Below are 57,671 nucleotides of genomic sequence, written 5' to 3'. Positions count from 1 at the left end.
GCTGCGGCTCTCCGAGCCCGCCATCGAGATCCCGCAGTTCTACGCCATGCTCACGCAGAACGCCCACCGCACCCCGGCCGTGCGCTCGCTGCGCCGCGCCTGGGTGCAGCCCGCGCTCGGCGTCCCGTACCTCGCGATCGGCCTCGATCTCTACGACACCGGCCGGCCCTCCGTCGACGCCGTGCGCGCGATGATGCAGCAGTCGATCGGCGCGGTCCCCGACGGCCTGCCCGTCTCCACCGTCTCCATGTCCGACGAGTACGACCCCGTCGCGATGTGGCTCCGCGCCAACTCCCGGCCGTTCTACGACCGTGAGGCGCACGCCCCGGCCGGCCACCCGCCCGCCGCGCCCGGTTACGGCTACCCCCCGGCCCCGCGTGCTTTCTAGCGCGCCGTCCGGAGGCCCACGGGCCCTTCGGGTGTCTCTCGGCACGTCACCGGCCAGGTCCGGGGTCCATCCGGCCGTTTCGCCCCCCAATCAGCGGGCGAGTTGCATTTAACCCGCTCTGATGGCTGGTGCCACCCAAAGCGGCCTTGGCGGTACTGCGTGCCCTTATCCGCGTCAACCTCCCTGTGTCCGGGGGGCGTTCACGTGCGTCCGGATAACGGATCGGTGCTGGTGCATCACGGTTAGGCATCCATTCACCGTCAAGTCTGGCAACCTGTCGCGGCCCCGATGAAGACTCCCGCAACAAGGGATGTTCCGTCCCTGAACACAAACGGACTGATCACGCCGCCACAGCGGCAAGTGTGTACCGGCCACCGCCGGTTGAGAGGGGTCCCTGGCACGATGACGGCACCACTTCACGAGCCGACAACGGAAGCGGCCCCGGCGGCGGGATTCGAGGCCGGCGTCCCGGAGAAGGCGGTGCAAGGCCGCTCCCTGGGCCGTATCGCCTGGGAGCGTCTGAAGCGGGACAAGCTGGCCCTCGGCGGGGGCGTCGTGGTGCTGCTGCTCATCCTCGTCGCCGTGCTGGCGCCGCTGATCACGAGTCTGGTCGGGCAGTCGCCGTACGAGCGCCACGAGGAGCTGATCGACCCTCTCTTCTCCACGCCCATCGGATCGTTCGGCGGAATGAGCTCGGAGCACCTGCTCGGGGTCGAGCCGGTCAGCGGCCGCGACATCTTCGCCCGCATCGTCTACGGGGCCCAGGTATCCCTGCTCGTCGGCTTCGCCTCCGCCCTGGTCGCCATCGTGCTGGGCACCGTTCTCGGCGTACTTGCGGGCTTCTTCGGCGGCTGGCTGGACACGATCATCAGCCGCGTGATGGACATGCTGCTCGCCTTCCCGCAGCTCCTCTTCATCATCGCGCTGGTCTCGGTCATGCCCAACGAGATGCTGGGTCTGACCGGTACCGGGGTCCGGCTCTTCGTGATGATCCTGGTCATCGGCTTCTTCGGCTGGCCGTACGTCGGCCGGGTCGTGCGCGGCCAGACGCTGTCACTGCGCGAGCGGGAGTACGTGGACGCCGCGCGCAGCCTCGGGGCCGGGCGGATGTACATCCTGTTCAAGGAGCTCCTGCCCAACCTCGTCGCGCCCATCATCGTGTACGCCACGATGATGATCCCGACCAACATCCTTACCGAGGCGGCCCTGAGCTTCCTGGGCGTCGGCGTCAAGCCGCCCTCCGCCTCCTGGGGCGAGATGTTGTCCTCGGCCCTGAGCTACTACGAGGCCGACCCGATGTACATGGTCGTCCCTGGCGTGGCCATCTTCATCACCGTGCTCTCCTTCAACCTCTTCGGCGACGGCGTACGCGATGCGCTCGACCCGAAGGGTTCTCGCTAACTGCCGTACCGCGAAACCCGTGCACCGCACGGGCCGCTTCTACCCACGGAGGATCCGAATCGTGACTACCCGACGGAACGCACGGCGTAAGCAGGCAGTTGCCGCTGCCGCTGTGGTCGCGGCGCTGCTCTCCACCGCTGCGTGCGGCGGCGGTGAGGACAGCAAGGGCGGCAAGGAGGGCAAGGGCGGTACGGCGGCCGGCTTCGACGCGGCCAACAACAAGATCGCCAACCCTTCGGAGAAGAAGGGCGGCACGCTGAAGTTCGCCGGTGCCCAGGACGCCGACTCGTGGGACACCACGCGCGGCTACTACGGCTTCGTGTGGAACTTCATGCGCTACTACAGCCGCCAGCTGGTCACCGGCAAGGCCGAGCCCGGCAAGGCCGGGGCCGAGCTGACGCCGGACCTCGCCACCGAGCGCGCCAAGATCACGGACGACGGCAAGACGTACACGTACACCCTGCGTGACGGCGTCACGTGGGAGGACGGCAAGCCGATCACCTCCCAGGACATCAAGTACGGCATCGAGCGCCAGTGGGCGCAGGACGTGCTGTCCGGTGGCCCGGTCTACCTGCGTGACATCCTCGACCCCAAGGGCGAGTACAAGGGTCCGTACAAGGACACCTCCAAGGACAAGCTGGGCCTGAAGGCCATCGAGACGCCGGACGAGAAGACCATCATCTTCAAGCTCCCGACGGCGAACTCGGACTTCGAGGAGATCCTGGCGCTGACCTCGTCCTCGCCGGTCCGCCAGGACAAGGACACCAAGTCGAAGTACGGCCTGAAGCCGTTCTCGTCCGGCCCGTACAAGTTCGAGTCGTACGCGCCGGGCAAGTCCGTCGTGCTGGTCCGCAACGAGAACTGGAAGCAGTCCTCCGACCCGGTCCGCAAGGCGCTCCCGGACAAGATCACGCTGAACCTGTTCTCCAACGCGGACGACATGGACAACCGCCTGATCGCCGGCGACTTCGACCTGGACATCAACCAGACGGGTCTCTCCCCGCAGGGCCGTATCAAGGCGCTGAAGGAGCACAAGGAGAACCTGGACAACCCGGTCTCCGGCTACATCCGTTACGCGGTCTTCCCGCAGAACGTCGCGCCGTTCGACAACATCGACTGCCGCAAGGCCGTCATCTACGGAGCCGACCACAAGTCGCTCCAGACCGCGCGCGGCGGCCCGGTCGCCGGTGGCGACATCGGCACCAACATGCTGCCCCCGTCGGTGCCCGGCTCCGAGGGCCAGAAGTACGACCCGTACGGCCTCGCCGCCAACGACGGCGCTCCGGACGTCACCAAGGCCAAGGAAGCGCTGAAGGCGTGTGGCAAGCCCGAGGGCTTCTCCACCACCATCGCCGTCCGTAACAACAAGCCGGTCGAGGTCGCAACCGCCGAGTCGCTCCAGGCCTCGCTCGGCAAGGTCGGCATCAAGGTCGACATCGACAAGTACGACGGTTCGCAGACCTCGGGCATCATCGGCAACCCGACCGTGGTCAAGAAGAAGAACTACGGAATCATCATCATGGGCTGGGGTCCGGACTTCCCCTCGGTCCAGGGTTACGGCGCGCCCCTCTGGGACAGCAGCTACATCCTCGAGAGCGGCAACAACAACTTCGCCATGATCGACGACAAGGCGATCGACGCCAACTTCGACAAGTTCTCCGTCGAGCTCGACGCGGAGAAGAAGAAGGCCATCGCCACGGAGATCAACCACCAGGTGATGGAGGGCGCGTACTACCTGCCCTTCGTCTTCGAGAAGTTCATCAACTGGCGCTCCCCGCGACTGACGAACGTCTACACGACGGACGCCTACAGCGGTACGTACGACTTCACCAGCCTGGGCGTTGTGAAGTAACCACCACACCGGCACACCCGCCGTACGGCACGAAAGGCAGGTGAAGGCCGGAGCGGTGCGCCGTGGGCCATCGGACGACCTCCGATGGCCCGCGGCCCCCCGCCGGGCCGAGAGCAGTGCTCACATACCTCATCAGGCGGCTCATGGCCGTCGCAGTAATGCTTGTGGTCATCGTCGTGGTGGTCTTCTGCATCTTCTTCCTCATCCCCCAGTGGACCGGCGTCGACCCCGCCACGATGTACGTGGGCAAGACCTCGGACGCGGCGGCAGTGGAAGGCATCCGGCAGAAGCTCGCGCTGGACGAACCGATCCTCATCCAGGTCCTGGAGTTCTTCAAGGGCATCTTCGTCGGGCGTACCTACGCCGGCGGCGGCGACGTCACGAACTGCGCCGCGCCCTGCTTCGGCTATTCCTTCCGCAGTGAGCAGGCCATCTGGCCGGTGCTCACGGACCGTCTTCCGGTCACCATGACGCTCGCGCTCGGCGCGGCCTTCCTGTGGCTGCTCGTCGGTGTCTCGGCCGGTGTGCTCTCCGCCCTCAAGCGGGGCACGATGTGGGACCGTTCGGCCATGGTCGTCGCGCTCGCGGGCGTCTCGCTGCCGATCTACTTCACCGCCATGGCCTCCCTCGCGGTCTTCGACTACGGACTCGGCTGGATCGACTCCGGATACGTGCCCATCGGGGACAGCTTCGGCGGCTGGTTCCAGGGCATGTTGCTGCCCTGGGTCACCCTCGCCTTCCTGTACGCGGCGATGTACGCCCGTATCACCCGGGCCACCATGCTCGAAGTCATGGGCGAGGACTACATCCGTACCGCCCGGGCCAAGGGCCTCAGCGAGCCGGTCGTCATCGGCAAGCACGCCATGCGCTCGACCATGACACCGATCCTGACCATGCTCGGCATGGACCTCGGCGCACTCATCGGCGGCGCGATCCTCACCGAGACCGCCTTCAGCCTTCCCGGCCTCGGCCAGGCGGTGCTCGCGGGGATCAGAGAGCGCGACCTGCCGATCATCCTGGGCGTCGTCCTGATCACCTCGCTCGCTGTGATCATCGCCAACCTCGTCGTGGACATCCTGTACGCCGTGATCGACCCCCGAGTGAGGCTGTCATGACCGAGCTGAGCAAGAGCGGAGCCGCTCTGGGCGAGCCGGTCGCCTCCGCCTCGCCCGCATCCGACGCCTTCCTCGACGTCCGTGATCTGAAGGTGCACTTCCCGACCGACGACGGCCTGGTCAAGTCGGTCGACGGGCTCAGCTTCACGCTGGAGAAGGGCAAGACCCTCGGCATCGTGGGCGAGTCCGGCTCCGGCAAGTCCGTGACCTCGCTGGGGATCATGGGTCTGCACACCGCCGGCCAGTACGGCAAGCGCAAGGCCCAGCTCTCCGGCGAGATCTGGCTGAACGGCAAGGAACTGCTGTCCAGCGACCCGGACGAGGTGCGCAAGCTCCGCGGCCGGGACATGGCGATGATCTTCCAGGACCCGCTGTCCGCGCTGCACCCGTACTACACGATCGGCAAGCAGATCGTGGAGGCGTACCGGGTCCATCACGACGTCACCAAGAAGGCGGCGCGCACCCGGGCCATCGAGATGCTCGACCGCGTCGGCATCCCGCAGCCCGACAAGCGGGTCGACGCCTATCCGCACGAGTTCTCCGGCGGTATGCGTCAGCGCGCGATGATCGCGATGTCGCTGGTCAACAACCCCGAGCTGCTGATCGCGGACGAGCCGACCACGGCTCTCGACGTGACCGTGCAGGCGCAGATCCTCGACCTGATCCGGGATCTGCAGACGGAGTTCGGCTCCGCGGTCATCGTCATCACGCACGACCTGGGCGTGGTGGCGGAGCTCGCCGACGACATCCTCGTGATGTACGGCGGGCGCTGCGTGGAGCGCGGACCGGCCGAGAAGGTGTTCTACGAGCCGCGGCACCCCTACACCTGGGGACTGCTCGGCTCCATGCCGCGCCTCGACCGGGACCAGACCGAGCGGCTCATCCCCGTCAAGGGCTCCCCGCCCTCGCTCATCAACATCCCGTCGGGCTGCGCCTTCAACCCGCGCTGCCCGTACGCGGATCTGCCCAAGGACGACGTGACCCGCACCGTACGGCCCGAGTTGCTGGAGGTCGGCAGCCGGCACTCGGCCGCCTGCCACCTGTCGCAGGAGCAGCGGGAGCGTATCTGGACCGAAGAGATTGCGCCCAAGCTGTGAGCGAGGACAAAAGCGAGGACAAAGCCGTGACGAGCCAGGACAAGAGCGTCGACGTTCCTGCGCAGAGGGCCTCCGCCAAGGGTGCCTCTCCGCAGGTGCTGCTCCGGGTGAGCGGCCTGAAGAAGCACTTCCCGATCAGGAAGGGCCTGCTCCAGCGCACGACCGGTGCGGTGAGGGCTGTCGACGGGATCGACTTCGAGGTGCACGCGGGGGAGACCCTGGGTGTGGTCGGGGAGTCCGGCTGCGGTAAGTCGACGATGGGCCGGCTGATCACGCGGCTGCTCGAACCCACCGCGGGCACGGTCGAGTTCGGGGGCAAGGACATCACGCACCTCGGTGTGGGCGGCATGCGCCCGCTGCGCCGGGACATGCAGATGATCTTCCAGGACCCGTACTCCTCGCTGAACCCGCGTCACACGATCGGCACGATCGTCGGAGCCCCCTTCAAGCTCCAGGGCGTCAATCCCGAGGGCGGCGTCAGGAAGGAGGTGCAGCGGCTGCTGGAGGTGGTCGGCCTCAACCCCGAGCACTACAACCGCTATCCGCACGAGTTCTCCGGCGGCCAGCGCCAGCGCATCGGGATCGCCAGGGCGCTCGCGCTCAACCCGAAGCTGGTCGTGGCCGACGAGCCGGTGTCGGCACTGGACGTCTCCATCCAGGCGCAGGTCGTCAACCTCCTGGACGACCTCCAGACCGAGCTGGGCCTCACGTACGTGATCATCGCCCACGACCTCTCGGTGGTCCGGCACGTCTCGGACCGGATCGCGGTGATGTACCTCGGCAAGATCGTGGAGCTGGCCGACCGCGAGTCGCTCTACAAGGCGCCGATGCACCCGTACACGAAGGCGCTCCTGTCGGCGGTGCCGATCCCGGACCCGAGGCGCCGGTCGGCCAAGAGCGAGCGGATCCTGCTGAAGGGCGACGTCCCCTCGCCCATCTCGCCGCCGAGCGGCTGCCGCTTCCACACGCGCTGCTGGAAGGCGACGGAGGTCTGCACGACGCAGGAGCCGCCGCTGGTCGCGCTGAAGACCGGGCACCAGGTGGCCTGCCACCACCCGGAGAACGCGCCGGACCAGGTCCCGGGTGACGCCGCGCTGGCGACGGCGCGGGAAGCGATCGAGATCGTGGCCCTGAAGAAGGAGCCGGAGGAAGCCGCTCCGGAGCCGGCGGCTCCGAAGCAGCCCGAGCAGCCCGAGGAGCCGGGGGCCGGCCCGAAGGAGTAGTACCGGCACAATTGCCCGGGTGCTCCTCGAACTGTTCACGCCCTCCGTCCAGCATGCGCTCGACATCGCCGGAATCTTCGTCTTCGCGATCTCCGGCGCACTGCTCGCCGTACGCAAGAACTTCGATGTCTTCGGCATCGCGGTACTCGCCGAGGTGACAGCGCTGGGCGGGGGGCTGTTCCGTGACGTGATCATCGGCGCGGTCCCGCCCGCCGCCTTCACGGATCTGGGCTACTTCACGACCCCCCTGCTCGCCGCGGGGCTGGTCTTCTTCCTGCACCCCCACGTGGAGCGCATCCAGGTCGGCGTCAACGTCTTCGACGCCGCCGGTCTCGGGCTCTTCTGCGTCACCGGCACGGTGAAGGCGTACGAGTACGGGCTCGGGCTGACCGCGTCGGCGGCCCTGGGGCTCACCACCGCGGTCGGCGGCGGTGTCCTGCGCGACGTACTGGCCAACGAGGTGCCCTCGCTGCTGCGCTGGGACCGCGATCTGTACGCCGTGCCCGCGATCGTGGGGGCGACCATGGTCGTACTGTGCATCCGCTTCGACACCCTGAACGCCTTCACCAGCGGTACGGCGGTGATCACCGCGTTCGCCCTGCGGCTGCTGGCGATGCGCTTCCACTGGCGGGCGCCGCGCGCCTACAACCGCCGCTCGGCGACGGCCGACGAGGGCTAGAGCCGCTCTTCGGGGCAGGCCCTGGGACGAAAAGCTACCGCTCAGTAATACAATCGGTGTACCGTGCATTCCATGGCACAGGCAGCGCAGATGGCGCGGACAGCGCAGGCAACCATCGGGGACAGCGAGTTCGACCGCGACACCGCTGTCACGCTCCGCGAAGAGGGCGTCTACGACGCGGAACTCTCCGCAGGGTGGACGATCATCCGTGCCGTCAACGGCGGCTATCTGCTGGCCGTGCTCGGCCGGGCCCTCGGTCAGGCACTTCCGCACTCCGACCCGTTCTCGGTCTCGGCGCACTACCTCACCGCCTCCGAGCCCGGCCCCGCGGTGATCCGTACGCAGGTCGTCCGCGCCGGCCGCACGCTCTCCACCGGCGAGGCGTCCCTCTTCCAGTACGCGGAGGACGGCACCGAGATCGAACGCATCCGGGTGCTCGCCACCTACGGCGACCTGGACGGCCTCACCGACGACGTCCGCACCTCGGCGCAGCCGCCCGCGATCCCGCCGCTGGAGCAGTGCCTCGGTCCGAGCGACGGACCGGCCCCCATCCCCGGCAGCTCCGCCATCACCGAGCGCCTCGACATCAAGCTCGACCCGGCGACGATCGGCTGGGCCATCGGCGCACCGTCCGGCAAGGGCGAGATGCGCGGCTGGTTCGGCCTCGCGGACGGCCGCGACGCGGACCCGCTCTCCCTGCTGCTCGCGGTGGACGCCATGCCGCCGACCTCGTTCGAGCTGGGCCTCAAGGGCTGGACGCCCACCATCGAGCTGACGACCCACATCCGCTGCCGCCCGGCCCCCGGACCGCTGCGCGTCTCCATCACCACCCGCAACCTCGCGGGCGGCTTCCTGGAGGAGGACGCCGACGTCTGGGACAGCGCGGACCGCCTGGTCGCCCAGTCCCGCCAGCTGGCCAGGGCCCCGCGGGGCTAGCTAGGCCCTGCCGTCAGGACCGGGCCCGCAGGCCCGCAGGAAGCCCGTCAGCGCCGCGGTCAGCTCCGCCGGTGCGTCCTCCTGGACGAGATGCCCGGCCCCGGGGACGAGGTGCAGGACGGCGCCCGGGATCAGCCCGGCCAGCTCATGCCCCCGCGCGACCGGAATCCAGGTGTCCTCGGTGCCCCAGCAGATCAGCACGGGCAGTTCCAGCTCCCCGTACCTCTCCTGGATCTCGTCCGTGAACCGCTGGTCGTTCTGCGCGATCTGCCGGTAGAACGCGGGCTGCCCGTCCTCCGTGCACCACGGCTCGACGAGCCGGTCGAGGACGTCCGGGTGCAGCCCGGCATGGCTCGCGGAGCCGACGTACTCCTTCACCAGCGCCCGGTGGAGTCCCGGCGGCAGCTGCCCGAAGACCTCGGGACGGCTGCCGAGCAGCCGGTAGGCGGGTGAGCCCCACGGAGCCAGCGCCACCGGGTCGACGAGGGCGAGACGCCGGAAGCGGGCCCCGTGCAGCAGGTGGGCGCGCAGGGCTGCGCAGCCGCCGAAGTCGTGGGCGACCACGGCCGGTTCGCGCAGCCCCCAGTGGCCGAGGAGCTCGGTGAGGACGACGGCCTGGGCGCGCAGGGAGACGTCCTGGTGCGCGTACTTCTCGGACGCGCCGTAGCCGGGCAGATCCCAGACGTGCACCCGGTGGTCCTGCGCCAGCGCGCGGGCGACGCCGCGCCACACGTACGAGGAGAACGGCGTGCCGTGCACCAGGACGACCGGCGACGCCTCCTCGGGGCCGAGCGCCGCCCAGCGCACCTCGCCCGAGGAACTCGTGAAGGTCCGGTCCAGAATCCAGTCGCTCATGACACCGACCCTAAGCGGGCGTTGCGGGCGAGGCCCTACGAGCCGCTGTCCAGCCAGTGCGCCCGCCCCAGGGTCACCAGGCGCAGCCGGCGCCGGGCCACCCGGATCACCTCGCGCTCGCCGTCGGGACCCGCCTCCAGGAGGGCGGAGGCGGTGAGGACCATGTGGTCCACGTACAGCTCGCCCAGCATCAGCAGATCCTCCCCGCTCCAGCCCGCCGACTCCGGCTCCGTGCCGAGCGCGGCGGCCACTTCCTGTGCGAACAGTCCGAGTTGGGCGGCGATGGCCGCGCGGACCGGGCCGACGCCGCCGTGCTGCTCGCGCGCGATGAAGCGGAAGTGGGCCGGCTGCTCGCCGACATGGCGCGCTATCAGCTCCACGCTCCGGTCCAGGCGCACCTCGCTGTCGCCCGTCTTGGCGAGGATCGCGCCGATCATGCCGTGCAGGCTGCCCAGCGTCTCGTCGACCAGGGCCACACCGAGCGCCGCCGTGTCCTCGAAGTGGCGGTAGAAGGCGGTCGGAGCCACGCCCACCGCACGGGTCACCTCGCGCAGCCCCAGGCTGCTCAGGCTCTGGTGCTCCAGCAGGCGGAGTGCGGCGTCCAGCAGCGCCTGGCGCGTCTTCAGTTTCTGGGTCTGGCGGATGCCGGCGGTGTGACTCATGCCATTCAGTAAACAACCGTTCTCCCAACGAAGGAAGGGGTATGACGTTTAGGCTGATGAGTCAGTGAACACTCGTACTCTCAAGCGCTCACAGAGAGGCCGCACCATGTTTGTCCTCGTCGCCGCCCTGCTGCTCCTGGGGGTCGTCCTCGGAGCCGTCGCCCATCTCCCCGTGCCCGTGGCCCTGACCGCCTCCGCCGTGATCGGCGGCTGGCTGGCGGTCTTCGCGGTACGCGAACGGCTCGCCCGCAGGTCCCGCTGACCCCTCACCGCTGACCCCGCACTGCTGACCCTCACCACCGATCTGCCACCGCTCACCGCTCACCGCTCACCGCTCACCGCGAAGGAGCCCGTTCCATGACACTCACCGCTTTCGCCCGCCGCGCCGGGAGCCGGTCCGGCCACCGGTCCGCATCGCGTGACACCCGCCGTTCCCGCACCCGGGAGGCCGACGGGCTGGCCGTCGCCTCCTTCGTGCTCGGGCTGACCGGCCTGCTGGTCATGAACATCCTGCTGGGGCCCGTCGCCATCACCATGGCCCTCCTGGCTCTGGCCCGCTCCACCGCCCGCCGCGGCCGCGCCCTGCTGGGGCTCGCCCTCGGTATCGCCGACCTCGTCGTCCTGGGCGTCCTCGTCACCATGAACGGCACGGTCTCCTGGAGTCTCGGAGGCTGACAGGGCCGCGTTTCACGAGCGCTCCGCGCACCGGACCGGGCTCCGGGGCGGGGTGGTCCGCACGGCGCGGGAGCGTGCGCGGACGGCCCGCAGTGATGCGCCCGGCACGCGCCCCACCACGGGCTCGTAGAATCGAGCGCACCATGGCTTACCTCGACCACGCCGCGACCACGCCGATGCTTCCGGAAGCGATCGCTGCGATGACCGCCCAGCTCGCCGTCACCGGCAACGCGTCCTCACTGCACGCCGCGGGGCGCCGGGCCCGCCGTACCGTCGAGGAGTCGAGAGAAGCCCTCGCCGACGCCCTCGGCGCACGGCCCAGCGAGGTGGTCCTCACCTCCGGCGGCACCGAGGCCGACAACCTCGCGGTGAAGGGCCTCTACTGGGCCCGCCGCGACGCCGATCCCCGCCGTACCCGGGTCCTCGCCAGCCCCGTCGAGCACCACGCCGTGCTGGACGCCGTCGACTGGCTCGCCGAACACGAGGGCGCCACCGTCGACCACCTCCCCGTCGACGCCTATGGACGCGTCCATCCCGAAGCGCTGCGCGAGGCCATCCTCCGCGACCCCGACGACGTCGCGATGATCACCGTGATGTGGGCCAACAACGAGATCGGCACCGTCATGCCGGTACGTGAACTGGCAGCCGTGGCCCGCGAGTTCGACGTACCCATGCATGCCGACGCGGTGCAGGCGTTCGGTCAGCTGGAGGTCGACTTCGCCCGCTCGGGACTGGCGGCGATGACCGTCAGCGCCCACAAGATCGGCGGCCCGTTCGGTATCGGGGCGCTGCTGCTGGGCCGCGAATACACCCCCGTTCCCGTCCTGCACGGCGGCGGGCAGGAGCGGCATGTGCGCTCCGGCACCCTCGACGTACCCGCCGTCGCGTCCTTCGCCGTCGCCGGCCGGCTCGCCGCGGAGGGGCGTGAGGACTTCGCCCGCCGGATCGGCTCGCTCCGCGACGAGCTGGCCGACGCCGTGCTGTCGGCCGTGCCGGACGCCGTGCTCGGCGGCGACCCGGCCCCGGGCGGCCGGCTCCCGGCCAACGCCCACTTCACCTTCCCGGGCTGTGAGGGCGACTCCCTGCTCCTGCTCCTGGACGCCCAGGGCATCGAATGCTCCACCGGCTCCGCGTGCACGGCCGGGATCGCCCAGCCCAGCCATGTACTCCTGGCCACCGGCACCGATCCGGACCTCGCGCGCGGCACCCTGCGCTTCTCGCTCGGCCACACCTCGACCAAGCAGGACGTGGAGGACGTGGCCCGCGCGATCGGCCCGGCGGTGGAACGCGCCAGGACGGCGGGGCTCAGCTAGGGCTGTCGTTCGGATCAGGCCGGGGTCACGGCGCGGCCTGTCCGGCCCTGATCCGCCGGACAGGCCCTACGCCCTTCCCTTCGAGGGGCCCGGCCGCACCGCCCTGACCAGCTTCAGATAGCGATCCCAGTCCCAGTGCGGCCCGGGGTCCGTGTGGTCCGTGCCCGGCACCTCCACGTGACCGATGATGTGCTCCCGGTCCACGGGAATCGCGTACCGCTCGCATATCGCGGCCGTCAGGCGCGCCGACGACGCGTACATCTCCGGTGTGAGGTCGCGCGGGCGGTCCACGAAGCCCTCGTGCTCGATGCCGACGCTGCGCTCGTTGTACGAGCGGTTGCCCGCGTGGAACGCCACGTCCAGCTCGCGGATCATCTGCGCCACCCGGCCGTCCTGGCCCACCACGTAGTGCGCCGCCGCACCGTGGTCCGGGTCCTGGAAGACCCTGACCGCACTGCGGAAGCTTCCCTGGGTGACATGGATGATCACCCGGTCTATCCCGTAGTCGTCGGGGCGGTCCGCCATCCGCCAGTTCGCCTCCGATGCCGCCACCCACTGGGCACCCGCGAAGTCCAGCTCACCCGGCTTACGGGGCTTCCGCACGCCGGGCACCCGCCACCAGACGCGCTTCAGCTCGTCCCGTGCCAGTGCGGCCGTGCCCACGGCCGTCACCGCGCCGCCGATCAGTACAGCGCGCCGGCCGATGCCGCGCGCGGGCTTCGAGCCCTGCGTCCCGGCGGTCCCTGTGGTCCCCATGTGATCGACAACGCTTATCCGCGAGCATTCGGTTCCCGGCGCCCCGTACCCTGGTGAGGCTATGACTCAGACTTCCCAGCGCCCCCTCCGTGTCCTCGCCGCCATGTCGGGCGGTGTCGACTCCGCCGTCGCCGCGGCCCGCGCCGTCGAGGCGGGGCACGACGTGACCGGTGTGCACCTCGCCCTCTCCGCGAATCCGCAGTCCTTCCGTACCGGGGCGCGCGGCTGTTGCACCATCGAGGACTCCCGTGACGCGCGCCGCGCGGCGGACGTCATCGGCATCCCCTTCTACGTCTGGGACCTGGCGGAACGCTTCCGCGAGGACGTCGTGGAGGACTTCGTCGCCGAGTACGAGGCGGGCCGCACCCCCAACCCGTGCCTGCGCTGCAACGAGAAGATCAAGTTCGCCGCGCTCCTCGACAAGGCCCTGGCGCTCGGCTTCGACGCCGTCTGCACCGGCCACTACGCCACGGTCGTGCTGAACGAGGACGGCAGCCGCGAACTGCACCGTGCCTCCGACATGGCCAAGGACCAGAGCTATGTGCTGGGCGTCCTGGACGAGAAGCAGCTCGCCCACGCGATGTTCCCGCTCGGCGACACCCTCACCACCAAGGACGAGATCCGCGCCGAGGCCGAGCGCCGCGGTCTGGCCGTCGCGAAGAAGCCCGACAGCCACGACATCTGCTTCATCGCCGACGGCGACACCCAGGGCTTCCTCGCCGACCGCCTGGGCGGCAAGGCGGAGGGCGACATCCTCGACGAGGCGGGCGCCAAGCTCGGCACGCACGACGGCGCCTTCGGCTTCACCATCGGCCAGCGCAAGGGCCTGCGCATCGGACACCCCGCCGCCGACGGCAAGCCGCGCTACGTCCTGGACATCTCCCCGGTGAACAACACCGTGACGGTGGGCCCGGTCGAGGCCCTCGACGTCACCGCGCTCACCGCCATCAGGCCCCGCTGGTGCGGCACGCCCCCGGTGGGCCCCGGCACGTACACCGCACAGCTCCGCGCCCACGGCGGCGAGACCGAGGCCGGTGCCGAGCTGGTCGACGGCACGCTGCACGTCTCCTTCACCGAGCCGGTACGGGGCGTGGCCCCCGGCCAGGCGGTCGTGCTGTACGACGGGAGCAGGGTGGTCGGCTCGGCCACCATCGCGACGACGGTGCGCCGGGAGACCGCCGCGGCCGGTTAGGGCCGCCGCCGGGCTACGACGCCTGGTGCGGGTGCGCGTCCTTCGCGAAGAAGTCCGCGAGCACCGGGGCGATCGCCTGGGGTGCCAGATCGCGCGTCTGACCCGTCAGCGTGCGGTGCCGGCCACGCGGGAGCGCGTCCGCGAGGGCATGGGTCGTCGCACGGACCGGGGCGGGACTGAAGCCGCCGCAGACCACCAGCGTGCGGGCCGTGACGGACGCGAGCCGTTCCGCGGGGACGGCGCCGTCGCCGAGCAGCGCGTCGTCGTACGCGAGGGTGTGGGCCACCGACTCCAGGCCGCGCCACAGCGGCGCACACCGCATCCGGCCGATCGTCTCGGGGTGGACGCCCGTCATGGTCAGGAACAGCTCCACGGCCCCGCCCCGGTCGCCCGCGGACAGGAGGCGGTGCAACCGCGCCGTGCAGCGCGCCTTGTACAGCAGGCCGGCGGGCCCGGGGGTGTACGGCGGCTCGTACACCGCGAGCAGGTCGACGGGCAGCCCCGCGGCCTGGGCCTCCAGGGCCAGCGCCCCGCCGGAGAGCATGCCGAAGACGGAGGCGTCGCCGTCCACTTCGTCGATCAGCGCCGCCAGGTCCTCGATCTCGCGCCCCACCGAGTACGGCCCGCCGTCACCGCTGGAACCGCGTCCCCGGCGGTCGTACGTGACGACCGTGAAGTGCGGCGTCAGCAGGGACGCGAGCCGGGCGTCGGACGCCGCGGTGCTCAGCGCCCCGCCCACCACGATCAGCGGCGGCCCGACGCCCTGGCGGCGGTACGCGATCGTGGTGCCGTCGCGCGAGAGGGTCTTGTCCATGTGAGGGTGGACTGCGGCGCCCAGGGAGACTCATCGCTGCGGCCGAGTCGTTTTCGGGAACTTCAATTCCCCTGGCGGGAGGGGTTGCTGACGTTCAGTCGGTGTCCGCTCCGGGGTGGGTCCCGGTGACGATCTCGGTGTCGTAGAAGCAGAAGTGGTCCTTGATCGCGGCGACTTCGGCCCTGGGATCCGGATAGGCCCACACCAGGTCCGCGGCGCCGGGCCGCGACCAGTACGAGGCGTCTCCCTTGAACGGGCAGTGCGTACGGGAGTCCGAAGGCGTCAGCAGATCCGTACGGACGTCCTCGGGCGGCAGGTAGTAGCGGACCGGGCAGCCCGTCTCGCGCAGGACGAGCGGGCGCCGGCTCTCGGCAAGCACCTGTCCGTCACGCACCACCCGTACGTGCTCGGTGCCGGGCTCGACGGTGATGCGGTGTCCTCGCATGGAAGTCATGCAGGTATCAGCGGCGGGACCGGCCGGATTCTTCCCACGCCGGCACCCCACCCCCGGGGAGAGCCGGAGGCGGCTCGTACCGTGAGCGCATGAACATCTGTGTCTTCCTCTCCGCCGCCGATCTCGACGTCCGCTACACCCGGCCCGCCCGGGAATTCGCCGAACTGCTCGGCAAGGGAGGCCACACCCTGGTCTGGGGAGGCTCCGAGAGCGGGCTGATGAAGGTCGTCGCCGACGGAGTACAGGAGTCCGGCGGGCGGCTCGTCGGCGTATCGGTGGACTTCCTGGCCGCCAAGGCGCGCACGAACGCCGACGAGATGGTGATCGCACGCGATCTGGCCGAGCGCAAGGCGCTGCTCCTGGAGAAGGCCGACGCCGTCGTGATCATGGTCGGCGGTACGGGGACGCTGGACGAGGCCACGGAGATCCTGGAGCTCAAGAAGCACGGCAAGCACACCAAGCCCGTCGTCCTGCTGAACACGGCCGGTTTCTACGACGGACTGCACGAGCAGTTCCGGCGCATGGAGGACGAGGGCTTCCTGCCGATGCCCCTCACCGACCTGGTCTTCTTCGCGGAGGACGGCGTGGGCGCGCTCGCCTACCTGGAGGAGTCCGCCGGAGTGCGGTGATGGGACCATGGGGCCATGCCTACTCATCTCATCACCGGTGCCGGTTCCGGCATCGGGGCAGCCGTCGCCCGCCGCCTCCAGGAGCGCGGTGACGAACTCTGGCTGCTGGCCCGCGACGCGGGCCGCGCCAAGGAACTGGCCGCCCTCCACCCCGGGGCACGCACCCTCGTCGGTGACCTCGGCAACCCCGACCGGCTCTCCTGGGCGTTCGGGCAGCAGACCATGCCGGACCGGCTCGACTCGCTCCTGCACATCGCGGGAGTCGTCGAGCTCGGCCGGATCGGCGACCTGACCCCCAAGGCGTGGCACTTCCAGCTCAACGCCAACCTGGTCGCCCCGGCCGAGATCACCCGCCTCCTGCTGCCGCAGCTCCGCGTCGCGCACGGCCACGTCCTCTTCGTGAACTCGGGCGCCGGGCTCAACGCGCACGCCGAGTGGGGTCCGTACGCCGCGAGCAAGCACGGCCTGAAGGCCCTCGCCGACTCCCTGCGCCACGAGGAGCACGAGAACGGCGTGCGGGTCACCTCCGTCTACCCGGGCCGCACGGCGAGCCCCATGCAGGCCAAGGTCCACCAGCAGGAGGGCAAGGAGTACGACGCCGCCCGCTGGATCGACCCGGAGTCGGTGGCCACCACGATCGTGATGGCCATCGATCTGCCCCGCGACGCCGAGGTCAACGACCTGACGGTCCGCCCCGGCCGCTGACGGGGGCCGTGCACGCGGGCCCGGCCGGGCCCGTGCCCGCCGGCCACGGGCCGTAGGCTTCCGGCGTGAGCGAGAAGAGCAATTTCAGCGGGTGTCCGGCCACCGGAATCGGGTCCATGCCGGGCGGAGACGCCCGGGAGGCGGCGAAGACCGTCACCGGGTCCTTCGCCGACGGCCAGGGCATGCCGTATCTGGCGGAGCTGCCCGCCCGCGGGCCTGGTGCCGACATGACCGGGCGGACCATCGGGATGCTCGTCGAGATGTTCGGCCACGTCGAGCCGAGCGGTTGGCGGATCAGTGACCGGCCGGGCCGCGACACCCGCCGGGCCCGCTCCTGGCTCGGCGAGGACCTCGACGCGCTGGAGGAGTTCACCCAGGGTTACGAGGGACTGATCAAGGTCCAGGCCGTCGGCCCATGGACGCTGGCCGCAGGACTGGAACTGCGGGGCGGCGAGGCCATGCTCGGGGACCCGGGCGCCTGCCGCGACCTGGCGGGTTCCCTGGCGGAGGGGCTCCGCGGGCACCTCGCCGAGGTACGGCGCAGAGTGCCCGGTGCCGAGGTGGTGCTCCAGCTCGACGAGCCCTCCCTGACCGCCGTGCTGCTCGGGAGGGTCAGGACGGCGAGCGGTTACCGCACCTACCGGGCCGTGGACCGGCAGGTCGCCGAGGCGGGGCTGCGCGACGTACTCGCGGTGAACGGCGACGGGCCGACCGTGGTCCACTCGTGCGCGCCCGAGGTGCCCTTCGCGCTGCTGCGCCGGGCCGGAGCCGACGCCGTCTCGTTCGACTTCTCCCTGCTCACCGAGCGTGAGGAGGAGACGATCGGGGAAGCCGTCGAGGGCGGCACCCAGCTGTTCCTCGGAGTGGTGCCCGGCACCGACGCGGCCTCGGACGGATTGTCAGACCCTGGCGGTAGCGTCATGGGTGTCAGGACGCTGTGGAGCAGGCTGGGGCTGAATCCGGGGACTCTCGCCGAGTCCGTCGTGATCACTCCGTCGTGCGGGCTCGCGGGGGCTTCGCCCGCGTACGCGCGGGCCGCGCTCGCCCACTGCGCCCGGGCCGCGAGATCGCTCGCAGACAACCCTGAGTAACGGGGCACGGGTCAACGGGAGGACAGGACCATGGCCGGCGAACAGCAGGCGCAGCAGATCGCGGTGCCGGCGGAGGCACAGGAGCGGCACGCACTCCTTGCCGAGCAGGTCGAGGAGCACCGCTTCCGGTACTACGTGAAGGACCAGCCGGTCGTCAGCGACGCCGGGTTCGACCGGCTGATGCGCGAGCTGGAAGCGCTGGAGGAGCAGTATCCGCAGCTGCGAACGCCGGATTCGCCGACCCAGAAGGTCGCAGGGCCGTACCGGACGGAGTTCACCTCCGTGGAGCACAGGGAGCGCATGCTCTCGCTGGACAACGCCTTCGACGACCTGGAGCTGGCGGCCTGGGCCGAGCGCGTCGCCAAGGACGTCGGCTCCGGTGGGTACCACTTCCTGTGCGAGCTCAAGGTGGACGGCCTCGCCGTCAACCTCACCTATGAGCACGGCAGGCTGACCCGTGCGGCCACCCGCGGCGACGGCCGCACGGGCGAGGACATCACGCCCAACGTCCGTACGATCGCCGAGATCCCGCACCGGCTGAAGGGCGAGCGGATCCCCGGGCTCGTCGAGATCCGCGGCGAGGTGTTCTTCCCGATGGAGGCGTTCGAGGGGCTCAACGCCCGGCTGGTCGAGGCCGGGGACAAGCCCTTCGCCAATCCGCGCAACGCCGCGGCGGGTTCCCTCCGCCAGAAGGAACCCAAGGTCACCGCCACCCGCCCGCTGCACATGGTGGTGCACGGCATCGGAGCCCGCGAGGGCCTCGACATCGACCGTCTGTCGCAGGCGTACGAGCTGCTGCGGGAGTGGGGACTGCCCACCGCGAAGCACAACAAGGTCGTGGACTCCATCGACGGCGTACGGGAGTTCATCGCCTACTTCGGCGAGCACCGGCACTCCGTCGAGCACGAGATCGACGGAGTCGTCGTCAAGCTCGACGAGATCCCGCTCCAGGGCCGGCTGGGCTCCACCTCGCGGGCTCCGCGCTGGGCGATCGCCTGGAAGTACGCGCCGGAGGAGGTCAACACCAAGCTGGTGAACATCCGGGTCGGCGTCGGACGCACCGGCAGAGTCACCCCGTACGCCCAGGTCGAGCCGGTCGAAGTGGCGGGCTCCGAAGTCGAGTTCGCCACCCTGCACAACCAGAACGTGGTGAAGGCGAAGGGCGTCCTCATCGGCGACACGGTCGTGCTGCGCAAGGCGGGCGACGTCATCCCAGAGATTCTGGGGCCGGTCGTCGATCTGCGGGACGGCAGTGAGCGGCCGTTCGTGATGCCGTCCGAGTGCCCCGAGTGCGGGACGGCGCTGCGCCCCATGAAGGAGGCCGACATCGACCTCCGCTGCCCCAACGCCCGTTCCTGCCCCGCCCAGTTGCGTGAGCGGGTCGCCTACCTCGCGGGCCGCAAGTGCCTGGACATCGACCACTTCGGTTATGTGGCGGCGGCCGCCCTGACCAAGCCGCTGGAGCCGGCCGAGCCGCCCCTGCTGGACGAGGGGGATCTCTTCGGCCTGACAGCCGAGCAGCTGCTGCCGATCCGGGCCTTCGTCCTGGACCAGGACAGCGGACTGCCCAAGCGTGACCCGAAGACGGGAGAGGAGAAGATCGCGACGGTCTTCGCCAACCAGCAGGGCGAGCCGAAGAAGAACGCCCTGGCGATGCTGGAGGGAATCGCCGCGGCCAAGGCGGCGCCGCTGGCCCGCATTCTCACGGGGCTCTCGATCCGGCACGTGGGACCGGTCGCCGCCGAGGAGCTGGCCCGTCAGTTCCGCTCCATCGACCGGATCGACGAGGCGTCCGAGGAGGAGCTCGCGGCGGCCGACGGGGTCGGTCCCATCATCGCCGCCTCGGTCAAGGAGTGGTTCGCGCAGGACTGGCACCGCGAGATCCTGCGCAAGTGGCGGGCGTCCGGCGTCCGGATGGAGGACGAGGGCGCGGGCGAGGACGAGGGGCCCCGCCCGCTGGAAGGTCTCACCGTCGTCGTCACCGGCACGCTGGCCTCCCACACCAGGGACGGAGCGAAAGAGGCGCTCCAGAGCCGCGGAGCGAAGGTCACCGGGTCCGTTTCGAAGAAGACCTCGTTCGTGGTGGTCGGCGACAACCCCGGCTCGAAGTACGACAAGGCGATGCAGCTGAAGGTGCCCGTGCTCGACGAGGACGGATTCGCCGTCCTGCTCGCCCAGGGGCCCGACGCGGCGCGCGAGGCAGCGGTCCCGGCCGAGGGCTAGGCCGAGTCCGCCTGTCCGGGTCGAGTCCGGGGAGTATCCGGTCGAGTCCCCAGGGGCCGGGGGCCGATCGATATGCCATCGACATGCCGTCAGGGAGTGGCTCCGGGGGGAGAGGGGAAGAAAGCGGGCAACAGGACGCGAGCGGTCCGGCCCCTCGGCCGACGTCACCCGATCGGCGCATACCAGAGGCTGACGGGGCGACGGTTCGCAATCGGGCAAGAGCTGTAGAGCGCTGCCCGTGGAGCCCTTCCGCGGCCTACTGTTGAACGTGCACCTGCCGTGCGCGGCTGCGTGGTGGGAAATGGGTCGCAGCGGCGTGACAGCGGCGGCCATGGCGTGACATCTGCACTGCCGGCTGTGAGAGGGACGGAATGAAACCGACCGAGAGCGCCGCACCGGTGTCGCGGCTGCAAGGTTTCGTCGGCCTCACGCCCCGGGTGGGAGCCGTCGTCGTGGCGATCGCGGCCATTCAGCTGGCGACCGGGTTCTACCGGACGGTGCACGACGGTCACGCACTCTTCCCGGACGGCACGGCGGGCTGGTCGCTCGCCCTGCTCACCGGAATCATCGTCGGCCATCTGGTCGCCCTGGGGCGCGACCGCTGGTGGGGCGGCACCGGCTCCGGGGCCGCCCTCACCCTGGCCGTGCTGCTCGTCTACGGCTGGGTGCCCGCCGGCCTGGTCAGCCTGGTCGTCGTGGTGCTCGTCGGGACGGCCCGCCGCCACCGCTGGTGGCAGGGGATGCTCCACGGCGCCGTCGACATACTGGGCATCGGCGCCGCGGCGCTCGTCCTCGCCGCCTTCGGCGAGGTGCCGACCGTCGAACGGCCCTGGCGGCCACTCGACTGGGGCATCGACGCCCTGCCGGAAGTGCTGCTCGCCGCCTCCACCTATCTGCTCGTCACCCGGGTCCTGCTGTGGTACGCCCGGGCGCCGCAGGGCGGCGGGCTGCCGACGATCGCCCGTACGGCGCTGCTGCGCCAGGGGCTCGTGGCGGTCGCCGTGCTCGGGATCGCCCCGCTGATCTGCGTCGTCGCGGTGGCCATGCCCGTCCTGCTGCCGCTCTTCGCTGTTCCGCTGATCGCCCTGGACTCCACGCTCTGGATCGCGCGCGCACGGGCCGAGGAGCAGCTGCGGGACCCGCTGACCGGTCTGCCCAACCGCCAGTGGCTCCTCGAAAGAACCTGGACGGCCCTGGAGGAGGCCGAGAGCATCGGCTCCCGGTCGGCTCTCGTCCTGATCGACCTCGACCGGTTCCGTGCCGTCAACGACACCCTCGGCCACCTGGCAGGCGACCGGCTGCTCCTGCAGATAGCGGACCGGCTGCGACTGGCCCTGCCCCGTGGCGCGGAGGTCGCGCGACTGGGCGGCGACGAGTTCGCCGTACTGCTGCCGACCGCGGACTCCACCACGAGCGCCCAGCGGGTCGCCCGCCATCTGGTCGCGGAGCTGTCGTCGCCGCTCGACCTCGACGGCCTCACGCTGGTGCTGGAGGCGAGCGCGGGGGTCGCCGTCCACCCCGATCACGCGCTGGACGCCGAAGGGCTGCTCAGACGCGCGGACGTGGCGATGTACCAGGCGAAACGGGACCGTACGGGCGTCGAGGTGTACGAGTCGAAGCGGGACAGCAACACCCCGGACCGGCTCGGACTGCTCGGCGATCTGCGCCGGGCCCTGGACGCGGGCGAGGTGGAGCTCCACTACCAGCCGAAGGTGCGCTTCGACGGCCAGGTGGCCGGACTGGAGGCCCTGGTCCGCTGGGTGCACCCGGAGCGCGGGCGGGTCTCCCCGGACGAGTTCATCGCGATCGCCGAGTCCTCCGGTCTCATGCCGCACCTCACCGAGTACGTCCTGGAGACGGCCCTGGCCCAGGTCGCCCGCTGGCGGGCCCAGGGGCTGTTCGTACCGGTCGCGGTCAACGTCTCCCCGCGCGACGTCCACACCCCCGGTTTCGCGGGCAGCGTCGCCGGCCGGCTCGCCCGGCACGGCGTCCCGGCCGGCGCCCTTCAGCTGGAGATAACGGAGCACGTGCTGCTGGAGGACCCGCAGCGCGCCGCCGACACCCTCGCCGGGCTGACCGGGCACGGCGTGAAGATGTCGCTGGACGACTTCGGCACGGGCTACTCCTCGCTGGTCCATCTGCGGAAGCTGCCGGTCAGCGAACTCAAGATCGACCGTTCGTTCGTCGCCCGGCTGGCCATCGACAACGAGGACGCGGAGATCGTCCGCTGCACCATCGACCTGGCCCACTCGCTCGGACTGCTGGTCGTGGCGGAGGGCGTCGAGGACGACGAGACCTGGGAGCGGCTGCGGGATCTGCACTGCGACGCGGTGCAGGGCTGGCTGGTGGCGGCCGCGATGCCGCCGCAGGAGACGACGGCCTGGCTGCGGGCGCGCGGCGAGCACGGCTGGCGGCGTCCGGCGGAGCTGGAGGCCGCGGCCAGGGCCGCGGCGGCGGCCGGTGCGGCGGGCGCCGCGGCCGGGGTTCCCGAGCTGGAGCACCGCCCCACGGGGCGCGCGGTGTCGGGTCCGGCCACCGCCTGAGCGGCTGGGCGCGCCCGAAATGGCCGGGTGGCCGGGCGGGGTCCTTCCCGGGTGGCGGTGGCCGGCGCGGGCGACCCCATAGGATTGGGCCAAAACCACACACCAAACCCTGAGGATCGCTGCATGCCTGGCATCACGCGCGAGGAGGTCGCCCACCTCGCCCGGCTGGCGCGTCTGGAGCTGAAGGGCGAAGAGCTCGATCACTTCGCCGGTCAGCTCGACGACATCATCGGCGCGGTCGCCCGCGTCTCCGAGGTCGCCGACCAAGACGTACCGCCGACCTCCCACCCGCTGCCGCTGACCAACGTCATGCGCGCGGACGAGGTCCGTCCGTCGCTCACCCCCGCGCAGGCGCTCTCCGGCGCCCCGGCCCAGGAGCAGCAGCGTTTCAAGGTGCCGCAGATCCTGGGGGAGGACTAAAAGTCATGACGGACATCAGCACCATCATCAAGCTGACCGCCGCCGAGATCGCCGCGAAGATCGCTTCCGGTGAGCTCACGGCCGTCGAGGTCACCGAGGCCCACCTGGCCCGGATCGACGCGATCGACGAGAAGGTCCACGCCTTCCTGCACGTCGACCGCGAGGGCGCGCTCGCGCAGGCCCGAGCCGTCGACGCGAAGAAGGCAGCGGGCGAGAAGCTCGGCCCGCTGGCCGGCGTCCCGCTCGCGCTGAAGGACATCTTCACCACCAAGGACATGCCGACCACCGTCGGATCGAAGATCCTCGAGGGCTGGATTCCGCCGTACGACGCGACGCTGACGCAGAAGCTCAGGGCCGCCGACGTCGTCATCCTCGGCAAGACCAACATGGACGAGTTCGCCATGGGGTCCTCCACCGAGAACAGCGCCTACGGCCCGACCGGCAACCCGTGGGACCTCACCCGGATCCCGGGCGGCTCGGGCGGCGGCTCCTCGGCCGCGCTCGCCTCGTACGAGGCCCCGCTGGCCATCGGCACGGACACCGGCGGTTCCATCCGCCAGCCCGCGTCCGTCACCGGCACCGTCGGCGTCAAGCCCACCTACGGCGGCGTCTCCCGGTACGGCATGGTGGCGTTCTCCAGCTCCCTCGACCAGGGCGGCCCATGCGCCCGTACGGTCCTGGACGCGGCCCTGCTCCACGAGGTCATCGCAGGACACGACCCGATGGACTCGACGTCCATCGACGCCCCGGTCCCGCCGGTCGTCGAGGCCGCCCGCAACGGCTCCGTCGAGGGCATGCGCGTCGGCGTCGTCAAGCAGTTCTCGGGCGAGGGCTACCAGGCCGGTGTCGTCCAGCGCTTCAACGAGTCGGTCGAGCTGCTGAAGTCGCTCGGCGCCACGATCGTCGAGCTGGACTGCCCGTCCTTCGACCTGGCCCTGTCGGCGTACTACCTGATCGCGCCGTCCGAGTGCTCGTCGAACCTGGCCCGCTTCGACGCCATGCGCTACGGCCTGCGGGTCGGCGACGACGGCACGAAGTCCGCCGAGGAGGTCACCGCGCTCACCCGCGAGGCCGGCTTCGGCGACGAGGTGAAGCGCCGCATCATCCTCGGTACGTACGCGCTGAGCTCCGGCTACTACGACGCGTACTACGGCTCGGCGCAGAAGGTCCGCACCCTGATCACCCAGGACTTCGAGAAGGCGTTCGAGCAGGTCGACGTGATCGTGTCGCCGACGACGCCCACCACCGCCTTCCCGATCGGCGAGCGCGCCGACGACCCGATGGCGATGTACCTCGCGGACCTGTGCACCATCCCGACCAACCTGGCAGGCAACTCCGCCATGTCGCTGCCCTGCGGCCTGGCCCCGGAGGACGGCCTGCCGGTCGGCCTGCAGATCATCGCCCCCGCCATGAAGGACGACCGGCTGTACAAGGTCGGAGCCGCCGTCGAGGCCGCCTTCGTGGAACAGTGGGGGCACCCGCTGCTTGAGGAGGCACCGTCGCTGTGAGCCCCATGCCCATCAAGGCCAAGGGATTCAAGAATTCAAAGGCCGGTACGTACCTGTCGATCGGCTCCACCGCCTTCGGCGCGATCAGCGTCGTCAAGCAGGCCCGTATGGCCCGCAAGGACAATGACACGCTCCGTCTCGTCGACGCCGCTGTCTCCGCCGCCGCCATCGTCACGGGCCTCGCTCTGCTCTACCGCGAGCTGAAGAAGCTCGGCGACGACGACGTCCTGCTGGGCTGAGAGGGAAAGTTTTCACCGTGACTGTCATTGACCTGGAGTCGTACGAGGACGCCCTCGCGACGTACGACCCCGTCATGGGCCTCGAAGTCCATGTCGAGCTCGGCACCAAGACCAAGATGTTCTGCGGCTGCTCCACGGAGCTCAAGCAGGACGCCAACTCGCAGACCTGCCCGGTCTGCCTCGGGCTGCCCGGCGCGCTGCCGGTCGTCAACGAGATCGGCGTCGAGTCCGCCATCAAGATCGGTCTCGCGCTGAACTGCGAGATCGCCGAGTGGTGCCGCTTCGCCCGGAAGAACTACTTCTATCCGGACATGCCGAAGAACTTCCAGACCTCCCAGTACGACGAGCCGATCGCCTTCGACGGCTATCTGGACGTCCAGCTGGAGGACGGCGAGATCTTCCGTGTGCAGATCGAGCGCGCCCACATGGAGGAGGACACCGGCAAGTCGACGCACGTCGGCGGCGCCACCGGCCGTATCCACGGCGCGTCCCACTCCCTGCTCGACTACAACCGCGCGGGCATCCCGCTCATCGAGATCGTCACCAAGCCGATCGAGGGCGCCGGCGCACGCGCTCCCGAGGTCGCCAAGGCGTACGTCGCCGAGCTCCGCGAGCTCATCAAGGCGCTCGGTGTCTCGGAAGCCCGGATGGAGATGGGGCAGATGCGCTGCGACGTCAACCTGTCGCTGCGGCCCCACGGCCGGGAGGCGTTCGGTACGCGCTCCGAGACGAAGAACGTGAACTCCCTGCGTTCCGTCGAGCGTGCCGCCCGCTTCGAGATCCAGCGCCACGCCGCGGTGCTGAACTCCGGCGGAACGATCGTGCAGGAGACCCGGCACTTCCACGAGGAGGACGGCTCCACCACGGCCGGCCGCATCAAGGACAACGCCGAGGACTACCGCTACTTCCCGGAGCCGGACCTGGTGCCCGTCGCCCCGGCCCGTGACTGGGTCGAGGAGCTCCGCAAGGGCCTCCCCGAGCTGCCGCGGCTGCGCCGCGCGCGGCTCAAGGAGGAGTGGGGCGTCTCCGAGCACGACATGCAGTCCATCCTCAACGCGGGCGCGGTCGACCTGATCGTCGCCACGACGGAGGCGGGCGCTCCGGCGGACCAGGCCCGCAAGTGGTGGATGGGCGAGCTCGCCCGTAACGCCAACGAGACCGGCCGTGCCCTCGACGAGCTCGGGGTCACTCCCGGGCAGGTCGCCAGGGTCGCCGAGCTCGTCTCCAAGGGCGACCTCAACGACAAGCTGGCACGCCAGGTCCTCGAGGGTGTCCTCGCGGGTGAGGGCGACCCGGACGCCGTGGTCGAGAAGCGCGGCCTGAAGGTCGTCTCGGACGAGGGCGCGCTGGGCACGGCCGTGGACGAGGCCATCGCCGCCAACGCGGCCATCGCGGACAAGATCCGCGGCGGCAAGGTCGCGGCGGCGGGCGCACTCGTCGGCGCGGTCATGAAGGCCACGCGCGGCCAGGCGGACGCGGCGCGCGTGCGCGAGCTGATCCTGGAGAAGCTCGGCGTCGAAGGCTGATCTCCCCGCGTACGAGGTACGCGAAGGGGCGGTGCACCCGGATTCCGGGCGCGCCGCCCCTTCGCGCGTTCCATGACGGCGGACCTTGTCGTCCCGCGGAGCCTTCCCGCCGGACGTGCCGGTCCTGGGGCGGGCTGGACTTTCGGGGCGGCCTGTTGGACGTTCACCGCTGTGCCGTACGGCGGCCTTCCCGGCGCCACCTCGCTTGACTAGCTTCCCGCCGTACGACCGATTCGGGAGGCTCACTTGACCACGGACATTTCACGGCGACGGCTCTTCGCCCTCGGGGGCGGCGCGCTCGGCGCAGCGGCAGCCGGATCGTTCCTGCCGCCGTCGCTCCAGGCCGCCATCGCCGCGCAGCCCGCCCGCCCGGCGGGGTCCGGCGGCGGGCTCGACGAGATCAGGCACGTGGTGATCCTGATGCAGGAGAACCGGTCCTTCGACCACTACTTCGGGATGCTCCGCGGCGTACGCGGCTTCGGTGACCGCAACGCCGTCGAACTCCCCTCGGGGAAGCCCGTCTTCGAGCAGCCGGGCCCGCTGGGCACGTCCGTGCTGCCGTTCCCGGTGCGCGGGGCCGCCGAGACGCAGAAGAAGGATCTCCAGTACATCGGCGCGCTCGACCACTCCTGGAGCGGCGGCGCCCGGGCCTGGGCCGGTGGGTGGATGAGCGGCTGGGTCACCACGAAGACGGCCGCCACGATGGCGTACTACGACCGCCGTGACATCCCGCTGCACTACGAACTGGCCGACACCTTCACGGTGTGCGACGCCTACCACTCGTCGGTGCACACCTCGACCAGCCCCAACCGCAACCACCTGTGGAGCGGGAAGACGGGCTTCGAGGCGAACGGCAAGCGGGCCGTCGGCAACGACGCGTACAACGAGGGCACGCACCCCGGGTACGACTGGACCACCTACCCGGAGCGCCTGGAGGCCGCGGGGCGCAGCTGGCAGACGTACACGGAGTGGGAGAACTTCACCGACAACCAGATCGAGTTCTTCGCCGGCTTCAAGGCGATCGCCCGCAAGGCCCTCGCCAGGACCGGCGGGCACACCTTCATGGAGTCCTTCTACGCGGACGTCCGTGACGCGGACGACGCGAGCGAGCGGGAGCGTCTCCTCGGGCTCCTGGAGGAGGGTGTCGCGACGCTGTCCGAGGCGGAGCGCAGCCTCTTCGAGCGCGGGCTGCGGCGGGTGGAGACGGGCACACTGGCCGACAGGTTCGCCGAGGACGTGGCGGCGGGGACGCTGCCCGAGGTCTCCTACCTGGTGCCCTCGGCCGTGGACTCCGAGCACCCCAGCGTCTCCTCCCCGGTGCACAGCGCGACGATCCTCTACAAGGTGCTCGACGCGCTGGGCAGCCACCCAGATGTGTGGCGCCACACCGCGGTCCTGATCAACTACGACGAGAACGACGGTTTCTTCGACCACGTCCCGCCACCGGTCGCGCCGCCCGAGGTGGCCGACGAACGCTGGGACGGCAAGCCCACCGGTCTCGGTGTGCGGGTGCCGATGCTGGTCGTCTCGCCGTGGACCATCGGCGGCTACGTCTGTTCCGAGGTCTTCGACCACACCTCCGTGATCCGCTTCCTGGAGCGGTGGACCGGGGTGAAGGAGCCGAACATCAGCGACTGGCGGCGTACGGTCGCCGGCGATCTCACCTCCGCCTTCGACTTCTCGCGGGGCGGGCGGCAGCCGGAGGTGGACCGGCCCGCGGCCATTCCGGCGTTCAGCGGACGCTGGCAGCCGAAGCCGCCGGCCGTCCAGCGGATGCCCGTACAGGAGGCCGGGACGCGCCCCGCCAGGCCGCTGCCCTACCAGCCGGACGCGCAGGCGTGGGTCACGGCCGGGGCGGTGCAGGTGGGCCTCAGCAACACCGGGCGCTCCTCGGCGCACTTCACGCTCTATCCGTACGCCGGGGAGTTCCCCGCCCCGCAGCACCGCGATGTAAAGGGCACGGCGCAATGGACTGTGCCCCTCACCGGGGACGCCTACCGGTTCACGGTCACCGGGCCGAACGGCTTCCGTCGCGAGTTCGCGGGAGCGGCCGGGGGCGACGCGGAGGTCGGTTCGCGGCTCGACGCCCGTGAGCGGGATCTGTATCTCACTCTGCGCAACACGGGGCAGCGGACGCTCACCTTCACCGTGCGGCCTCTCGGGTACGTCGACGAGGAGGACCTGCGCGGCTGGACCCGTCGCATCACCGTGAAGCCCGGACGCAGCCGTACGGTCGTGCACTCGGCGGCCGACGCGCGCGGCTGGTACGACCTCGCGGTCACGGTCGACGGGGACGCGGCGTTCCGTCGGCGGCTGATGGGGCACATCGAGAACGGCAGGGCGAGCGTTTCCGGCTGAGTGGCTGAGTGGCTGAGTGGCTGAGTGGCTGGACGGCCATGCGGCCGTGTGGGCGGGTGCCGGACCGGCGCCCGCCCACACCTGTCTCGTAGGGGCGCGTGGGGCTGGTGGGGCGTGTAGGGGAAATATCAACCCATGTGAGCATGGCCACGAAAGGGGCAAACGATCAGTTTTGGCTGTCAGAGTGACAGTTCTCAGGTCATGAGTTCTTTAACGGGAAGTTCCGGCTATCTCCCGAAAAGATCCACGAACCCTCAGGGAGCACGTCCGTTGGCTGCCATCGCCCGCTGGTGTCTCAGGCACCGGCTCGTCGCCGTTCTCATCTGGCTGTTCGCCCTCGGCGGCGCGGCCGCCGCAGCGGGCTTCGCGGGCTCGGCCTACTCCAACGACTACGAGGTGCCCGGCACCGAATCCGGCCGCGCCACCGCGCTCCTCCAGCAGGGCTTCAAGGATCTCGGCGGTGACACCGACACCGTCGTCTGGCACACCAGCGGCTCCACCGTCCGCGCCACCGACGTCGAACAGACGATGACCAGGACGCTCCACGCGATCGAGGAGCTGCCCGGGATCGGCGGCGTCACCGGCCCCTACGGGTCGGCGGGCGCCGGGCAGATCAGCGCGGACGGTCACACCGCGTACGCCACGGTCACCTTCGACCACCAGGCCGACGACATAGCGCCGGAGCAGGCACAGGCCCTCGTCGACACCGCGAAGGCGGCGGAGAGCGACGGGCTACGGGTCGAGCTCGGCGGCACGGCCGTCGCCCTCACCGAAGCGCCCTCGGTCCACCTCAGCGAGGCCATCGGGGTGGTCGTCGCCGCGGTCGTCCTCTTCCTCGCCTTCGGCTCGCTCGCCGCGAGCATGCTGCCCATCGCCACCGCGCTCGTCTCCGTCGGCACGGCCTACGCGGGCATCGTCCTGCTCGGCCATGTGATGACGGTGGCCGACTTCGCACCGATGCTGGGCATGCTGATCGGGCTCGGCGTCGGCATCGACTACGCGCTGTTCATCGTCACCCGGCACCGCAGAGGGCTGCGGCGCGGTCTGTCGGTCACCGACGCGGCGCAGAACGCCGTCGCGACGACCGGGCGCGCCGTCGTCTTCGCCGGGGCCACCGTCTGTATCGCGCTCCTCGGCATGCTCATCCTGCGGCTCGGATTCCTCAACGGGGTCGCGATCGCCGCCTCGCTCACCGTCGTACTGACCGTCGCCGCCTCGGTGACCCTGCTGCCCGCGCTGCTCTCCTTCATCGGGATGCGTGCGCTGAGCCGGCGCGAGCGCAGGCAGCTCGCCGAGAAGGGACCGCAGCCCGAGCTTCCCACCGGCTTCGCCGCCCGCTGGTCCGCCTTCGTCGAACGGCACCCCAAGCTGCTCGGAGCGGTCGCCGCCGTCGTGATGCTGGTCCTGGCCCTGCCCACCTTCGGGCTGCACCTGGGCACGTCCGACCAGGGGAACAACCCCGCGTCGGCCACCACCCGACAGGCGTACGACCTGCTGGGCGAGGGGTTCGGGCCCGGGGTCAACGGGCCGCTGACGATCGCAGCCCAGCTGGACGGCGCCGACGACCGGCTCGCCCTGGACGCGCTGCCCACCGTGCTGCGCGGCACCGAGGGCATCGCGTCGGTCGGCCACGTGACGTACAACAGCAGTGGCGACACGGCGTTCGTCACCGTCGTTCCGGACTCGGCGCCGCAGTCGCAGCAGACCAGCGAACTGGTCGACCGGCTGCGGGCGGACGTGCTGCCCGAGGTGGTGGACAACACCTCGCTCCAGGCCCATGTGGGCGGTGTGACTGCCGGCTACGACGACTTCGCCGAGATCATCATCGGCAAGCTGCCGCTCTTCGTCGGTGTGGTCATCGGGCTCGGCTGCCTGCTTCTTCTGCTGGCCTTCCGCTCCATCGGCATTCCGCTGAAGGCCGCCGCGATGAACGTGGCCGCCGTCGCCGCCTCCTTCGGCGTCGTGGTCGCGGTCTTCCAGTGGGGGTGGGGGAGCGAACTGCTGGGGCTCGGCAGCGCGGGCCCGATCGAGCCCTTCCTGCCGGTGATCATGGTCTCGGTGCTCTTCGGGCTCTCGATGGACTACCAGGTCTTCCTGGTCGGCAGGATGTACGAGGAGTGGCTGGAGACCGGCGACAACCGGCGGGCGGTCCGTGTGGGCCTCGCCGAGACCAGCAGAGTGATCAACTCGGCCGCGGTGATCATGATCTCGGTCTTCCTCGCCTTCGTCCTCAGCGGTGACCGTGTCATCGCGATGTTCGGCATCGCGCTCGCCGTGGCCGTCGCGCTGGACGCGTTCGTCCTGCGCACCCTGCTCGTGCCCGCCCTGATGCACATGCTGGGCGGTGCCAACTGGTGGCTGCCCGGCTGGCTGGACCGGCGGCTGCCCCGGATCAGCATCGAGCCGCCCGACTGCGGCGTGGATCATGCGAAGATCCCGGGGACACGTACGAGCGAGGGCGGCGAACCGGTGTCCGGGCCCGTCCTGCCCGAGCCCGCCGAGCCCGTTCGCTGAGACCGAAGGAGCACGATGTTCGCGATATCCCTGGGTGACGACGGGGCGGAGCTGCGCCCGCTGGAGACCTGGCAGGCGCAGGAGTTCCTGAACCACATGGACCGGGCGCGCGAGCTCGTCGACCCCTGGATCCCGTTCGCCGCGGCCGCCACCGACCTCGATTCGGCGCGGGCCCTGCTCCAGCGGTACGCGGACAGCCAGGCGGCCGACACCGGTCGGCTCTACGGCATCTGGCTGGAGGGCACGCTGGTCGGCGGGGTGCTGTTCCGGACCTTCGAAGCCGGGACCGGCAACTGCGAGGTCGGCTGCTGGCTCGAATCGGCGGGGGAGGGGCGTGGCCTGGTCACCCGGGCGATGCGGAAGCTGATCGACTGGGCGGTCGACGTTCGGGGCATGCACCGGGTGGAGTGGGTCGCCTCCTCGGCCAACACGCGCAGTGTGGCGGTCGCGAAGCGGCTCGGGATGACGCGCGACGGCGTGATGCGGGAGCGCTACCTCTACCGGGGGGAGCGGCACGATTCGGAGATCTGGGCCGTCCTGGCGCCGGAATGGCGTGCTCAGCGCGGCTGAGAGCCGGACGGGGCCGAAACGTTAAGAGGGTTCTCATCCGGGACACCTAGCGTGCGGCGCATGAACACCTCCACCTCCAAGACCTCCACCGCTCCCGCCGTCGACGACGACCGCGAGGAGAAGACGGCGACGGACGAGAGCGCCGTGAAGGACACGAACGACACGACCGGGGCCGCCGGCACCGGCACAGCCGTGCACGACGACGTGAACGATGGCGCGGACGTCGATGCCGACGACGACGCGGACCTGGAGCCCGACGCGTACGCCGAGGCCGAGGCGGCGGCCGCCTCCGGTCTCGGCGTTGGCGCGGCGGCCGTCGTCGCGGCCGGGCTCGGCATCGTCTCGCTGACCGGCGCCTGGACCGGCAGGGTCGCCGCCGAGCGGGAGACCCTGATCGGTCAGATCAAGACATCCGGCGGCGGCAGCGCCGCCCAGCAGATCTCCGAGATCTACGCGGACGCCTGGCACACCACCGCCCTGGTCAACGGTCTGTTCGCCCTGCTCGCCCTGCTGGTCGGCGTCTTCGTCCTCGTACGCCCCGCCTTCGGCGCGCCCGCCGTACGCCCGCAGCCCGGCTGGATCCGTGCCGTCGCCCTGGCCGGTGTCGCGCTCGGCGTGCTCGGTGTACTGATCTCCGTCGGCATGTACTTCGACCTGTTCGTCTCGCTGCCCAGCGCGGGCGCCACGACCGGCGGCTGACGCCTGCCCTTGAGGCACCGGCCGGAGCCGAGGTCCGCCCCGCGTCCGGTGTCCTGGTAGCGACCGCCTGATCGTCCTGCGGAGGCAGCGCGGGCGGTGGCCTGGCCGCGGGCGTGAGCTCACGGACGTCGGCATCTGGGACAGGGACCTCGACATCGAGGCGTGGCACTTCCTGCTCGGGGACGCGGCCGACACCGGGGACATCAGCGAGTACGCGGCGCCGTCGCGGGCCGGGAGGCTGGAGGGGCTGCCGCCGACCTGCATCGACGTCGGCGAACTCGACCTCTTCCGCGACGAGGACATCCGGTTCGCCGCGCGACTGCTCGAAGCCGGTGTCCCGGTGGAGCCGCATGTCTACCCGGGCGGCATCCACGCCGGCGAACTCCCCGCCCCCGACGCCGAACTCAGCCGGCGCATCGGCAGATACCGAGACGAGGCCCTCGGACGCGCGCTCGCCACGGACCGGCCGAAGGCTCCCGCGCCGGACCCGAGGTGAGGCCGGTGTCCGCGCTCCTCCCGATCCCCCTCCAGGGCATCCACCCCGGGCCCCCGGCGCTGCGTACGGCACCGGCAGTGCCCGTCTAAGGCCCCCGCCCCACAGAGATGCGGCACTCGCCCGATGCGGCGACACCCCCTGGCGAACGACAGTTGGTGCACGGCCGGAACCGGCCCCCGGCCCACGGCCGGTCAGGCCCTCACGGGCCGTCACCACCAGGGAGAGAACCATGTACGCGTACGAACTCCACCAGATCCGGTCCGCCGAGCTGATCCGCCGGGCCGACGCCCAGCGCACCGTGCGGCAGGCGGTACTCGCCCGTCGCGCGGCGCGCCGCGCCGGACGGGACGATACCGAAGGGCGGGTGAGCGCGGACCCCAGCCACTTCGTCCACGCCGCGTAGCGATGGCGGCCCGCCTTCCGGCTGACGGGGCATCGGACGCGTGTGCGATGCTCGGTGACGTGGAGACCAAGTCCGTCAGCCCCGTGTTCATCGGCCGCGCCGCCGAGCTCGCCCTGCTCACCGACGCGCTCGTACGGGCCTCGGACGGCCAGCCGCAGGCGCTGCTCATCGGGGGAGAGGCGGGCGTCGGCAAGACCCGTCTCGTCGAGGAGTTCCTCGCGGAGGCCGACCGCCGCGAGGCGGTCGTGGCGATCGGCGGCTGCGTGGAAATCGGCGCGGACGGGCTGCCGTTCGCCCCGTTCGCGACGGCCCTGCGCGCCCTGCGCCGGCTCCTGCCGGAGGAACTGACGGAGGCACTGGCCGGTCAGGAGGGCGAACTGGCCCGCCTGCTGCCCGAACTGGGCGAAGCGGGCCGCGAGCCCAACGACGAGCACGGCACCGCCCGCCTGTTCGAGCTCACCGCCCGCCTCCTTGAGCGCCTCTCCGCCGAACGCGCCCTCGTCCTCGTGCTGGAGGACCTGCACTGGGCCGACGCCTCCACCCGTCACCTCCTCACCTACCTCTTCCGCACCCTGCGCAGCGGCCGCATCACGGTGATCGGCACCTACCGCGCCGACGACATCCACCGTCGCCACCCCCTGCGCCCGCTCCTCGCGGAAATGGACCGGCTCCGCGCCGTCCACCGCATCGAACTCGCCCGCTTCACCCGGGCCGAGGTCCGCCGCCAGCTCACCGGCATCCTCGCCACGACCCCCGAGGCCGCCCTCGTCGACGAGATCTTCGACCGCTCCGACGGCAACGCCTTCTTCGTCGAGGAGCTCGCCCGCAGCCTGGAATGCTGCGGCGACAGCTCCGGACTCTCCGACTCCCTGCGCGACCTGCTCCTCGTGCGAGTGGAAGCCCTGTCCGACGACGCCCAGAAGATCGCGAGGATCGTCGCCGAAGGCGGCTCCACCGTCGAGCACGAACTGCTCGCCGCCGTCGCCGGACTGGCCGAGGACGACCTCATCGAGGCGCTGCGTACGGCCGTCGGTGCCAATCTGCTGCTCCCCACCCCGGACACGGACGGATACCGCTTCCGGCACTCCCTGGTTCGCGAGGCCGTCAGCGACGACCTGCTGCCCGGCGAACGCTCCCGCCTCAACCGCCGCTACGCCGAGGCACTGGAGGCCGACCCCGGCCTCGTCCGCGACGACGAACGCGCCACCCGTCTCGCCAGCTACTGGTACGCGGCCCGCGACGCGGCGAAGGCACTGCCCGCCGTACTCGAGGCATCCGTCGAAGCCCGCCGCCGCTACGCCCACTCCGAGCAGTTCCGTCTGCTGGAACGCGCCATGGAGCTCTGGGACGACGTCCCCGAAGACGTACGCCGCACCCTGCGCCCCCTCGACTACGCGGAGGTCTACCCGGCCTGCGGATGCGACCCCGGGACCACCCCGCTCCGCTATCTGGACCTGATGGCGGAAGCGACCGTCGCCGCCCGCTTCGGGGGCGACCGCGAAAGGGCCCTGGCCATCTCGAAGAAGGCCGTACGGGTCCTGGACGGTGAGGACGACCCGCTGCGCGCCGCCTGGTTCTGGGTGCAGCGCTCCCGACTGATGCAGGACCTCACGCGCGGCGACGGCCGCGAGGAACTGGCCATCGCCCAGGAGCTGGTCCGTGGCCTGCCCCCGTCCGCCGTGCACGCCGACGTCCTGAGCAGCGTCGCCAGCTGGGGAGCCCTGCATCGCCCGGGGGCCGAGACACTCGCCGCCGCCGACCGCGCCGTCGAGTACGCGCGGCTCGTCGGTGACGAACACATCGAGCTGTACGCCCGGCTCACCCGGGGCTGGCTCACCGCCGACGCCGGCAGCGTCGACGAAGGCATCGCGGAGCTGTACGCCGTCCGCGACCGTGCCGAGGAACTGCACCTGGTCGGGATCATGGGCCGGGCGAGCATCAACCTCCCCTCCACGCTCGAATCCATGGGCCGCTCCCTGGAAGCCGTGGCCGCCGCCGACCACGGGATCGAGGTCTGCCACAGCCACGGCATCGCCGACACCGAAGCGTGGGTCCGCTCCAATCAGTCGCAGTCCTTCTTCTCCCTCGGGCACTGGGACGAGAGCGGCAGGGCCGCCGACGCGGCCGCCCTGATCGCCCGCTCCCGCAAGGCACGCGGTCTCGTCGCCGCCCGCCGTACCGAACTGGCCCTCGCCCGCGGTGACTACGCCGAGGCGGACGATCAACTGGCCCTCACCCGACGTCATTTCGGTCACCTCGACCCACAGCCCCAGCACCTGATCACCCCCGCTCGGCACACCGTGTCCCTGGCCGCACAGCAGGGCCGCCTCCCCGACGCACGGGCCGCCTTCCGGGCACAGGCCGGGCTCGGCTTCCCACCGGGCACCCAGCGCTACGCCCTGCCGCTGCTCCACGTCGCCGCGGCGGCGGAGGCCGACGCACGTGGCCTGCCCACCGCTGACCCCGGACGTCCCGCGATCCTGGAGCTGATCCGCACCCACCTCAAACTGCTGCCGATGCTCGTCCCCGTATGGGCCGCCTACGGCGTGCTCGTCGAGGCCGAACTGGCCCGCGCCGAAGGGGCGGACACTCCGGACCACTGGTCCCGCGCCGCGACCGCGTTCGCTCCCCTCCAGCGGCCCTACGAACTGGCCCAGATCCGCCATCGCTGGGCGGAGTCCCTCCTCACCGCCCAGGGCGACCGCGCCTCCGCGACCCCGCTGCTGCGCGAGGCCCACGCCACCGCGGCACGGCTCGGGGCACGGCCGCTCACCGAGACCATCGAGCTACTGGCCGGCCGCGCCCGCATCACGCTCGCCGTTCCCGAACGGGCCACCGAGCCGCAGATCCACCCCGGCGTCCTCGTCCCGGCGGCCGACGGAGCCACCGGGAGTGACCACGCCGACGCCGAAGCCGCGGGCACGGAGGAGTACGACCCCGCGAAGGCGGCGATCGAGTCCTTCGGGCTGACGCCGCGCGAGCGGGACGTCCACCGACTCGTGGCCGCCGGGCACACCAACCGGAGGATCGCCGAGGAGCTGTACATCTCGCCCAAGACCGCGAGCGTGCACGTCTCCAACATCCTTGCCAAGCTGGGCGTGTCCGGCCGGGGCGAGGCAGCCGCCCTCGCCCACCGCCTCCGGCTCTACCCCGTGCGCCGCGCGCCGTAGCGGGGAACGGGGGAGCGGCGCCCGGGCCCGGCGAAGCCGGTCGGCCCTCAATCCCGCAGGGGCCCGGCTTCGTGCGGCGACTGTCTGCCCGGTGGCGCTAGCGCACCTTCAGCAGCAGAATCCTGTCGTCTCCCGGCTCGGGGGTGGCACGGCCGTCCGTATTGCTGGTGACCAGCCACACCCTGTCGCCGCCCGCGGCGAGCACGGTCCGCAGCCGGCCGTACTTCCCGTCGAGGAACGACTGGGGCGCGGCCAGTGGTTCCTCGCCCGCCTTGCCCGAGAGCGGAATGCGCCACAGCCGCTCGCCGCGCAGCCCCGCCATCCAGACCGATCCGCCGGCGAACGCGATGCCGCTCGGCGATGCCTCCGCGGTCTTCCACTGGGCCACCGGGTCGACGAACCCCTCCTCGCCCTTCCCGCCCTCCACTTCGGGCCAGCCGTAGTTCCCGCCGGGCTCGATCAGGTTCAGCTCGTCCCAGGTGTCCTGGCCGAACTCGGCCGCCCAGAGCCGCTTCTGCCCGTCCCAGGCAAGCCCCTGCACATTGCGGTGGCCGTACGAATACACCACCGAGTCGGCCTCCGGGTTGCCGTGGACGGGCTCGCCGTCGGGCGTCATCCGCAGGATCTTGCCGCCCAGCGACTCCTTGTCCTGGGCCAGCCCCGTGTCCCCGGTCTCGCCCGTGCCCGCGTACAGCATGCGGTCCGGGCCGAAGGCGATCCGGCCGCCGTTGTGGACGGTGCCCTTCGGGATGCCCCGCAGGATCGTGTCCGGGGCCCCGAGCTGCTGGCCGGCCGGCTTCCGCTCCTCGTACAGCATGCGGGCGATGCGGTTGTCGGATGCGGTGGTGAAATACGCGTAGACCAGACTGTCCGCGCCGAACGTCGCCGAGACGGCGAGGCCGAGCAGCCCGCCCTCGCCGCCGGGCGACACCCCCGGCACGGAGCCCAGTGGCGTCTTCTTCCCGCTCCTGCCGTCGATCCGGGTGATCGTGCCGTCGTCGCGGGAGGCCACCAGCAGATCACCGCCGGGCAGCGCGGCCAGCCCCCAGGGGCTCGCCAGCCCTTCGGTGAGCGTGGAGACGACCTTCGCCGATCCCTCGGCCGGCGGCAGATCCGAGGCCGTCGCGGAGGCGGAGGGAGCGGGCGAGGAGGCGGACGGCGGCGACGAGTCGCCCTCCCGGCCCCCCGTTCGCCCCGGGCCGTCCTCGGCCGAGCAGGCCGCGGACACCATCAGTGAGGCCGCGGCCAGCGAGGCCACCACCCCTTTGCGTACAGCGGGGGAGAGAGCAGATCCGAACACAGCAACGATCCTTTCGACGGCCGCCTGACTACTGTTCCTACACCGCAGCCCCGCCCCAGGTTCCCGAACCCCGCCAATTCTCTCGCGACACCCTCAGTCCCACGACCCGCGCGCCCGCGGCAGCCCCGCGATCTCCGCCAGATCCGCGGCGTCGAGCTCCAACCGCGCGGCGCCCGCGTTCTCCACCGCCCAGTGCTCCCGCTTCGCGCCCGGTACGGGCACCACGTGCGGCCCCTGCCGCAGCACCCAGGCCAGCGCTACCTGCGCCGGAGTGGCGCCATGGCGCTCCGCGATCCGCCGGAGCCCGGACACCACCGGCTGGTTCGCCGCCATCATCTCGGCCGTGAACCGCGGGTGCCTGGCCCGCGGATCGTCAGGCTCGAACCCCTGCCCCGGCGTCAGCGTCCCCGTCAGATAGCCGTTCCCGAGCGGCATCGCCGCCAGCAGCCCCACGCCGCGCGCCGTGCACCACGGCAGCAAGGACTCCAGCGCCTCGGGCGACCACACGGAAAGCTCCGCCTCGACCGCGCTGACCGGAAACACCTGCTGTACGCGCTCCAGTTGACGGATCGTTCCGTCATGCAGCCGCGAGCCCGCCCTGCGCGAGGCGCGCGCCCCCACGGCGCACAGTCCGAGTGCCCGCACCTTCCCCGCCGCGACCAGATCCGCCATCGCTCCCCAGGTCTCCTCCACCGGTACCTCGGGGTCGGCCCGGTGCAGTTGGTACAGGTCGATCACGTCGGTCTGCAGCCGCCGCAGCGAGGCGTCGCAGGCTCGCCGCACATAGCCCGGGCGCCCGTTGGCGACGATGTGCTGATCACCGACCAGCAGCCCGCACTTGGTCGAGAGGAAGGCGTCGCTCCGCCGCCCCTTGAGGGCTCTCCCCACGAGCAGCTCGTTCGTGAAGGGGCCGTACATGTCCGCCGTGTCGAGCAGGTGGACGCCCGCGTCGAGCGCCGCGTGCACCGTCCGCACCGAGCGGTCGCCGCGCTGCTGCGATGTGCTGTACGCCCAGCTCATCGGCATACAACCCAGCCCGACCGCGCCCACGGCGAGCGCCGCCGCACCGATAGTCCTGCGCTCCAACTCCCCGAACCCTTCCTCGGTCCCGCGGTCACGGGACCACACCGCACCCCAAAGTAACCTCTGCCCCCACGGAGCCGCCGGGCAGCCGTCGCCTAGCCTCCTGAGCATGACTTCGACGACCACCACCGACGTATGGCTGCCGATTCCGGCCGATGAGACCGACGGGCTGCCCGACGGGCTCAGCTACCACTTCTGGGACGGCGGCCAGGACTTCCCCGCCGACCCCGCGGACTGCGCCTTCTACGTCGTTCCCTATATGAAGGGCCCGCAGATCGCGACCCGTCCGCTCGGCGCGATGGGCGCGGTACAGGTCGTGCAGACGCTCTCCGCGGGCATCGACCACGTGGAGCCCGGCCTCGGCCTGCTCCCCGCCGGTGTGCGGCTCTGCAACGCCAGGGGAGTCCACGAGGCATCCACCGCCGAGCTGGCGCTCGCACTGATCCTCGCCTCGCTGCGGGGCTTCCCAGGCTTCGTGCACGGCCAGGACAAGGAGGAGTGGAGGGCCGGCTTCTATCCCGCCCTCGCCGACAAGTCGGTGCTCATCGTCGGGTACGGATCGATCGGATCGGCCATCGAGGACCGGCTCGAACCCTTCGAGTGCGCGCGGGTGGCGCGCGTCGCACGCTCCGCGCGGGCTACGGAGCGCGGCCCCGTACACACACTCGACGACCTGCCCGCGCTGCTCCCCGAGGCCGACATCGTCATTCTGTCCACCCCGCTGAACGCGTCCACCCAGGGACTGGTGGGCGCGGAGTTCCTCAAGGCGATGCGGGACGGCGCGCTTCTCGTCAATGTCGCCAGGGGGCAAGTCGTGGACACCCAGGCCCTGTTGTCCGAACTCGAGTGCGGCCGGCTGCGCGCCGCACTCGATGTCACCGACCCGGAACCGCTGCCCGCCGGTCACCCCCTCTGGCACGCACCCAACGTCCTGATCACCCCTCATGTCGGCGGCAGCACCTCGGCGTTCCTCCCCCGGGCCAAGCGTCTGCTGGCGGGGCAGCTCACCCGCTTCGCCGCGGGCGAGCCGGTGCGAAACGTCGTACTCACCACCGGCTGAACACGCTCCGGAGTACGTTCATCGCAGCGGGTTTCCACAATGCCGCAAGTCGTCACGGAGAGTAGAGCAAGTATGGCGCTGAGTGACGGGTCTGGTGTATCGTCCAGAACGGGGGGCTGCGTCGTGGAAGGGGCGACGCGGGGGAGGAAGTAGAACGCGAGGGGGCGACGGGCGATGTGCGGCCAATGGAGAGACGATCCGACGCGGCAGGGCGAGCGGAAGCGGTCATCGGTACCGACGCCGAACAGGAATCCGCCCCGCCCGCGGCCACGGCGAACAGTGGGCCGCACCCCGGGGGTGCCGGACGCGACCCGGGGAGTTGGGTGGTGAGCACCGTAGGGGCCCCGCTCTCCCGGCAGTCGGTCGCGGGCGAGGGCTCTGGCCTGCGCTCCCGGATCACCCTGGCGACGGTCTGCGCCGGGTACGCGCTCGGTGCGGCCCTTGGCTGGGGCTCTCCGCAAGTGGCGCTGTTCATGGGTGACTTCGGGCTCAGCACCGCCGCCCTGATCGCGGCGCTCTCCTGCTTCGTCTACGCGCGAGCCAGTACCAGCCGGTTCCGGCCCGCGTGGATGCTCTTCGCGCTCTCCTCGCTCATGGCCGCCTGCGGCAACGCGGTCTGGGGGTGGTACGAGGTGGTGCTCGGTCTCCCCGTTCCCACACCCTCCCTCGCCGACTTCTTCTTCCTCTGCTTCGCGCCGCCCGCCATCGTGGGGCTGCTCGTCCTCGCCAGGCGCCCCGTCACCCGGGCCGGCTGGGTCTGTCTGGCGCTGGACTCCTGGCTGATCGGCGGATCGCTGCTGACGCTCTCCTGGAGCCTCGCTCTCGCCCACACCGCCCATGCCGCCGACCTGGAGGGCGGGAGCGTGGCCAGGGCCGCGCTCTCCCTCGCCTATCCGCTGCTCGACATCGTGCTGGTCTCCATGGTGCTCGCGCTGCACTTCCGGCGCTCCAGCATGAACCGCTCCGCGGTTAACACGGCCGTCGCCGCGCTCGCCCTGACCGTCCTGTGCGACACCGTGTTCACCTCGCCGCTTCTCCGCTCGACGTACCACTCCGGCCAGCTGCTCGACGCGGGCTGGTTCACCGGCTCGCTCCTCCTCGCGTACGCCCCCTGGGGGGCCAGGCGCCGCGATACGGAACCGGTGCGGCACGGCTCGACGGCGATGCGCCCGACCAGCCGCCCCATCGCCGGTTCGCTGGCCGCGCTGACGCCCTATCTGGCCGCGGCGGTGTGCACCCTGGGCATCCTGTACAACGTGGTCGAGGGCCGCAGGGTCGACCGGGTGGTGATCTTCACCGGATGCACGGTCGTGCTCGCCCTGGTCGTCCGGCAGGGCATCATGCTCCTCGACAACATCTCGCTGACCCAGGAGCTGGCGCAGAAGGAGAACCACTTCCGCTCGCTGGTGCAGGGATCGAGCGACGTCATCATGATCGCCGCGCCCACCGGCATACTGCGCTACGTCAGCCCCGCGGCCGCCGGGGTGTACGGGCGCGAGGCGGACGATCTCGTCGGATCCGAACTGGCCTCGATCATCCATCCGGAAGACCTCGGCGGCGTGGTCCACGAGGTGCGGCGCTTCCTGGCCGCGTCACCCCACGAAGAACCCACCACCCGCATCGAGTGCCGCTTCAGGTCGGGCACCGGTGACTGGCTCAACGTGGAGTCCACCGTCAACCGGCACCAGGGCGGCCTGCTCCTCAACAGCCGGGACGTGACCGAACGCGTCAGGCTCCAGGCCCAGTTGCAGCACAACGCCGAACACGACCCCCTCACCGATCTGCCCAACCGGGCGCTCTTCACGGACCGGGTCCGCCGCGCGCTCAGCGGCCGGCGCTCGGGCGACTCGGGCACCGCCGTCCTGTTCATCGATCTCGACGGCTTCAAAGCGGTCAACGACACCATCGGTCACCAGGCCGGCGACGAACTCCTCATCCAGGCCGCCCGTCGTCTCGCGGACTCCGTGCGGGCCGGGGACACCGCGGCCCGGCTCGGCGGCGACGAGTTCGCCGCGCTCATCGTCGGCGACGGCACCCGCGACCAGGGCGCCCGTGAGTACCAGGTGCACGAGATCGCCGACCGGCTGCGCCTCACGCTCTCCCAGCCGTACCGCATCGGGGCCAGCGAGGTCCGCGTGGCCGCCTCCATCGGCGTCGCGTTCGCGGAGCCCGGCATCACCCCCACCGACCTCATGCGCAACGCGGACCTCGCCATGTACCGCGCCAAGGCCGGCGGCAAGGACCGGGTCGAGCTGTACGCCCCGCAGATGCAGGCCGATGTCGTACGCCGCTCCGAGCTGGCGGCCCGGCTGCGCACGGCCCTGCGGGACGGTGAGTTCGCGCTGCTGCACCAGCCGGTGGTCCATCTCGCCAGCGGCACCGTCGCCGCCGTCGCGGCGCAGGCGCGCTGGCGCTCGGCGCAGGGCATCCTCTTCACCCCCGCCGAATTCCTGCGGGTCTCCGACGACAGCGACCGCACGGCCGAGCTCGGCCGCTGGCTCCTGGAGGCGGCCGTCGAGCAGGCCGCCGACCGGGCCAGGGCCGGGCACCCGGTCTCCGTGTCCGTGCGCCTCTCCGCCGGCCGGCTGCTGGACCGGGCGCTGCCCTTCGGTTCCATCGAGGCGCTCCTGACCCGGTACGGCCTGCCCTCCGGCGCCCTGATGATCGAGGTCGCCGAAAGCGACCCCCGGATCTCGTTCGACGACCTGGAACAGCGGCTGGTCGCACTGCGCCGCCTGGGCGTACGGATCGCGCTCGACGGCTTCGGCAGCGGCTACGCGGCGATCAACGCCCTGCGCCGGCTCCCCGTCGACGTACTCAAGCTGGACCGCGGCCTCGTCGAAGGGGTGGTGGAATCAGCCCGGCTGCACAAGATCACCAGCGGCCTGCTCCGTATCGCCTGCGATCTCGGCATGCAGTCCGTGGCCGACGGCGTCGACGTACCGGAACAGGTCCTCGCCCTGCGCGCCATGGGCTGCACGCACGGCCAGGGGATGGCCTTCTCCGGGCCGCTCGACGAGTACCGGCTGCGCCGCACGCTGGTGCGGGGAGAGTTCCCCGTACCGGGCAGTCCCGCCGCCCAGCCCGTCCTGGCGGGCGGCTCGATTCCCCTGCTCACTGGCTCACATGGTGAGACGGCCGTCCCACCCACTTGACACCGTACGCGTGCCGGAGAGAGGGTCAATGCCATGCGCACCCGAATTCTCGTACTTGGAAAGCGCGTCGGCTGAAGCAGAGTTCGTCACTGACCCTCTGCAGACCGCACCGGCGCGCTCCCCTCGCTTGCCTCACGGCACGAGGGGTTTTTTGTTGCACTGACACTTCCCAAAACCCCGCAAAAACCCTCAGCTTCGAGAAGAGAATGCCGATGACCGAGCAGGCCACCGGGGCCCACCACCCGCAGCCGCGGGCCCGTCACAACGGACCGTCGTCCGCCACAGTCGAGCACGTCACGGGCGCCCAGTCCCTCATCCGTTCTCTTGAGGAAGTCGGGGTCGACACCGTATTCGGCATTCCCGGCGGTGCGATCCTTCCGGCGTACGACCCGATGATGGACTCCACCCGGGTGCGCCACGTTCTGGTCCGGCACGAGCAGGGTGCGGGTCACGCGGCCACCGGCTACGCCCAGGCCACCGGCAAGGTCGGTGTCTGCATGGCCACCTCGGGGCCCGGTGCGACCAACCTCGTCACGCCGATCGCCGACGCGCACATGGACTCGGTGCCGCTCGTCGCGATCACCGGCCAGGTCGCCTCCAAGGCGATCGGCACGGACGCCTTCCAGGAAGCCGACATCTGCGGCATCACGATGCCGGTCACCAAGCACAACTTCCTCGTCACCAGGGCCGAGGACATCCCGCACACCATCGCCGAGGCGTTCCACATCGCGTCCACCGGCCGTCCGGGACCGGTCCTCGTCGACATCGCCAAGGACGCCCTCCAGGCGCAGACCACCTTCAGCTGGCCGCCCACCCAGGACCTGCCCGGTTACCGGCCGGTCACCAAGCCGCACGCCAAGCAGATCCGCGAGGCGGCCAAGCTCATCACGCAGGCCAAGCGCCCCGTGCTGTACGTCGGCGGAGGCGTCATCAAGGCGGGGGCCACCGCCGAACTCAAGGTCCTCGCCGAGCTCACCGGAGCGCCCGTCACCACCACACTGATGGCGCTCGGCGCGTTCCCCGACAGCCACCCGCTGCACGTGGGAATGCCGGGCATGCACGGTGCGGTCACCGCCGTCACCGCGCTGCAGAAGGCCGACCTGATCGTCGCCCTCGGGGCCCGCTTCGACGACCGCGTCACCGGCAAGCTGGACAGCTTCGCGCCGTACGCGAAGATCGTCCACGCCGACATCGACCCGGCCGAGATCGGCAAGAACCGGGCCGCCGACGTGCCGATCGTCGGAGACGCCCGCGAGGTCCTGGCCGACCTCGTCCAGGCCGTCCAGGCCGAGCACACCGAGGGCAACACGGGCGACTACGAGGCATGGTGGAAGGACCTCAACCGCTGGCGCGATACCTACCCGCTCGGATACGACCTGCCGGAGGACGGCAGTCTCTCCCCGCAGCAGGTCATCCAGCGGGTCGGCCGGCTGGCCCCCGAGGGCACGATCTTCGCCGCGGGCGTCGGCCAGCACCAGATGTGGGCCGCCCACTTCATCGACTACGAGAAGCCCGCCACCTGGCTGAACAGCGGCGGCGCCGGAACCATGGGATACGCGGTCCCGGCCGCCATGGGCGCCAAGGCCGGCATGCCCGACCGTACGGTCTGGGCGATCGACGGCGACGGCTGCTTCCAGATGACCAACCAGGAACTCACCACCTGCGCGCTCAACAACATCCCGATCAAGGTCGCGATCATCAACAACGGCGCCCTCGGGATGGTCCGCCAGTGGCAGACCCTCTTCTACAACCAGCGGTACTCCAACACCGTGCTGCACTCCGGCGCCGACACGGACGGTGCTCCCGCGAAGGGCACCCGGGTGCCGGACTTCGTGAAGCTGTCCGAGGCCATGGGCTGCTACGCGATCCGCTGCGAGGACCCCGCCGACCTGGACAAGGTCATCGAAGAGGCCAACTCCATCAACGACCGCCCCGTCGTGATCGACTTCATCGTCCACGAGGACGCCATGGTGTACCCGATGGTCGCCGCCGGCACCTCCAACGACGAGGTCATGGCCGCCCGCGGTGTCCGCCCCGACTTCGGCGACAACGAAGACGACTGAGAGACAGAGAGAGACCGACTCCATGTCCACCAAGCACACACTCTCCGTCCTGGTCGAGAACAAGCCCGGCGTCCTCGCCCGGATCACGGCTCTGTTCTCCCGGCGCGGCTTCAATATCGACTCACTCGCGGTCGGTACCACCGAGCACCCCGACATCTCCCGCATCACCATCGTCGTGAATGTCGAGGACCTGCCCCTGGAGCAGGTGACCAAGCAGCTCAACAAGCTGGTCAACGTCCTGAAGATCGTCGAACTCGAGCCCGCCGCTGCGATCCAGCGCGAGCTCGTCCTGGTGAAGGTCCGCGCCGACAACGAGACCCGCTCCCAGATCGTCGAGATCGTCTCGCTGTTCCGCGCCAAGACCGTGGACGTCTCCCCGGAGGCCGTCACGATCGAGGCGACCGGGGGAGCCGACAAGCTTGAGGCCATGCTCAAGATGCTGGAGCAGTTCGGCATCAAGGAGCTCGTCCAGTCCGGCACCATCGCCATAGGGCGGGGCTCACGGTCGATCACCGACCGTTCCCTGCGCGCGCTCGACCGCTCGGCGTAGGAAGCCGGCGGCCCCGCCGCCGGCCCGCCGCTCGCATGGCGAGACCCGACAACGCATCCGACGCACCCCGCCGTACGGTGGGACGCAACACCTGCACACCAAGGAGAGACCCAGTGGCCGAGCTGTTCTACGACGACGATGCCGACCTGTCCATCATCCAGGGCCGCAAGGTCGCGGTCATCGGCTACGGCAGCCAGGGCCACGCCCACGCGCTGTCGCTCCGTGACTCCGGCGTCGATGTCCGCGTCGGTCTGCACGAGGGCTCGAAGTCCAAGGCCAAGGCCGAGGAGCAGGGCCTGCGCGTGGTGACGCCTTCCGAGGCCGCCGCCGAGGCCGACGTCATCATGATCCTCGTGCCGGACCCGATCCAGGCCCAGGTCTACGAGGAGTCCATCAAGGACAACCTCAAGGACGGCGACGCGCTCTTCTTCGGTCACGGCCTGAACATCCGCTTCGGCTTCATCAAGCCGCCGGCCAACGTCGACGTCTGCATGGTCGCCCCCAAGGGCCCGGGCCACCTGGTCCGCCGTCAGTACGAGGAGGGCCGCGGCGTCCCGTGCATCGTGGCCGTCGAGCAGGACGCCACCGGCAAGGGCCTGGCCCTCGCCCTCTCGTACGCGAAGGGCATCGGCGGCACCCGCGCCGGCGTCATCAAGACGACCTTCACCGAGGAGACCGAGACCGACCTGTTCGGTGAGCAGGCTGTCCTCTGCGGTGGCACCGCAGCCCTGGTCAAGGCCGGTTTCGAGACCCTGACCGAGGCCGGCTACCAGCCGGAGATCGCGTACTTCGAGTGCCTCCACGAGCTGAAGCTGATCGTGGACCTCATGTACGAGGGCGGCCTGGAGAAGATGCGCTGGTCCATCTCGGAGACCGCCGAGTGGGGCGACTACGTCACCGGCCCGCGGATCATCACGGACGCCACCAAGGCCGAGATGAAGAAGGTCCTCACCGAGATCCAGGACGGCACCTTCGCCAACGCCTGGATGGCCGAGTACCACAACGGTCTGCCCAAGTACAACGAGTACAAGAAGGCCGACAGCGACCACCTGCTGGAGACCACGGGCCGTGAGCTGCGCAAGCTCATGAGCTGGGTGAACGAGGAGGCGTAAGCCCTCCGCCATGGGGCGGGCCACTGGCCCGCCCCATGGCCACACCGCCCGTCTCGTCCCCCGTGTCACTGCGGACGGAGGAGGTGGAAGCGGCTGCATCGAATGTGTGTACAAGTCGTCCACCCTCGTGTGGGTGATCCTTCCACCGGGGCGCATTACCTGCCTCGCTGCATGACTACACTTCTCAACACATACACGCGTCAGGGCCCACAGTGTCGTGCGTCTCCACGCGGCTAGCCCCTCCACCGCCTGCGGCCGTCGGGACGGCCGTCCGCACTGGACATGTGAGGACTCTCGTGAGCTCGAAACCTGTCGTACTCATCGCTGAAGAGCTGTCGCCCGCCACGGTCGACGCTCTGGGTCCGGATTTCGAGATCCGGCACTGCAACGGCGCGGACCGCGCCGAACTCCTCCCCGCGATCGCCGACGTCGACGCCATCCTGGTGCGTTCCGCCACGAAGGTCGACGCCGAAGCCATCGCCGCGGCCAAGAAGCTGCGGGTCGTCGCCCGCGCCGGTGTCGGTCTGGACAACGTCGACGTCTCCTCGGCCACCAAGGCCGGCGTGATGGTCGTGAACGCCCCGACCTCCAACATCGTCACCGCCGCCGAGCTCGCCTGCGGCCTGCTCGTCGCCACGGCGCGCAACATCCCCCAGGCCAACACCGCCCTGAAGAACGGCGAGTGGAAGCGCTCCAAGTACACGGGTGTCGAGCTCAGCGAGAAGGTCCTCGGCGTCGTCGGCCTCGGCCGTATCGGTGTCCTGGTCGCGCAGCGCATGTCGGCCTTCGGCATGAAGATCGTCGCGTACGACCCCTACGTGCAGCCCGCGCGGGCCGCGCAGATGGGCGTCAAGCTCCTCACCCTCGACGAGCTGCTGGAGGTCGCCGACTTCATCACGGTGCACCTGCCCAAGACGCCGGAGACGCTCGGTCTGATCGGCGACGAGGCGCTGCACAAGGTGAAGCCCTCGGTGCGCATCGTCAACGCCGCCCGCGGCGGCATCGTCGACGAGGAGGCGCTCGCCTCCGCCCTCAAGGAGGGCCGCGTCGCCGGCGCCGGTCTGGACGTGTACACGAAGGAGCCCTGCACGGACTCCCCGCTGTTCGAGTTCGACCAGGTCGTCTGCACCCCGCACCTCGGCGCCTCCACCGACGAGGCCCAGGAGAAGGCGGGCATCGCGGTCGCCAGGTCCGTGCGTCTGGCCCTCGCCGGTGAGCTCGTCCCGGACGCGGTCAACGTCCAGGGCGGTGTCATCGCCGAGGACGTCCGTCCCGGGCTGCCGCTCGCCGAGAAGCTCGGCCGGATCTTCACCGCGCTCGCGGGCGAGGTCGCTGCCCGGCTCGACGTCGAGGTGTACGGCGAGATCACCCAGCACGACGTGAAGGTGCTCGAACTCTCCGCGCTCAAGGGCGTGTTCGAGGACGTCGTCGACGAGACCGTGAGCTACGTCAACGCTCCGCTGTTCGCGCAGGAGCGCGGTGTCGAGGTGCGCCTCACCACCAGCTCCGAGTCGCCGGACCACCGCAACGTGGTGACCGTCCGCGGCACGCTGTCGAGCGGCGAGGAGGTCGCGGTCTCGGGCACGCTGGCCGGCCCCAAGCACCTCCAGAAGATCGTGGCCATCGGCGACTACGACGTCGACCTGGCACTCGCGGACCACATGGTCGTCCTGCGTTACCAGGACCGTCCGGGTGTGGTCGGCGCGGTCGGCCGCATCCTCGGTGAGGCCGGCCTCAACATCGCGGGCATGCAGGTCTCGCGGGCGGACGTGGGCGGCGAGGCGCTGGTCGTCCTCACCGTCGACGACACCGTTCCGCAGTCGGTGCTGACCGAGATCTCCGATGAGATCGGTGCCGCCTCGGCCCGTTCGGTGAACCTCACCGACTGATCCTCCGCCGCTCGGACCACGTACCCGGCATGTAGACGCCCGTCTTACACGGACGTCTGTATGCCGGGTACGCTGCGTATATGGGACATCGTGAGGATCTGCTCGTAGGCGCCAAGCGCTGCCTGCTGGAGAAGGGGTACGCCCGGACGACGGCCCGCGACATCGTGGCGGCGTCCGGCACCAACCTCGCCTCCATCGGTTACCACTACGGCTCCAAGGAGGCCCTGCTCAACCTGGCCTTCCTGAAGGTGACGGAGGAGTGGGGCGACGTCATCACGGACGCGCCGGACCGGTCCGGCGCGGAGGTCCGGGATGTCCCGCAGGACCCGTTCGAACAGTTCCGCGAGGTCTGGGAGCGGGTCATCGGTTCCTACGACCGGACCCGCGCCGTCTGGCAGCTCCAGATGGAGGTCATCTCGCGGATCGACACCGACCCCGAGCTCCAGAAGGCCCTGGCCGGCCCGCGGAGCGACGCGCGCAACGGGCTCGCTCAGACCATGCTGGGCGTCGACCCGGAGGCCGATCCCGAGAAGGCGCGGGTGGCGGGACTCTTCTGTCAGGCGCTGCTCGCGGGCGTGATGGTCCAGTGGATGATCGACGGTGAGTCCGCGCCGTCCGCGCAGGACCTGACCGACGGCCTCAGAGCCGTACTGGAGGGCCGGGCCTCCTAGGGCGCCCTCGGGGGGCGCCGTTCCCCTGTGCGTTAGACAGCCACCGCAGCACCGCACCACCACCGGCCGGGCCGGGTCCGTCGCTCCATGACGGGCCCGGCCCGCAGTGCGTGCCCGGCGCGTGTGGGCCCTTGCTTGGGTCCTGGGGCCCACGACTCCACACCATGTCCGGGCCTAGCGTGAGACGTCCTCACTTCGCTCACTGGCTGCACTGGTTGGGGTCACGCATGGCTGCGATCGGTGGCATACCCGCACATGGCGGCGCCGTTCCCGCGTCGGGGGCGGGGCGGCGCGAGATGCCGCGTGCGCTGGGCGCGGCCCGCACGCTGGTCCACGTCCTCCTCGCCGCGACGGCGCTGGGCGGGTTCGGCCTGCTCGGCTCCGCGCTGGCCGCCGACGCGCTGGGCGCTCGGCTCATCGGCATCGCCGTCTACGCGGCGCTGCCCGGGGTGGCCGGCTGGCTGCTCTCGCGGCGCGCCTGGAGCGGTGGCAGGCGTGTGTGGTGGGGCCTGGTCGCCGTACAGGTGTGGCTGTTGCTCGGCGGCATCGGGAACATCGGTGACGGGTCGGCACACGGCTTCACCCAGCTGTTCCTGCCGACACTGATCCTGGTCTTCCTCACCCGGCCGCAGAGCCGCGAGTGGTTCCGCCTGCCGGTGCGGGAGCGTGAGGACAAACCGGAGTTCTCGCTGCCGCACATGATCACGTGGCGGCGCGACCGCGGGCAGTCGGCGGTGGAGTACGTCGGGCTGGTCATGCTGGTCGCCGCCATCGTCGTGGCGCTGCTGGTCACGGGCGTCGGCGGCAGTATGGCGGACGGCTTCCGGTCGGCGATCTGCTCGGTCACGGGCACGGCGTGCCCGGCGGGCGGCGACGACAGCGGCACGGTGGAGGCCGGCCAGGGCCAGGACGGCGGTGCCACGGGCGGCGCGGACGAGGGCTCGACGGTGACGGGCGGCACCGGTTCCGGTGCTGGGGGAGCGGACGGCGGGGCCACGGGGGCCGGCGGTGCCGACGGGGCGTCCGGCGGCACCGGTGGATCGGGTGGCACGGGTGGATCGGGTGGGACGGGCACCACCGCTGGGGCCGGTGGTGCCGGTGCGGGCGGTTCGACCGGTACCGGTGGCGCCGACGGAGGCCCCACCGGCACAGGTAGCACAGGCGGCACAGGCGGCGCCGACGGTGGGTCGTCAGGGGGCGGCGATACGGCGGGCGGGCCCGGCGGCGACGACACCTACCCCGAGACCAGCGACGAGCCCGAGGCGACGTACGACGACCTCCCCGCGTCGGACTCGGACGGCGAGGACGACGGCGAGGGCGACGGAGGCGACAAGGCCGAGGAGGAAGAGGACTGCGGAGGCTGGGGCTTCTTCGGCTGCGCCTGGGACCGCACCACCCAGGTGGTCAAGGGCGTGTTCGTCGACGGCATCTGGGGTGACGTCAGCGGCATCGTCGACCTCTTCAAGGCCGAGACCTGGACCGGCATCGCCGACTACGGCAAGCAACTGGGCGACCAGTGGGTGGAGGACTCCAAGGACGCCGCCGACAAGTGGAGCGACGGCGACTACCTCGGTGCGCTCGGTGACTGGGGCGGAGCGTCGCTCAACACCGTGATCAAGGTCGGCGACGACGTCCTCGTCGGTGACGAGGTGCGGGAGCGCTGGAACAACGGCGAGAAGACCCGGGCCGTCACCGACGTCATCTGGAACGTCGGTTCGCTCTTCATCCCCGGCTACGACGTAGCGAAGGTCATCGGCAAGGTCGGCAGTCTCGGCAAGATCGGCAGGGTCGCGGACGAGGTGGCGGAGGCCGCCGACGACGCGGGCGACGCTGCCCGCCGGGCCCGCAAGGCGGCCGAGGCCGGTGACGTCGACGGGGTCCGGCAGGCGGCGAAGGAGGCCGACGAGGCGGCGGACGAGGCCGAGGACGCGGCACGGAAGACCGGCTGCACCATCGCCTTCGGCCCCCGGGTGCGCTACGGAGGCACCGGCGGAGTCGCCGGGTCCGGTACCGGCGTCCTGGCATCGGGACCCCCCGACCGGGTGATCCTCGCCGACGACGGCTGCGACGAAGCGGCCAAGGCCAAGGCGAAGGAGGCCCGCGACCAGGAGCGGGCCGCCCACCTCGAACAGAAGCGGGCCGAGGAGCCCGAGCGTGCGCGCCAGGCCGAACTGGACAAGAAGAAGTACCCGGAGCCCGATCCGGGCGACACGAGCGACCCGCGCAACTACAACCCGCCGGATTGGGCCGACGGCCTCGACACGCCGACGCTCGGCGACGCCGACCTCGGGGACGGCTACTGGGCGAGCCGTGACCGCAATCCCCCGCCCAACTGGAAGAACGAGTCCTGGCTCCGCTACCAGGAGCAGATCACCGGCACCAACCGGGGCAGCGAGTACGTCGTACCGCATCCCAAGGAAGGTGTGCCGGCCGTCGAGTACGACGGCTGGGACTCCAGCCGGCAGACGTTCCTCGAAGCGAAGAACGGCTACGGCAGCTATCTGTCCAAGACCGACCCGGGCAAGCTCACCGAGTCCGGCCGCAAGAAGTTCGTCGACGAGGCGCAGCGCCAGGTCGACGCGTCCGGCGGTCGGGCGATCGAATGGCACTTCTCCGACCCGGAGGTGGCGAAGGCGGCGCGCAAGGCGTTCCGTGACGCGGGTCTTCCGATCAAGGTCATACCCACGCCGCAGAACAAGATCGCGGGCTCGAAGAAGTCCTAGGCGGGCATGCGACAGGTGGCCGGACCGAGCGGTGACGGGGAACGACAAGCCCTAGGGTGACAGCGGCTGGACCGGGAAAGAGAGCGGCACGACGTACGGAGGCAGGAACATGCAGCGTGTGGTGCGGGGATTCTGGGGTCCCAGGCAGGAGTCCGCGGAGGCACTGGCCCGGCGCTGGAAGCAGACACTCGACCGGCTCGCCGGGCTGCTGCCCGAGGCATGCTCCGGTGCCGGTAAGGAAGGGGCCTGGCGGAACGTTCCGGGTTCCGGGGCTGCCACCGCCCTGCGTCCGGACGAGGAGTCGCTGCTCGACGCCGTTCGCGCCGCCCAGGCCGCGGACGGCTGGTCGGACCGCACGGGCAGCAGCATGCAGTTCGTCGCCGCCGGGGGGCCCGGGTGGAAGGTCGACGTCAGCGGGCGGGCCGGCGGGACCTCGGAGTACCTGCTCCAGACGGTCGTCATCGGCATCCGGCCGCCGGACGGCGCGGAGGTGCCCGACGCCGCGCTCCTGGCGGCCGTCGCCGAGGTGTGGGAGGCGGACTTCGGCGGCGTGAGCAGCGATGACGTGCTCGACGCCCTGGAGGACGACGGGGGTTTCGCTCCCGACGAGCCCTCGGTCGGCTGGATCGGCTACCTCTCCTCGGGCCGTGCCGCCGTACTGCCCGACGACATCACGGGCGCCCGCAAGGAGGTGGGCTCCCAGGGGGTTCTCCTGGACATCGCCGGACCCGGTGACGTCCGGGAGGTGCTCCGGGCCAACCTGCGGCTCCGCGAGGCGGGGGCACTCCAGCCGCTGCCGCGCCCGATGGACCGGGCCGCGCTGTGACCGCCAGGGCCGGGGAGGACTTCGACGCCGTACGGGCGGTCGCCGACGTCGACGCGCTGCTGGCCGGACCGGTCCCGGAGGCAGGGCCGACCGTCGCCGTGGGCGATCCGGCCACTGGGGAGTGGACCACTACCCGGGGTGCGGGCTTCCGGCTCGTGCCGCTGTGGGAGGGTGAGGCGCTCACCGGGGTGTACGCGCCCGAATGGAACCAGGCGGTGGAAGCCGCCGAAGCCCACCTCGCCACGCTCGTAGGGGAATTGGACGGCCGCTGGGGTGCGCACCGCAAGGTGGCCATGCATGTGCCGCTGTTCCGTAAGCAGCTGGGAGCAGCCCTGCCGCCGCTGTTCGACGCCCTGCTGGCGGAGGACTGCTACGGAGATCTGACGGTGTGGGGACCCGTGGCCGTCGAGGGGGCCGGGGCCGTGCAGCGGTGGGTGGCGGTGAGCGCCGGGCACAGCGAAGCCGACGCGCCCGTGGTCATGGCGGCCGCGGTCAGCGACCAGCCGATCGTCGAACTGCCGGAGAAGGACGGGCCGGAGTAGGACGGGCCGGAGTAGGACGGGCCGGAGGGAGACGTCCAGGACCTCCGGACGCACAGGCTTCTCCGGGGCGTCACAGCCGCGCCGCCTTCAACGCCATGTGCAGCAGCAGCCGGTCCTCGCCGTCGTTCAGATCGAGGCCCGTGAGCTGGTGGACGCGGGAGAGCCGGTAGTAGAGCGTCTGCCGGTGGATGCCCAGCTCGGCGGCCGTCCGGCCGGCCTGGCCCGCGCAGTCGAGGAACACCTCGGCGGTGCGGGCCAGTTCGCTGTGCGGCGGGGTCAGCAGGGTGCGCACCGCATGGTCCGGGGCGGCGTCCGCGGACCGGGGGAGCGAGGTCAGCAGCCGGTACGGTCCGATGGCCCGCCAGTCGGCGACCCTGCCGAAGCGGGTCTCGGCCGTGGCGGCGCGGGCAGCCGACACGGCCTCGTGCCAGGAGACGGCGAGCTCCGCCAGACCGCGGCGCGGAACCGCGATCCCCGCGGCGGCGGCCGGACCCGCCACTGAGCGCAGCCGGTCCGCGGCCGTCGTCGCCGGGTCCAGGACGTCGGACGAGCGCAGCCTGACCAGTGCGGCCAGCGACACGTTGCCCGGCCCCGGCGGGAGCTCGCCCGTCGGCGAGGCCGCCGCCCCGGCCGGGTACGCGACCGTGGACAGGGCTGCCGCCGACGGCACCGTACGCACCGAGGGGGTCTCCTCGGCCCACGGGGTCACGCACACCACCGTGTGCAGGCCGTCCGCGTCCGGGCCGAGCGCCTCGCGCAGCGCGGCCACCGCCATATCGCGCTGCCAGCCGCGCGCCGCAGTGAGGACCGCACCGAATTCCCGGGACAGATCCGTGCCCACCCGTGCCTCGTCGGAGAGCAGCGCCCCGATGCGGGACGCCACGTCCATCGCCGCCGTCAGCTGGTCGTCGGTCGGGCCGGGGTCCGCGTCGAGCAGCCATACGTAACCGAGCACGACACCTCGATGGCGTACCGGAAGGCAGATCCGGCCCCGGAAGACACCGGCCTCCGGGGCGGCCGGAATCCGGACGGGGCCGGTGGCCCGGGCGATGCCGAAGCCCTCGAACCAGGCCCGGACCGCCGGGGTGGAGCGGCGGGTCAGGATCGACCGGGTGCGGACCGGGTCCATCGCCGTGTCGTCGTCACTGTCGTGGGCCCCGAAAGCGACCAGGCCGAAGTCCCGGTTCTCCAGGGTCGCCGGAGCGCCGAGCAGTGCGGAGATCTCGTCGACCAGCTCCTGGTAATCGCCTTTCACCCACTCATTCTCGCACCCCTTCAGACATATGTCTGAGGTGGCGACCACAGATGCGTGACAGGTGTCGATGGCACAGGATCGGAGAGATCCTTAGATTTCACGGTGGTTCTCCGTGCTGTACCGGTCCGTGTCACTTCGTACCCCTACAGCCTCGTTCGTTATTCCGTGGAGGTGCCCCGTGCTGGGTCCCGTGATTCTCGCCGCGTCACGCAGCGACAAGATGCGTCGTTTCATCTCGGCAGCGCCGGGCACGAAGCAGGTCGTCGACCGGTTCATCGCCGGTGAGACCGTCGAGCAGGTCGTCCCGATCGTCAAGGACGCCACAGGCAAGGGCCTGGAGGTCACCCTCGACGTCGTGGGCGAGGACATCACGACTCCCGAGCAGGCCGCCGCCGCGCGCGACGCCTACCTGGAGCTGATCGGCCGGCTCAAGGAGCTGGGCCTGGGCACGAGGGCCGAGATGTCGGTCAAGCTGTCGATGTTCGGCCAGGCGCTGGACGGGGGCCACGAGCTGGCCCTCGCCAATGTGCGCCCCGTCGTCGAGGCCGCCGCGGAGATCGGCACCACGGTGACGCTCGACGCCGAGGACCACACCACCCTCGACTCGATGTTCGCCATCCACGAGGAGCTGCGGAAGGACTTCCCGCAGACCGGCTGTGTGATCCAGGCGTACCTGTTCCGCACCGAGGACGACGCCCGCCGCCTGGCCGCTGCCGGCAGCCGGGTCCGCATCGTGAAGGGCGCCTACAAGGAGCCCGCCTCCGTCGCGTACCAGGACAGGAGCGAGATCGACAAGGCGTTCGTCCGCATCATCAAGATCCTGATGGACGGCGAGGGCTACCCGATGATCGGGTCCCACGACCCCCGTCTCATCGCCATCACCCAGGAGCTCGCCCGCAAGGCCGGGCGCAAACTGGATGAGTACGAGTTCCAGATGCTGTACGGCATCCGCAGCGACGAGCAGATCCGGCTCGCGGCCGAGGGCCACCGGATGCGCGTCTACACGGCGTACGGCACCGACTGGTACGGCTACTTCATGCGCCGCCTCGCTGAGAAGCCGGCCAACCTGCTGTTCTTCGGCCGTTCCATCCTCACCAAGGGCTGACCTGCCCGGCTGACCCCCACCCCCTGATACAAGGAGACAAGGCACTCATGGACGCTGTTACCCAGGTCCCCGCGCCGGTCAACGAGCCGGTCCGTTCCTACGCCCCCGGATCGCCCGAGCGCGCCCGTCTCGAAGTGCAGCTCAAGGAGCTCGCCGAGAACCCGATCGACCTGCCGATGACCATCGGCGGCGAGAAGCGGATGGGCGGCGGCGAGCGTGTCGAGGTCGTGCAGCCGCACAACCACAAGGCCGTCATCGGTACCTTCGCCGGTGCCACGCAGCAGGACGCGCAGGACGCGATCGACGCCGCCCTCGCCGCCGCCCCGGCGTGGCGCGCGATGGCCTTCGACGACCGCGCCGCGATCATCCTGCGCGCCGCCGAGCTCCTCGCCGGCCCCTGGCGCGAGACGCTGGCCGCCTCCACGATGCTCGGCCAGTCGAAGACCGCGCAGCAGGCCGAGATCGACACCCCCTGTGAGCTCGTCGACTTCTGGCGCTTCAACGTGCACTACGCGCGCCAGATCCTCGCCGAGCAGCCCCCGGCCAACTCGCCCGGCGTGTGGAACCGCATGGACCACCGCCCGCTCGAGGGCTTCGTCTACGCGATCACGCCGTTCAACTTCACGGCCATCGCGGGCAACCTGCCCACCGCCCCCGCCCTCATGGGCAACGTGGTGGTCTGGAAGCCGTCCCCCACGCAGACCCACGCCGCCGTGCTGCTCATGCAGCTCCTGGAGGAGGCCGGTCTGCCGAAGGGCGTCATCAACCTGGTGACCGGTGACGGCATCGCCGTCTCCGAGGTGGCCCTGAACCACCGCGATCTGGCCGGCATCCACTTCACCGGTTCGACTCCGACCTTCCAGCACCTGTGGAAGACGGTCGGCAACAACATCGCCAACTACCGGACGTATCCGCGTCTGGTCGGCGAGACCGGCGGCAAGGACTTCGTCGTCGCCCACCCCAGCGCCGACCCGGCCATCCTGAAGACCGCGCTGACCCGTGGCTCCTTCGAGTACCAGGGCCAGAAGTGCTCGGCGTCCTCGCGGGCGTACGTGCCGGCCTCCATCTGGAACTCCGGTTTCAAGGAGGCGTTCGCGGCCGAGGTCGACGGCATCACCATGGGTGACGTCACCGACCTGTCGAACTTCATCGGCGCCGTGATCGACGAGCGTTCCTTCGCGAAGAACAAGGCCGCGATCGACCGTGCCAAGGCCGACCCGAGCTGCACGATCGTCGCCGGTGGCACGTATGACGACTCGGTCGGCTACTTCGTCCGCCCGACGGTCATCGAGTGCGCGGACCCGGAGAACGAGGTCTTCACGACCGAGTACTTCGGCCCCATCCTCGCGATCCACGTCTACGAGGACGACACGTACGACGAGATGCTGGCCCAGATGGAGTCCGTCTCGGACTACGCGCTGACCGGCTCCGTCATCGCGGGTGACCGCGCCGCCGCGGCCGCCACGATGGAGAAGCTGCGGTACGCCGCGGGCAACTTCTACATCAACGACAAGTCGACCGGCGCCGTCGTCGGCCAGCAGCCCTTCGGCGGCGGCCGTGCCTCGGGCACGAACGACAAGGCCGGGGCGCCGCAGAACCTGCAGCGCTGGACGCTGACCCGCGCCATCAAGGAGACGCTGGTCCCGCCGACCGACTACACCTACCCCCACCAGGGCTGATCCACCCGGGGCGCCGCGCAGGCGCCCCGCCACGAGTCCCGCCCCCCCGCCCGGCCCCCCCCCCCCCCCCGGGCGGGTGACAATATGGCCACGGTCTCAGCGGCCCCCCTGTCGCGGCCCCCACAAAAAGCGCAGAAGTTAAAGGAGATAGA

48 protein-coding genes (1 of these 48 cut by a window edge) are annotated in these 57,671 nt (G+C 70.8%); 40 read left to right on the top strand and 8 right to left on the bottom strand.

Annotated features, from left to right (window positions below; all coding sequences use genetic code 11):
* The 8 genes from ACFWSK_RS07490 to ACFWSK_RS07455 form a co-directional block, all read left to right on the top strand.
* Window positions 1–388: the 3' portion of an enhanced serine sensitivity protein SseB C-terminal domain-containing protein gene (locus ACFWSK_RS07490; RefSeq protein ID WP_383782913.1), read on the top strand. The gene continues 404 nt to the left of window position 1, outside the view; 388 of the gene's 792 nt are visible here — the last part of the coding sequence; the start codon falls outside the window, past its left edge; it ends in the stop codon at window positions 386–388.
* 402 nt (window positions 389–790) lie between these two features.
* Window positions 791–1,789, top strand: coding sequence for an ABC transporter permease (locus tag ACFWSK_RS07485; protein ID WP_383782912.1), 999 nt, complete (start codon window positions 791–793; stop codon window positions 1,787–1,789).
* Window positions 1,790–1,850: 61 nt separating this feature from the next.
* Window positions 1,851–3,641: an ABC transporter substrate-binding protein gene (locus ACFWSK_RS07480; protein WP_383782911.1), complete on the top strand. Its 1,791-nt coding sequence runs from the start codon at window positions 1,851–1,853 to the stop codon at window positions 3,639–3,641.
* Between the two features lie 116 nt (window positions 3,642–3,757).
* The gene (locus ACFWSK_RS07475; protein ID WP_383782910.1) at window positions 3,758–4,756 is read left to right on the top strand and encodes an ABC transporter permease; all 999 of its coding nucleotides are present in this window, start codon (window positions 3,758–3,760) and stop codon (window positions 4,754–4,756) included.
* Complete coding sequence (locus ACFWSK_RS07470; protein ID WP_383782909.1) at window positions 4,753–5,853, top strand: ABC transporter ATP-binding protein; 1,101 nt, start codon at window positions 4,753–4,755, stop codon at window positions 5,851–5,853. The genes ACFWSK_RS07475 and ACFWSK_RS07470 overlap by 4 nt, the downstream gene beginning before the upstream one ends.
* A 26-nt stretch (window positions 5,854–5,879) precedes the next feature.
* Window positions 5,880–7,076, top strand: coding sequence for an ABC transporter ATP-binding protein (locus ACFWSK_RS07465; RefSeq protein ID WP_383782908.1), 1,197 nt, complete (start codon window positions 5,880–5,882; stop codon window positions 7,074–7,076).
* Window positions 7,077–7,095: 19 nt separating this feature from the next.
* Window positions 7,096–7,755 carry a trimeric intracellular cation channel family protein gene (locus tag ACFWSK_RS07460; protein ID WP_383782907.1) on the top strand — a complete coding sequence of 220 codons (660 nt, stop codon included), beginning with the start codon at window positions 7,096–7,098 and terminating at the stop codon, window positions 7,753–7,755.
* A gap of 72 nt (window positions 7,756–7,827) precedes the next feature.
* Window positions 7,828–8,691: a thioesterase family protein gene (locus ACFWSK_RS07455; RefSeq protein ID WP_383782906.1), complete on the top strand. Its 864-nt coding sequence runs from the start codon at window positions 7,828–7,830 to the stop codon at window positions 8,689–8,691.
* On the opposite strand, the gene ACFWSK_RS07450 is transcribed toward ACFWSK_RS07455, so the two are convergent.
* Window positions 8,692–9,546, bottom strand: a complete 855-nt coding sequence (locus tag ACFWSK_RS07450; RefSeq protein ID WP_383782905.1) for an alpha/beta fold hydrolase — start codon at window positions 9,544–9,546, stop codon at window positions 8,692–8,694.
* Window positions 9,547–9,581: 35 nt separating this feature from the next.
* Window positions 9,582–10,208: a TetR family transcriptional regulator gene (locus tag ACFWSK_RS07445; protein ID WP_383782904.1), complete on the bottom strand. Its 627-nt coding sequence runs from the start codon at window positions 10,206–10,208 to the stop codon at window positions 9,582–9,584.
* 106 nt (window positions 10,209–10,314) lie between these two features.
* On the opposite strand from ACFWSK_RS07445, the gene ACFWSK_RS07440 reads away from it, so the two are divergent.
* From ACFWSK_RS07440 to ACFWSK_RS07430, 3 genes are all read left to right on the top strand, one after another.
* Window positions 10,315–10,470 carry a hypothetical protein gene (locus tag ACFWSK_RS07440; RefSeq protein WP_383782903.1) on the top strand — a complete coding sequence of 52 codons (156 nt, stop codon included), beginning with the start codon at window positions 10,315–10,317 and terminating at the stop codon, window positions 10,468–10,470.
* A 95-nt stretch (window positions 10,471–10,565) separates the two neighbouring features.
* Window positions 10,566–10,883 carry a DUF4190 domain-containing protein gene (locus ACFWSK_RS07435; protein ID WP_383782902.1) on the top strand — a complete coding sequence of 106 codons (318 nt, stop codon included), beginning with the start codon at window positions 10,566–10,568 and terminating at the stop codon, window positions 10,881–10,883.
* Between the two features lie 143 nt (window positions 10,884–11,026).
* Complete coding sequence (locus ACFWSK_RS07430) at window positions 11,027–12,196, top strand: cysteine desulfurase family protein (protein WP_383782901.1); 1,170 nt, start codon at window positions 11,027–11,029, stop codon at window positions 12,194–12,196.
* A 66-nt stretch (window positions 12,197–12,262) separates the two neighbouring features.
* Here the strand turns inward: ACFWSK_RS07430 and ACFWSK_RS07425 are convergent, their stop codons facing one another.
* Window positions 12,263–12,952: an N-acetylmuramoyl-L-alanine amidase gene (locus tag ACFWSK_RS07425; RefSeq protein WP_383782900.1), complete on the bottom strand. Its 690-nt coding sequence runs from the start codon at window positions 12,950–12,952 to the stop codon at window positions 12,263–12,265.
* Between the two features lie 61 nt (window positions 12,953–13,013).
* Here ACFWSK_RS07425 and mnmA point away from each other — a divergent pair, with 61 nt between their 5' ends.
* A complete protein-coding gene (gene mnmA, locus ACFWSK_RS07420) occupies window positions 13,014–14,144 on the top strand; it encodes a tRNA 2-thiouridine(34) synthase MnmA (RefSeq protein WP_383782899.1) in 1,131 nt (376 codons plus the stop codon).
* A 13-nt stretch (window positions 14,145–14,157) separates the two neighbouring features.
* Here mnmA and ACFWSK_RS07415 read toward each other — a convergent pair whose 3' ends face one another.
* Both ACFWSK_RS07415 and ACFWSK_RS07410 read right to left on the bottom strand, forming a co-directional pair.
* Window positions 14,158–14,958: an alpha/beta fold hydrolase gene (locus ACFWSK_RS07415; protein WP_383782898.1), complete on the bottom strand. Its 801-nt coding sequence runs from the start codon at window positions 14,956–14,958 to the stop codon at window positions 14,158–14,160.
* Window positions 14,959–15,052: 94 nt separating this feature from the next.
* Window positions 15,053–15,412: a DUF427 domain-containing protein gene (locus ACFWSK_RS07410; protein ID WP_383782897.1), complete on the bottom strand. Its 360-nt coding sequence runs from the start codon at window positions 15,410–15,412 to the stop codon at window positions 15,053–15,055.
* A gap of 89 nt (window positions 15,413–15,501) precedes the next feature.
* On the opposite strand from ACFWSK_RS07410, the gene ACFWSK_RS07405 reads away from it, so the two are divergent.
* The 16 genes from ACFWSK_RS07405 to ACFWSK_RS07330 all read left to right on the top strand — a co-directional run bounded on the left by ACFWSK_RS07405 (window position 15,502) and on the right by ACFWSK_RS07330 (window position 36,506).
* The gene (locus ACFWSK_RS07405) at window positions 15,502–16,041 is read left to right on the top strand and encodes a TIGR00730 family Rossman fold protein (RefSeq protein ID WP_383782896.1); all 540 of its coding nucleotides are present in this window, start codon (window positions 15,502–15,504) and stop codon (window positions 16,039–16,041) included.
* Between the two features lie 15 nt (window positions 16,042–16,056).
* Window positions 16,057–16,746, top strand: a complete 690-nt coding sequence (locus ACFWSK_RS07400; RefSeq protein ID WP_383782895.1) for an SDR family oxidoreductase — start codon at window positions 16,057–16,059, stop codon at window positions 16,744–16,746.
* 65 nt (window positions 16,747–16,811) lie between these two features.
* Window positions 16,812–17,837, top strand: a complete 1,026-nt coding sequence (locus ACFWSK_RS07395; protein WP_383782894.1) for a methionine synthase — start codon at window positions 16,812–16,814, stop codon at window positions 17,835–17,837.
* 30 nt (window positions 17,838–17,867) lie between these two features.
* Window positions 17,868–20,060 carry an NAD-dependent DNA ligase LigA gene (ligA, locus tag ACFWSK_RS07390; protein ID WP_383782893.1) on the top strand — a complete coding sequence of 731 codons (2,193 nt, stop codon included), beginning with the start codon at window positions 17,868–17,870 and terminating at the stop codon, window positions 20,058–20,060.
* 371 nt (window positions 20,061–20,431) lie between these two features.
* Entirely contained in the window at window positions 20,432–22,603 is a 2,172-nt protein-coding gene (locus ACFWSK_RS07385) for a putative bifunctional diguanylate cyclase/phosphodiesterase (protein ID WP_383782892.1), read from the top strand.
* A gap of 123 nt (window positions 22,604–22,726) precedes the next feature.
* Window positions 22,727–23,023 carry an Asp-tRNA(Asn)/Glu-tRNA(Gln) amidotransferase subunit GatC gene (gatC, locus tag ACFWSK_RS07380; RefSeq protein WP_003966094.1) on the top strand — a complete coding sequence of 99 codons (297 nt, stop codon included), beginning with the start codon at window positions 22,727–22,729 and terminating at the stop codon, window positions 23,021–23,023.
* A 5-nt stretch (window positions 23,024–23,028) separates the two neighbouring features.
* Window positions 23,029–24,531: an Asp-tRNA(Asn)/Glu-tRNA(Gln) amidotransferase subunit GatA gene (gatA, locus tag ACFWSK_RS07375; RefSeq protein WP_362834970.1), complete on the top strand. Its 1,503-nt coding sequence runs from the start codon at window positions 23,029–23,031 to the stop codon at window positions 24,529–24,531.
* Window positions 24,532–24,536: 5 nt separating this feature from the next.
* On the top strand, window positions 24,537–24,770 hold the full coding sequence (locus ACFWSK_RS07370; RefSeq protein ID WP_069926802.1) for a hypothetical protein: 234 nt from the start codon (window positions 24,537–24,539) through the stop codon (window positions 24,768–24,770).
* Window positions 24,771–24,787: 17 nt separating this feature from the next.
* A complete protein-coding gene (gene gatB / locus ACFWSK_RS07365; protein WP_383782891.1) occupies window positions 24,788–26,296 on the top strand; it encodes an Asp-tRNA(Asn)/Glu-tRNA(Gln) amidotransferase subunit GatB in 1,509 nt (502 codons plus the stop codon).
* A 246-nt stretch (window positions 26,297–26,542) separates the two neighbouring features.
* The gene (locus tag ACFWSK_RS07360; protein WP_383782890.1) at window positions 26,543–28,654 is read left to right on the top strand and encodes a phosphocholine-specific phospholipase C; all 2,112 of its coding nucleotides are present in this window, start codon (window positions 26,543–26,545) and stop codon (window positions 28,652–28,654) included.
* Window positions 28,655–28,924: 270 nt separating this feature from the next.
* Window positions 28,925–31,168: an MMPL family transporter gene (locus tag ACFWSK_RS07355; RefSeq protein WP_383782889.1), complete on the top strand. Its 2,244-nt coding sequence runs from the start codon at window positions 28,925–28,927 to the stop codon at window positions 31,166–31,168.
* A gap of 15 nt (window positions 31,169–31,183) precedes the next feature.
* Window positions 31,184–31,738: a GNAT family N-acetyltransferase gene (locus tag ACFWSK_RS07350; RefSeq protein WP_383782888.1), complete on the top strand. Its 555-nt coding sequence runs from the start codon at window positions 31,184–31,186 to the stop codon at window positions 31,736–31,738.
* A 60-nt stretch (window positions 31,739–31,798) separates the two neighbouring features.
* Window positions 31,799–32,437, top strand: coding sequence for a hypothetical protein (locus tag ACFWSK_RS07345; RefSeq protein ID WP_383782887.1), 639 nt, complete (start codon window positions 31,799–31,801; stop codon window positions 32,435–32,437).
* Window positions 32,438–32,504: 67 nt separating this feature from the next.
* Window positions 32,505–32,933, top strand: coding sequence for an alpha/beta hydrolase fold domain-containing protein (locus ACFWSK_RS07340; protein WP_383782937.1), 429 nt, complete (start codon window positions 32,505–32,507; stop codon window positions 32,931–32,933).
* Window positions 32,934–33,162: 229 nt separating this feature from the next.
* On the top strand, window positions 33,163–33,336 hold the full coding sequence (locus ACFWSK_RS07335; protein ID WP_383782886.1) for a hypothetical protein: 174 nt from the start codon (window positions 33,163–33,165) through the stop codon (window positions 33,334–33,336).
* A gap of 47 nt (window positions 33,337–33,383) precedes the next feature.
* The gene (locus ACFWSK_RS07330; protein WP_383782885.1) at window positions 33,384–36,506 is read left to right on the top strand and encodes an AAA family ATPase; all 3,123 of its coding nucleotides are present in this window, start codon (window positions 33,384–33,386) and stop codon (window positions 36,504–36,506) included.
* A gap of 97 nt (window positions 36,507–36,603) precedes the next feature.
* On the opposite strand, the gene ACFWSK_RS07325 is transcribed toward ACFWSK_RS07330, so the two are convergent.
* Window positions 36,604–37,737, bottom strand: a complete 1,134-nt coding sequence (locus tag ACFWSK_RS07325; RefSeq protein WP_383782936.1) for a PQQ-dependent sugar dehydrogenase — start codon at window positions 37,735–37,737, stop codon at window positions 36,604–36,606.
* A 162-nt stretch (window positions 37,738–37,899) separates the two neighbouring features.
* Window positions 37,900–38,856: an aldo/keto reductase gene (locus ACFWSK_RS07320; RefSeq protein WP_383782935.1), complete on the bottom strand. Its 957-nt coding sequence runs from the start codon at window positions 38,854–38,856 to the stop codon at window positions 37,900–37,902.
* A gap of 142 nt (window positions 38,857–38,998) precedes the next feature.
* Here ACFWSK_RS07320 and ACFWSK_RS07315 point away from each other — a divergent pair, with 142 nt between their 5' ends.
* From ACFWSK_RS07315 to ACFWSK_RS07270, 10 genes are all read left to right on the top strand, one after another.
* Window positions 38,999–39,949, top strand: coding sequence for a 2-hydroxyacid dehydrogenase (locus ACFWSK_RS07315; RefSeq protein WP_383782884.1), 951 nt, complete (start codon window positions 38,999–39,001; stop codon window positions 39,947–39,949).
* Between the two features lie 326 nt (window positions 39,950–40,275).
* On the top strand, window positions 40,276–43,104 hold the full coding sequence (locus ACFWSK_RS07310; RefSeq protein WP_383782883.1) for a putative bifunctional diguanylate cyclase/phosphodiesterase: 2,829 nt from the start codon (window positions 40,276–40,278) through the stop codon (window positions 43,102–43,104).
* Window positions 43,105–43,310: 206 nt separating this feature from the next.
* Window positions 43,311–45,167 carry an acetolactate synthase large subunit gene (locus tag ACFWSK_RS07305; protein ID WP_383782882.1) on the top strand — a complete coding sequence of 619 codons (1,857 nt, stop codon included), beginning with the start codon at window positions 43,311–43,313 and terminating at the stop codon, window positions 45,165–45,167.
* A gap of 22 nt (window positions 45,168–45,189) precedes the next feature.
* On the top strand, window positions 45,190–45,717 hold the full coding sequence (ilvN, locus tag ACFWSK_RS07300) for an acetolactate synthase small subunit (protein WP_383782881.1): 528 nt from the start codon (window positions 45,190–45,192) through the stop codon (window positions 45,715–45,717).
* Window positions 45,718–45,830: 113 nt separating this feature from the next.
* Window positions 45,831–46,829, top strand: coding sequence for a ketol-acid reductoisomerase (gene ilvC / locus ACFWSK_RS07295; RefSeq protein WP_383782880.1), 999 nt, complete (start codon window positions 45,831–45,833; stop codon window positions 46,827–46,829).
* Between the two features lie 296 nt (window positions 46,830–47,125).
* A complete protein-coding gene (serA, locus tag ACFWSK_RS07290; protein ID WP_383782879.1) occupies window positions 47,126–48,718 on the top strand; it encodes a phosphoglycerate dehydrogenase in 1,593 nt (530 codons plus the stop codon).
* 80 nt (window positions 48,719–48,798) lie between these two features.
* Window positions 48,799–49,389 (top strand): TetR/AcrR family transcriptional regulator, encoded by a 591-nt coding sequence (locus ACFWSK_RS07285; protein WP_383782878.1) that lies wholly within the window; start codon window positions 48,799–48,801, stop codon window positions 49,387–49,389.
* 227 nt (window positions 49,390–49,616) lie between these two features.
* Complete coding sequence (locus ACFWSK_RS07280) at window positions 49,617–52,112, top strand: Tox-REase-5 domain-containing protein (RefSeq protein ID WP_383782877.1); 2,496 nt, start codon at window positions 49,617–49,619, stop codon at window positions 52,110–52,112.
* Between the two features lie 109 nt (window positions 52,113–52,221).
* A complete protein-coding gene (locus tag ACFWSK_RS07275) occupies window positions 52,222–52,938 on the top strand; it encodes an Imm52 family immunity protein (RefSeq protein WP_383782876.1) in 717 nt (238 codons plus the stop codon).
* Window positions 52,935–53,480, top strand: a complete 546-nt coding sequence (locus ACFWSK_RS07270; protein WP_383782875.1) for a hypothetical protein — start codon at window positions 52,935–52,937, stop codon at window positions 53,478–53,480. Before ACFWSK_RS07275 ends, ACFWSK_RS07270 begins: the two co-directional genes overlap by 4 nt.
* A gap of 70 nt (window positions 53,481–53,550) precedes the next feature.
* On the opposite strand, the gene ACFWSK_RS07265 is transcribed toward ACFWSK_RS07270, so the two are convergent.
* Window positions 53,551–54,735, bottom strand: a complete 1,185-nt coding sequence (locus ACFWSK_RS07265; RefSeq protein WP_383782874.1) for a PucR family transcriptional regulator — start codon at window positions 54,733–54,735, stop codon at window positions 53,551–53,553.
* A gap of 178 nt (window positions 54,736–54,913) precedes the next feature.
* Between ACFWSK_RS07265 and ACFWSK_RS07260 the strand changes: the two genes are divergently transcribed.
* Entirely contained in the window at window positions 54,914–55,840 is a 927-nt protein-coding gene (locus tag ACFWSK_RS07260) for a proline dehydrogenase family protein (RefSeq protein WP_383782873.1), read from the top strand.
* Between the two features lie 47 nt (window positions 55,841–55,887).
* Window positions 55,888–57,519, top strand: coding sequence for an L-glutamate gamma-semialdehyde dehydrogenase (pruA, locus tag ACFWSK_RS07255; RefSeq protein WP_383782872.1), 1,632 nt, complete (start codon window positions 55,888–55,890; stop codon window positions 57,517–57,519).
* The last annotated feature ends 152 nt before the right edge of the window (window positions 57,520–57,671 follow it).

The organism is Streptomyces sp. NPDC058620 (assembly GCF_042717135.1).
Classification (GTDB): Bacteria; Actinomycetota; Actinomycetes; order Streptomycetales; family Streptomycetaceae; genus Streptomyces.
This window is presented reverse-complemented; position numbering and strand designations above follow the sequence as displayed.

What these genes read in the sequence shown, in the direction of transcription:
- ACFWSK_RS07485 (WP_383782912.1), top strand. Translation starts at nt 791, where the DNA reads ATGACGGCACCACTTCACGAGCCGACAACGGAAGCGGCCCCGGCGGCG.
- ACFWSK_RS07470 (WP_383782909.1), top strand. Translation starts at nt 4,753, where the DNA reads ATGACCGAGCTGAGCAAGAGCGGAGCCGCTCTGGGCGAGCCGGTCGCC.
- ACFWSK_RS07455 (WP_383782906.1), top strand. Translation starts at nt 7,828, where the DNA reads ATGGCACAGGCAGCGCAGATGGCGCGGACAGCGCAGGCAACCATCGGG.
- ACFWSK_RS07450 (WP_383782905.1), bottom strand. Translation starts at nt 9,546, where the DNA reads ATGAGCGACTGGATTCTGGACCGGACCTTCACGAGTTCCTCGGGCGAG.
- ACFWSK_RS07445 (WP_383782904.1), bottom strand. Translation starts at nt 10,208, where the DNA reads ATGAGTCACACCGCCGGCATCCGCCAGACCCAGAAACTGAAGACGCGC.
- ACFWSK_RS07440 (WP_383782903.1), top strand. Translation starts at nt 10,315, where the DNA reads ATGTTTGTCCTCGTCGCCGCCCTGCTGCTCCTGGGGGTCGTCCTCGGA.
- ACFWSK_RS07435 (WP_383782902.1), top strand. Translation starts at nt 10,566, where the DNA reads ATGACACTCACCGCTTTCGCCCGCCGCGCCGGGAGCCGGTCCGGCCAC.
- ACFWSK_RS07430 (WP_383782901.1), top strand. Translation starts at nt 11,027, where the DNA reads ATGGCTTACCTCGACCACGCCGCGACCACGCCGATGCTTCCGGAAGCG.
- ACFWSK_RS07425 (WP_383782900.1), bottom strand. Translation starts at nt 12,952, where the DNA reads ATGGGGACCACAGGGACCGCCGGGACGCAGGGCTCGAAGCCCGCGCGC.
- mnmA (WP_383782899.1), top strand. Translation starts at nt 13,014, where the DNA reads ATGACTCAGACTTCCCAGCGCCCCCTCCGTGTCCTCGCCGCCATGTCG.
- ACFWSK_RS07415 (WP_383782898.1), bottom strand. Translation starts at nt 14,958, where the DNA reads ATGGACAAGACCCTCTCGCGCGACGGCACCACGATCGCGTACCGCCGC.
- ACFWSK_RS07410 (WP_383782897.1), bottom strand. Translation starts at nt 15,412, where the DNA reads ATGACTTCCATGCGAGGACACCGCATCACCGTCGAGCCCGGCACCGAG.
- ACFWSK_RS07405 (WP_383782896.1), top strand. Translation starts at nt 15,502, where the DNA reads ATGAACATCTGTGTCTTCCTCTCCGCCGCCGATCTCGACGTCCGCTAC.
- ACFWSK_RS07400 (WP_383782895.1), top strand. Translation starts at nt 16,057, where the DNA reads ATGCCTACTCATCTCATCACCGGTGCCGGTTCCGGCATCGGGGCAGCC.
- ligA (WP_383782893.1), top strand. Translation starts at nt 17,868, where the DNA reads ATGGCCGGCGAACAGCAGGCGCAGCAGATCGCGGTGCCGGCGGAGGCA.
- ACFWSK_RS07385 (WP_383782892.1), top strand. Translation starts at nt 20,432, where the DNA reads ATGAAACCGACCGAGAGCGCCGCACCGGTGTCGCGGCTGCAAGGTTTC.
- gatC (WP_003966094.1), top strand. Translation starts at nt 22,727, where the DNA reads ATGCCTGGCATCACGCGCGAGGAGGTCGCCCACCTCGCCCGGCTGGCG.
- gatA (WP_362834970.1), top strand. Translation starts at nt 23,029, where the DNA reads ATGACGGACATCAGCACCATCATCAAGCTGACCGCCGCCGAGATCGCC.
- ACFWSK_RS07370 (WP_069926802.1), top strand. Translation starts at nt 24,537, where the DNA reads ATGCCCATCAAGGCCAAGGGATTCAAGAATTCAAAGGCCGGTACGTAC.
- ACFWSK_RS07350 (WP_383782888.1), top strand. Translation starts at nt 31,184, where the DNA reads ATGTTCGCGATATCCCTGGGTGACGACGGGGCGGAGCTGCGCCCGCTG.
- ACFWSK_RS07345 (WP_383782887.1), top strand. Translation starts at nt 31,799, where the DNA reads ATGAACACCTCCACCTCCAAGACCTCCACCGCTCCCGCCGTCGACGAC.
- ACFWSK_RS07335 (WP_383782886.1), top strand. Translation starts at nt 33,163, where the DNA reads ATGTACGCGTACGAACTCCACCAGATCCGGTCCGCCGAGCTGATCCGC.
- ACFWSK_RS07330 (WP_383782885.1), top strand. Translation starts at nt 33,384, where the DNA reads ATGCTCGGTGACGTGGAGACCAAGTCCGTCAGCCCCGTGTTCATCGGC.
- ACFWSK_RS07325 (WP_383782936.1), bottom strand. Translation starts at nt 37,737, where the DNA reads ATGGTGTCCGCGGCCTGCTCGGCCGAGGACGGCCCGGGGCGAACGGGG.
- ACFWSK_RS07315 (WP_383782884.1), top strand. Translation starts at nt 38,999, where the DNA reads ATGACTTCGACGACCACCACCGACGTATGGCTGCCGATTCCGGCCGAT.
- ACFWSK_RS07305 (WP_383782882.1), top strand. Translation starts at nt 43,311, where the DNA reads ATGCCGATGACCGAGCAGGCCACCGGGGCCCACCACCCGCAGCCGCGG.
- ilvN (WP_383782881.1), top strand. Translation starts at nt 45,190, where the DNA reads ATGTCCACCAAGCACACACTCTCCGTCCTGGTCGAGAACAAGCCCGGC.
- ACFWSK_RS07285 (WP_383782878.1), top strand. Translation starts at nt 48,799, where the DNA reads ATGGGACATCGTGAGGATCTGCTCGTAGGCGCCAAGCGCTGCCTGCTG.
- ACFWSK_RS07280 (WP_383782877.1), top strand. Translation starts at nt 49,617, where the DNA reads ATGGCTGCGATCGGTGGCATACCCGCACATGGCGGCGCCGTTCCCGCG.
- ACFWSK_RS07275 (WP_383782876.1), top strand. Translation starts at nt 52,222, where the DNA reads ATGCAGCGTGTGGTGCGGGGATTCTGGGGTCCCAGGCAGGAGTCCGCG.
- pruA (WP_383782872.1), top strand. Translation starts at nt 55,888, where the DNA reads ATGGACGCTGTTACCCAGGTCCCCGCGCCGGTCAACGAGCCGGTCCGT.